Annotated in this window: 51 protein-coding genes and 1 pseudogene (2 of these 52 only partly in view); 36 read left to right on the top strand and 16 right to left on the bottom strand. The window is 71.5% G+C overall.

The window, feature by feature from the left end; all coding sequences use genetic code 11:
- On the top strand, nucleotides 1–1,298 hold the 3' portion of the coding sequence (locus tag FH610_RS01775) for a serine hydrolase domain-containing protein (RefSeq protein WP_240808692.1). Its footprint begins 112 nt before the window's first position; 1,298 of the gene's 1,410 nt are visible here — the last part of the coding sequence; its start codon lies off the left edge, out of view; its stop codon occupies nucleotides 1,296–1,298.
- Nucleotides 1,299–1,499: 201 nt separating this feature from the next.
- Nucleotides 1,500–2,420 carry a recombinase family protein gene (locus FH610_RS01770; protein WP_139572434.1) on the top strand — a complete coding sequence of 307 codons (921 nt, stop codon included), beginning with the start codon at nucleotides 1,500–1,502 and terminating at the stop codon, nucleotides 2,418–2,420.
- A 76-nt stretch (nucleotides 2,421–2,496) separates the two neighbouring features.
- Here FH610_RS01770 and FH610_RS01765 read toward each other — a convergent pair.
- A pseudogene (locus tag FH610_RS01765) lies at nucleotides 2,497–2,931 on the bottom strand (Tn3 family transposase); the annotation flags it as partial.
- Nucleotides 2,932–2,957: 26 nt separating this feature from the next.
- Between FH610_RS01765 and FH610_RS01760 the strand changes: the two are divergent.
- From FH610_RS01760 to FH610_RS01745, 4 genes are all read left to right on the top strand, one after another.
- Nucleotides 2,958–3,410: a GDSL-type esterase/lipase family protein gene (locus tag FH610_RS01760; protein WP_139572433.1), complete on the top strand. Its 453-nt coding sequence runs from the start codon at nucleotides 2,958–2,960 to the stop codon at nucleotides 3,408–3,410.
- A gap of 100 nt (nucleotides 3,411–3,510) precedes the next feature.
- The gene (locus tag FH610_RS45050) at nucleotides 3,511–5,571 is read left to right on the top strand and encodes a cellulose binding domain-containing protein (protein ID WP_139572432.1); all 2,061 of its coding nucleotides are present in this window, start codon (nucleotides 3,511–3,513) and stop codon (nucleotides 5,569–5,571) included.
- Between the two features lie 60 nt (nucleotides 5,572–5,631).
- A complete protein-coding gene (locus FH610_RS01750; protein WP_139572431.1) occupies nucleotides 5,632–6,009 on the top strand; it encodes a MerR family transcriptional regulator in 378 nt (125 codons plus the stop codon).
- Nucleotides 6,006–6,986: an aldo/keto reductase gene (locus tag FH610_RS01745; protein WP_139572430.1), complete on the top strand. Its 981-nt coding sequence runs from the start codon at nucleotides 6,006–6,008 to the stop codon at nucleotides 6,984–6,986. Before FH610_RS01750 ends, FH610_RS01745 begins: the two co-directional genes overlap by 4 nt.
- Before the next feature lie 93 nt (nucleotides 6,987–7,079).
- On the opposite strand, the gene FH610_RS01740 is transcribed toward FH610_RS01745, so the two are convergent.
- On the bottom strand, nucleotides 7,080–7,562 hold the full coding sequence (locus tag FH610_RS01740) for a carboxymuconolactone decarboxylase family protein (RefSeq protein ID WP_139572429.1): 483 nt from the start codon (nucleotides 7,560–7,562) through the stop codon (nucleotides 7,080–7,082).
- A 619-nt stretch (nucleotides 7,563–8,181) separates the two neighbouring features.
- On the opposite strand from FH610_RS01740, the gene FH610_RS01735 reads away from it, so the two are divergent.
- From FH610_RS01735 to sigJ, 5 genes are all read left to right on the top strand, one after another.
- Nucleotides 8,182–8,859, top strand: coding sequence for a hypothetical protein (locus tag FH610_RS01735; protein ID WP_139572428.1), 678 nt, complete (start codon nucleotides 8,182–8,184; stop codon nucleotides 8,857–8,859).
- A 66-nt stretch (nucleotides 8,860–8,925) separates the two neighbouring features.
- A complete protein-coding gene (locus tag FH610_RS01730) occupies nucleotides 8,926–10,887 on the top strand; it encodes a sensor histidine kinase (RefSeq protein ID WP_139572427.1) in 1,962 nt (653 codons plus the stop codon).
- Entirely contained in the window at nucleotides 10,884–11,549 is a 666-nt protein-coding gene (locus tag FH610_RS01725; RefSeq protein ID WP_139572426.1) for a response regulator transcription factor, read from the top strand. The genes FH610_RS01730 and FH610_RS01725 overlap by 4 nt, the downstream gene beginning before the upstream one ends.
- Nucleotides 11,550–12,691: 1,142 nt before the next feature.
- Nucleotides 12,692–13,384: a hypothetical protein gene (locus tag FH610_RS01715; RefSeq protein ID WP_139572425.1), complete on the top strand. Its 693-nt coding sequence runs from the start codon at nucleotides 12,692–12,694 to the stop codon at nucleotides 13,382–13,384.
- 474 nt (nucleotides 13,385–13,858) lie between these two features.
- On the top strand, nucleotides 13,859–14,746 hold the full coding sequence (sigJ, locus tag FH610_RS01710) for an RNA polymerase sigma factor SigJ (RefSeq protein WP_139572424.1): 888 nt from the start codon (nucleotides 13,859–13,861) through the stop codon (nucleotides 14,744–14,746).
- 49 nt (nucleotides 14,747–14,795) lie between these two features.
- Here sigJ and FH610_RS01705 read toward each other — a convergent pair whose 3' ends face one another.
- Complete coding sequence (locus FH610_RS01705) at nucleotides 14,796–15,626, bottom strand: MOSC domain-containing protein (RefSeq protein WP_139572423.1); 831 nt, start codon at nucleotides 15,624–15,626, stop codon at nucleotides 14,796–14,798.
- A 214-nt stretch (nucleotides 15,627–15,840) separates the two neighbouring features.
- Between FH610_RS01705 and FH610_RS01700 the strand changes: the two genes are divergently transcribed.
- Genes FH610_RS01700 through FH610_RS01690 form a run of 3 tightly spaced genes read left to right on the top strand, consistent with a single transcriptional unit; the run spans nucleotide 15,841 to nucleotide 18,836 of the window.
- Nucleotides 15,841–16,974: a sensor histidine kinase gene (locus tag FH610_RS01700; protein ID WP_139572422.1), complete on the top strand. Its 1,134-nt coding sequence runs from the start codon at nucleotides 15,841–15,843 to the stop codon at nucleotides 16,972–16,974.
- An 8-nt stretch (nucleotides 16,975–16,982) separates the two neighbouring features.
- Nucleotides 16,983–17,663: a response regulator gene (locus FH610_RS01695; protein ID WP_276607613.1), complete on the top strand. Its 681-nt coding sequence runs from the start codon at nucleotides 16,983–16,985 to the stop codon at nucleotides 17,661–17,663.
- 60 nt (nucleotides 17,664–17,723) lie between these two features.
- A complete protein-coding gene (locus tag FH610_RS01690; RefSeq protein WP_139572421.1) occupies nucleotides 17,724–18,836 on the top strand; it encodes an alpha/beta hydrolase family protein in 1,113 nt (370 codons plus the stop codon).
- A gap of 141 nt (nucleotides 18,837–18,977) precedes the next feature.
- Here the strand turns inward: FH610_RS01690 and FH610_RS01680 are convergent, their stop codons facing one another.
- A complete protein-coding gene (locus tag FH610_RS01680) occupies nucleotides 18,978–20,465 on the bottom strand; it encodes an MDR family MFS transporter (RefSeq protein WP_139572420.1) in 1,488 nt (495 codons plus the stop codon).
- 90 nt (nucleotides 20,466–20,555) lie between these two features.
- Between FH610_RS01680 and FH610_RS01675 the strand changes: the two genes are divergently transcribed.
- The gene (locus FH610_RS01675; RefSeq protein WP_139572419.1) at nucleotides 20,556–21,191 is read left to right on the top strand and encodes a TetR/AcrR family transcriptional regulator; all 636 of its coding nucleotides are present in this window, start codon (nucleotides 20,556–20,558) and stop codon (nucleotides 21,189–21,191) included.
- A gap of 132 nt (nucleotides 21,192–21,323) precedes the next feature.
- On the opposite strand, the gene FH610_RS01670 is transcribed toward FH610_RS01675, so the two are convergent.
- From FH610_RS01670 to FH610_RS01655, 4 genes are all read right to left on the bottom strand, one after another.
- Nucleotides 21,324–23,096, bottom strand: a complete 1,773-nt coding sequence (locus tag FH610_RS01670; protein ID WP_139572418.1) for an ABC transporter ATP-binding protein — start codon at nucleotides 23,094–23,096, stop codon at nucleotides 21,324–21,326.
- Nucleotides 23,093–24,838, bottom strand: coding sequence for an ABC transporter ATP-binding protein (locus tag FH610_RS01665; RefSeq protein ID WP_240808689.1), 1,746 nt, complete (start codon nucleotides 24,836–24,838; stop codon nucleotides 23,093–23,095). Before FH610_RS01665 ends, FH610_RS01670 begins: the two co-directional genes overlap by 4 nt.
- 180 nt (nucleotides 24,839–25,018) lie before the next feature.
- A complete protein-coding gene (locus tag FH610_RS01660) occupies nucleotides 25,019–25,762 on the bottom strand; it encodes an alpha/beta fold hydrolase (RefSeq protein WP_139572416.1) in 744 nt (247 codons plus the stop codon).
- Nucleotides 25,759–26,397: a LysE family translocator gene (locus FH610_RS01655; protein ID WP_240808688.1), complete on the bottom strand. Its 639-nt coding sequence runs from the start codon at nucleotides 26,395–26,397 to the stop codon at nucleotides 25,759–25,761. The genes FH610_RS01660 and FH610_RS01655 overlap by 4 nt, the downstream gene beginning before the upstream one ends.
- A gap of 377 nt (nucleotides 26,398–26,774) precedes the next feature.
- On the opposite strand from FH610_RS01655, the gene helR reads away from it, so the two are divergent.
- On the top strand, nucleotides 26,775–28,922 hold the full coding sequence (gene helR / locus FH610_RS01650) for an RNA polymerase recycling motor ATPase HelR (protein ID WP_139572415.1): 2,148 nt from the start codon (nucleotides 26,775–26,777) through the stop codon (nucleotides 28,920–28,922).
- 120 nt (nucleotides 28,923–29,042) lie between these two features.
- Here helR and FH610_RS01645 read toward each other — a convergent pair whose 3' ends face one another.
- On the bottom strand, nucleotides 29,043–29,786 hold the full coding sequence (locus FH610_RS01645) for an SDR family oxidoreductase (RefSeq protein WP_139572414.1): 744 nt from the start codon (nucleotides 29,784–29,786) through the stop codon (nucleotides 29,043–29,045).
- A gap of 204 nt (nucleotides 29,787–29,990) precedes the next feature.
- Here FH610_RS01645 and FH610_RS01640 point away from each other — a divergent pair, with 204 nt between their 5' ends.
- Nucleotides 29,991–30,932, top strand: a complete 942-nt coding sequence (locus FH610_RS01640; protein ID WP_139572413.1) for an RNA polymerase sigma-70 factor — start codon at nucleotides 29,991–29,993, stop codon at nucleotides 30,930–30,932.
- A gap of 47 nt (nucleotides 30,933–30,979) precedes the next feature.
- On the opposite strand, the gene FH610_RS01635 is transcribed toward FH610_RS01640, so the two are convergent.
- Complete coding sequence (locus tag FH610_RS01635; RefSeq protein WP_139572412.1) at nucleotides 30,980–31,984, bottom strand: helix-turn-helix transcriptional regulator; 1,005 nt, start codon at nucleotides 31,982–31,984, stop codon at nucleotides 30,980–30,982.
- A 70-nt stretch (nucleotides 31,985–32,054) separates the two neighbouring features.
- Here FH610_RS01635 and FH610_RS01630 point away from each other — a divergent pair, with 70 nt between their 5' ends.
- The 3 genes from FH610_RS01630 (at nucleotide 32,055) to FH610_RS01620 (ending at nucleotide 34,879) form a co-directional block, all read left to right on the top strand.
- Nucleotides 32,055–32,834: a DeoR/GlpR family DNA-binding transcription regulator gene (locus FH610_RS01630; RefSeq protein WP_139572411.1), complete on the top strand. Its 780-nt coding sequence runs from the start codon at nucleotides 32,055–32,057 to the stop codon at nucleotides 32,832–32,834.
- Nucleotides 32,835–33,332: 498 nt separating this feature from the next.
- On the top strand, nucleotides 33,333–34,553 hold the full coding sequence (locus tag FH610_RS01625; protein WP_139572410.1) for an MFS transporter: 1,221 nt from the start codon (nucleotides 33,333–33,335) through the stop codon (nucleotides 34,551–34,553).
- A gap of 65 nt (nucleotides 34,554–34,618) precedes the next feature.
- Nucleotides 34,619–34,879 (top strand): winged helix-turn-helix domain-containing protein, encoded by a 261-nt coding sequence (locus tag FH610_RS01620; RefSeq protein ID WP_139572409.1) that lies wholly within the window; start codon nucleotides 34,619–34,621, stop codon nucleotides 34,877–34,879.
- 37 nt (nucleotides 34,880–34,916) lie between these two features.
- Here FH610_RS01620 and FH610_RS01615 read toward each other — a convergent pair whose 3' ends face one another.
- Genes FH610_RS01615 through FH610_RS01605 form a run of 3 tightly spaced genes read right to left on the bottom strand, consistent with a single transcriptional unit; the run spans nucleotide 34,917 to nucleotide 37,655 of the window.
- The gene (locus FH610_RS01615) at nucleotides 34,917–35,516 is read right to left on the bottom strand and encodes a GNAT family N-acetyltransferase (protein ID WP_139572408.1); all 600 of its coding nucleotides are present in this window, start codon (nucleotides 35,514–35,516) and stop codon (nucleotides 34,917–34,919) included.
- Nucleotides 35,513–36,985, bottom strand: coding sequence for an APC family permease (locus tag FH610_RS01610; protein WP_205825454.1), 1,473 nt, complete (start codon nucleotides 36,983–36,985; stop codon nucleotides 35,513–35,515). The genes FH610_RS01615 and FH610_RS01610 overlap by 4 nt, the downstream gene beginning before the upstream one ends.
- 28 nt (nucleotides 36,986–37,013) lie before the next feature.
- Nucleotides 37,014–37,655, bottom strand: a complete 642-nt coding sequence (locus tag FH610_RS01605) for a GOLPH3/VPS74 family protein (protein WP_161627879.1) — start codon at nucleotides 37,653–37,655, stop codon at nucleotides 37,014–37,016.
- A gap of 463 nt (nucleotides 37,656–38,118) precedes the next feature.
- On the opposite strand from FH610_RS01605, the gene FH610_RS01600 reads away from it, so the two are divergent.
- Together FH610_RS01600 and FH610_RS01595 are read left to right on the top strand one after the other, a co-directional pair.
- Entirely contained in the window at nucleotides 38,119–38,658 is a 540-nt protein-coding gene (locus FH610_RS01600; protein ID WP_205825453.1) for a hypothetical protein, read from the top strand.
- Between the two features lie 60 nt (nucleotides 38,659–38,718).
- Complete coding sequence (locus FH610_RS01595; RefSeq protein WP_139572406.1) at nucleotides 38,719–38,919, top strand: DUF3072 domain-containing protein; 201 nt, start codon at nucleotides 38,719–38,721, stop codon at nucleotides 38,917–38,919.
- 203 nt (nucleotides 38,920–39,122) lie between these two features.
- Here FH610_RS01595 and FH610_RS01590 read toward each other — a convergent pair whose 3' ends face one another.
- A complete protein-coding gene (locus FH610_RS01590) occupies nucleotides 39,123–39,986 on the bottom strand; it encodes an SDR family oxidoreductase (RefSeq protein ID WP_139572405.1) in 864 nt (287 codons plus the stop codon).
- A gap of 135 nt (nucleotides 39,987–40,121) precedes the next feature.
- On the opposite strand from FH610_RS01590, the gene FH610_RS01585 reads away from it, so the two are divergent.
- From FH610_RS01585 to FH610_RS01555, 7 genes are all read left to right on the top strand, one after another.
- A complete protein-coding gene (locus FH610_RS01585) occupies nucleotides 40,122–41,684 on the top strand; it encodes a pentapeptide repeat-containing protein (protein ID WP_139572404.1) in 1,563 nt (520 codons plus the stop codon).
- Between the two features lie 182 nt (nucleotides 41,685–41,866).
- Nucleotides 41,867–42,751, top strand: coding sequence for an ABC transporter substrate-binding protein (locus tag FH610_RS01580; RefSeq protein ID WP_139572403.1), 885 nt, complete (start codon nucleotides 41,867–41,869; stop codon nucleotides 42,749–42,751).
- The gene (locus FH610_RS01575) at nucleotides 42,742–43,695 is read left to right on the top strand and encodes an amino acid ABC transporter permease (protein ID WP_139572402.1); all 954 of its coding nucleotides are present in this window, start codon (nucleotides 42,742–42,744) and stop codon (nucleotides 43,693–43,695) included. The genes FH610_RS01580 and FH610_RS01575 overlap by 10 nt, the downstream gene beginning before the upstream one ends.
- A gap of 17 nt (nucleotides 43,696–43,712) precedes the next feature.
- Nucleotides 43,713–44,465 (top strand): amino acid ABC transporter ATP-binding protein, encoded by a 753-nt coding sequence (locus FH610_RS01570; RefSeq protein ID WP_139572750.1) that lies wholly within the window; start codon nucleotides 43,713–43,715, stop codon nucleotides 44,463–44,465.
- The gene (locus FH610_RS01565) at nucleotides 44,462–46,069 is read left to right on the top strand and encodes an N-acyl-D-amino-acid deacylase family protein (protein WP_139572401.1); all 1,608 of its coding nucleotides are present in this window, start codon (nucleotides 44,462–44,464) and stop codon (nucleotides 46,067–46,069) included. The genes FH610_RS01570 and FH610_RS01565 overlap by 4 nt, the downstream gene beginning before the upstream one ends.
- A gap of 13 nt (nucleotides 46,070–46,082) precedes the next feature.
- Nucleotides 46,083–46,946 (top strand): serine hydrolase, encoded by an 864-nt coding sequence (locus tag FH610_RS01560; RefSeq protein WP_139572400.1) that lies wholly within the window; start codon nucleotides 46,083–46,085, stop codon nucleotides 46,944–46,946.
- A gap of 243 nt (nucleotides 46,947–47,189) precedes the next feature.
- Nucleotides 47,190–48,101 carry a LysR family transcriptional regulator gene (locus tag FH610_RS01555; protein ID WP_139572399.1) on the top strand — a complete coding sequence of 304 codons (912 nt, stop codon included), beginning with the start codon at nucleotides 47,190–47,192 and terminating at the stop codon, nucleotides 48,099–48,101.
- A gap of 229 nt (nucleotides 48,102–48,330) precedes the next feature.
- Here the strand turns inward: FH610_RS01555 and FH610_RS01550 are convergent, their stop codons facing one another.
- On the bottom strand, nucleotides 48,331–48,798 hold the full coding sequence (locus FH610_RS01550; RefSeq protein ID WP_139572398.1) for an SPW repeat protein: 468 nt from the start codon (nucleotides 48,796–48,798) through the stop codon (nucleotides 48,331–48,333).
- Between the two features lie 226 nt (nucleotides 48,799–49,024).
- Between FH610_RS01550 and FH610_RS01545 the strand changes: the two genes are divergently transcribed.
- A complete protein-coding gene (locus FH610_RS01545; RefSeq protein ID WP_205825452.1) occupies nucleotides 49,025–49,942 on the top strand; it encodes a DMT family transporter in 918 nt (305 codons plus the stop codon).
- Here FH610_RS01545 and FH610_RS01540 read toward each other — a convergent pair.
- On the bottom strand, nucleotides 49,854–51,023 hold the full coding sequence (locus FH610_RS01540) for an MGDG synthase family glycosyltransferase (protein WP_139572397.1): 1,170 nt from the start codon (nucleotides 51,021–51,023) through the stop codon (nucleotides 49,854–49,856). The two genes, FH610_RS01545 and FH610_RS01540, sit on opposite strands and share 89 nt — an antisense overlap.
- Nucleotides 51,024–51,070: 47 nt before the next feature.
- On the opposite strand from FH610_RS01540, the gene FH610_RS01535 reads away from it, so the two are divergent.
- The 6 genes from FH610_RS01535 to ispH form a co-directional block, all read left to right on the top strand.
- Nucleotides 51,071–51,853: a polysaccharide deacetylase family protein gene (locus FH610_RS01535; RefSeq protein ID WP_139572396.1), complete on the top strand. Its 783-nt coding sequence runs from the start codon at nucleotides 51,071–51,073 to the stop codon at nucleotides 51,851–51,853.
- 173 nt (nucleotides 51,854–52,026) lie between these two features.
- Nucleotides 52,027–52,878, top strand: a complete 852-nt coding sequence (gene hpnC, locus FH610_RS01530; protein WP_139572395.1) for a squalene synthase HpnC — start codon at nucleotides 52,027–52,029, stop codon at nucleotides 52,876–52,878.
- Nucleotides 52,853–53,875, top strand: coding sequence for a phytoene/squalene synthase family protein (locus tag FH610_RS01525; protein WP_240808687.1), 1,023 nt, complete (start codon nucleotides 52,853–52,855; stop codon nucleotides 53,873–53,875). Before hpnC ends, FH610_RS01525 begins: the two co-directional genes overlap by 26 nt.
- Nucleotides 53,872–55,284, top strand: a complete 1,413-nt coding sequence (gene hpnE, locus FH610_RS01520) for a hydroxysqualene dehydroxylase HpnE (protein ID WP_205825451.1) — start codon at nucleotides 53,872–53,874, stop codon at nucleotides 55,282–55,284. Before FH610_RS01525 ends, hpnE begins: the two co-directional genes overlap by 4 nt.
- Complete coding sequence (shc, locus tag FH610_RS01515; protein WP_240808686.1) at nucleotides 55,281–57,191, top strand: squalene--hopene cyclase; 1,911 nt, start codon at nucleotides 55,281–55,283, stop codon at nucleotides 57,189–57,191. The genes hpnE and shc overlap by 4 nt, the downstream gene beginning before the upstream one ends.
- A protein-coding gene (gene ispH, locus FH610_RS01510; RefSeq protein ID WP_139572394.1) for a 4-hydroxy-3-methylbut-2-enyl diphosphate reductase crosses the window boundary here: on the top strand, nucleotides 57,188–57,211 show its 5' end (the start). It continues 1,503 nt past the right edge of the window; only the first 24 of its 1,527 coding nucleotides appear in the window; it begins with the start codon at nucleotides 57,188–57,190; its stop codon lies beyond the right edge, outside the window. Before shc ends, ispH begins: the two co-directional genes overlap by 4 nt.

The raw sequence follows: 57,211 nt of genomic DNA, 5'->3' as shown, positions 1-57,211 counted from the left end.
GCCGGGGCGCTGCAACGCACGTCGAAGGGATCGGGACGATGCGCCGTGACGGTGGCGCGCCGAGGCGCCGGCACACCATCTTTCGGCAGGTGGCGGTCACAGCGCTGGCGGCCGGGCTGCTGGCCGGGACGATCGCACCTGCGGTGGCCACGGCGGGTGTGGCCACCGCGGACAGCAGCGCGGCCGTGCCGAAGGCCGCCGCCGGACAGGATCGCCCGGAGTTGCAGAAGGCCGTCCAGGCGTTCGTCGATGCGGGTCTCCTCGGTGTGCAGGTGCGCGTGAACGATGAGCGGGGCGAGTGGGCCGGCAGCGCCGGGCGGCGCAAGCTGGGCGCGAGCGCGAAGCCGCCGACGAACGGGCATTTCTGGGTGGGCAGCGTTACCAAGACCTTCGTCGCAACCGTGGTGCTGCAACTGGTGGCCGAGAGCGAGATCGGGCTGGACGACCCGGTGGCCGGTTACCTGCCCGAGTTCGGGCTGGACCGGCAGATCACGGTGCGAATGCTGCTGCAGCACACCAGCGGCTTGTTCAACTACACCGGCGACCTCGACCCCGACGGGACATGGGTGCCCGGTCTCCCCGCGACGGGCAAGGAGTGGCTGGACAACCGGTTCCACTCCTACCGGCCACAGGAGCTGGTGCGGTTCGCGCTGGCCAAGCCGCTGAAGTTCGCGCCGGGGAAGGACTGGAGCTACTCCAACACTAACTACACGCTGGCCAGGCTACTGATTGAGAAGGTCACCGGCCATTCGTTCGACGCGGAGCTGAAGCGGCGGATCGTGAGGCCGCTCGGGCTGAAGGGCACGGTCGTGCCGGGCAACCGGACACAGCTGCCCAACCCGTACGCCCACGGCTACTTCCGCTATCAGGACGCCGGCCAGTGGAAGGTGGCCGACGTCTCCCGCCAGAACCCCTCCTTGCTGGCAGGTGCCGGTGACTTGATCTCGACCACCAACGATCTCCAGACGTTCTTCTCCGCGCTGAACGACGGCAGGCTCCTGCCGGCCAAACTGCTGGCCGAGATGCGCAAGCCGCACACGAAGAGCGACCCCCTCTACGGCCGCTACGGCCTCGGGATGTTCGTGCAGGACCTGGGCCCTAGCTGCGGCACCGTTCTCAACCACAACGGCAGCCCTCCGGCGGGCTACGCGGCGCTGATGTACAGCTCGCCCGACGGCGCCAAGACCCTGACCGCCTCGCTGACCACCGGCGACGCCGCATTCGACCTCGCCACTTATCCGAAGCTGCTGGACGGACTCGTCAAGGCGGCGTTCTGCGGCGGGCAGGCCACAAGCTGACCAGGCCGTGCCGGCGGCAGTGGCCGTCGGCATGACGCCGATGACAGCTCCGACGCGCGCCACGACACGGCCACCGCCCGGCCGTCAGGCCCGGGAAGCACCCGAACCCCTGGGACTTTTGGTCTGAAGGCTCACCGCACACCACGACCCCGTCCGGTACGTCCGGCGGGGTCTGTTCACGCGGCAGATGGACGCCGAGCGATGAGGGGGTCGCGTATGTCTACCTGCATTCGCCAGCGGCCGGGTCCCGAAGTCCTCGATCCGGGTCACGTCGCAGGTTCCAGAACTGTGGGGCTGAGCACCTTAGTTTCTGGATATAGGTTTCTGGACACTGCCGGAGGCGGCCCCGTTTGGGCGTACGCGCGTGTCTCGACGCGTGATCAGAACCCGCAACTCCAGCTCGACGCCCTGGCGGCCAGCGGCTATGACGAGCTGGTCATGGAGAAGGAGTCGGGCAGGCGCGGGGTCGCGCGGCCGGAGTGGGAGGCGCTCCCGGCGCTGCCCAAGGCGGGCGACACGCTGAAGTTCTGGAAGTCTGACCGGTGGGGCCGCTCGGCGGGGCACGTGCTGACCACGGTCAACGAGCTACGCGACCGGGGCATCACCGTGGTGTCGCTGACGGAGAACTTCGATCTGGGCACCAAGGAGGGCCGGTTCATGTTCGCGGTGCTGGCCGCGGCCGCCGAGTACGAGCTGGAGCTGCGTGCCGAGCGCCAGGCCGAGGGCATCGCCGCCGCCAAGCGCCGCGAGGCCACCGGCGCCATGCTGCCGGACAAGAAGAAGACCGGCCGCCCCCGAGCCGTCGGCCCGGCCGAGCTGGCTACGCTGCGCCGCTTGGTTGCAGACGGCGTCACCGTCACCGAGGCCGCCCGCACGTTGAAGATCGGCCGTCCACCGCCTAGCGAGGCCCTGGGCAAGGCCGACCTCCTGCAAACAGCGCACCTACAGGCCGCCCACGACACCCCGCTCGCCGCCGACGATGACAACGGCGCGCGGCGCATCCGACAGGAGATGGCACAGATCAGCGACGGGATGTCTCGGCGTGCCAGCGAGCAGCTCACGGAGATCGGCCGTCAGTGGCGCGAGGAGGACGCTCGGAGGCATGTGGGCGACACACCATGACCACCGAGACCTCCCTGGGGCACCAGCCAATGGCACCCGTACGAGGCCCTGGCGAGCGCTCGGGATTGACCGACGATCAGCCGATGCTCAGCCGGGTGTTCAGGTCGAGCCGGACCTCGCCGTAGGGGCGCACGTGCTGCCAGAACAGCGGGGTCAGGCCGCGCCGGTCGGCCGGGGTGAGCAGGCCGGCCCACTCGGGTTCGGCCAGCACGTCCTGCAGCATCAGGGTGTTGACGTAGACCAGGGCGGCCTGCAGGATGCGCAGGCACAGCGCGGTCATCTCCACCTCCTCGCGCCGGTTGGTGGAGATCTCTCCGCTCTTGCCGTAGCAGGTCACCGCGTTGGCGCGGATCCAGGCCTCGACCACGTTCAGGCCTTCCTCGATCTCCCGCTGTAGGTCCCGGTCGCGCAGGTAGCGGGCGACGAACAGGGTGCGCTGGGCGCGGCCGATCTCCAGCATGGCCTGGCAGGCCGGGTGCGAGGCCGACCTGGTGAACCGCGACAGGATGGCCCTCTCCAGGCGGTTCTACGCCGTGTATCCGGCGTCTCGGGTTCGGCTACCCGCTGCGCATCGCGGGCGAGTGGGGCTTCCGGCATCAGGACCGGCCTGTGACCTGGTTGAACACCGGGATCGCGGGTGACAAGGTGATGGACCTCGAAGCCCGCTGGCAGGCGCAGGTGCTCGACGTGCGCCCGGATGTGGTGTCGATCCTCGTCGGCGGCAATGACATGGGCTGGCACACGTACGACCCGGACGGCTACGTGATCCCCGCGGAGGACTACGCGGCAGGTTACGACCGCCTGCTCACGCCCCTCGCCGAGGCGGGCACGGAGCTGATCCTCATCGAGCCGTTCCTCCTGCCGATTCGCGGCCTTGTCGAGGTCGGCGACGTGCACGTCGCCGAACAGGAGCGGAAGGAGTGGCGCGCCGACCTGGACCCGAGCCCGCCCACTGCGGCATGTCGTGTGAAAGTTGCACGACCCGCCTAACTCTGCCGCAGCTCAGGGCCCCACCGGGGGGCTTCTGCTTGACCGCTCCAGACGTCCTGATCACGATCGCACGGGCAAGATCCTCCAGAAAAGGGACGTAATGAGCACCCTGCGCATCGCCAGGCCGGCCATCGCACTCCTCACGGGCGCAGCGGTGGCCGTCCAGGTCCTCACCGGCGTACCCGCCGCCACCGCCGACACCGCGCCCGTCAACGTCACCGTCAACACCCGCGCGGGCCTGGCCGCCGCGTCCGACACCGCTGTGGGCGCCAACCATGCGATCTGGGACAGCAATCTCGGCACGAACGAGACCGCCGACCTCCTCAAGGCCGCCGGCGTCAAGATGCTGCGCTACCCGGGCGGGTCGTACGCCGACATCTACCACTGGAAGACCCACACCGCCCCGGGCGGCTACGTCGCCCCCGGCACGGACTTCGACACCTTCATGCGCGCGGCGCAGCGCACCGGCGCGCAGCCTCTGGTCATCGCCAACTACGGCACCGGAAGCGCCGCGGAGGCCGCCGACTGGGTGGAGTACGCCAACGTCACCAAGAAGTACGGCGTGAAGTACTGGGAGATCGGCAACGAGAACTACGGCAACGGCCACTACGGGGCCGACTGGGAGGCCGACGACCACGCCGACAAGAGCCCCGCCGAGTACGCCAGGAACCTCGTGCAGTACGCGGACGCCATGAAGGCCGTCGACCCGACCATCAAGATCGGCGCGGTGCTCACCACCCCCGCCAACTGGCCCGACGGCATCGTCGCCGACGGCGACCAGGCCACCTGGAACGACACCGTCCTGTCGGTCGCCGCCTCGAAGATCGACTTCGTCATCCTGCACTGGTATCCCGCGCACAACGACGTGGCCGACGTCCTCACCAAGACCGCCCACATCCCCGACATGCTCTACCTGGTCCGCAAGCAGATCGCCAAGCACGCCGGCGCCCGCGCCGGCGACATCGGCATCGCGATGACCGAGATCAACAGCGGGATCGCGCCGAACACCCAGCCCGGCGCGCTGTTCGCCGCCGACGCCTACGCCGGCCTCATGGAGCAGGGCGTGTTCACCATCGACTGGTGGAACGTCCACAACGGCGCCGGCACCATCAGCACCGTCGCCGGCCACACCGACTACGGCGACTTCGGCATGCTGTCCAGCGCAACCTGCTCGGGCGACACCTGCGAACCCCCGCTCAACACGCCCTTCGCCCCCTACCACGCGCTTTCCATGATCAGCGCGTTCGCCCGCCCCGGCGACCGGTTCGTCCGCGCGGCGACCGACGAGCCGCTGGTCGCCGCGCACGCCGCCCGCCGCTCCAACGGCGACCTCGCCGTCCTGCTGATCAACCGCGACCCGGACGGCGAACACCAGGTGAAGATCGACTACGACGGGTTCACCCCCGCCGGTGAAGCACCCACGGTGCAGACCCTCACCAACGGCGCCACCTCGGTCAGCACCGGCCACAGCGGCACCGCCACCACCCAGACCCTCCCGCCGTACTCGCTGACCACGCTGGTGCTGCACCCGGCCACCGCCACCACGGGCGCCCCCGCGGCCCCCGGGCAGCCCACCGCGAGCGACGTCACCGACAAGACCGCCACCATCTCCTGGCCCGCCGCCGCCCCCGGCGCGAGCCCCGTCGCCAAGTACGAGATCCACCGCCAGAACGGCGCCGTCACCGAGCAGCTCGGCGAGACCTCCGGCACCTCCTTCACGGTCCGCAACCTCGTCCCCGGCACCCGTTACACGGTCAACGTCATCGCCCGCGACACCGCCGGCCGCGTCTCCTGGGCCTCCGCGCCGCTCACCTTCACCACCGGCACCCCCGACAAGAGCTCCTGCTCGGTACGCCTGAGGGACACCAGCGACTGGGGCAACGGGTTCGTCGCCACCGTGGATGTCGCCAACACCGGCACGGCCGCCGTCGACGGCTGGACGCTCCACTTCACCTGGCCCACCGGGTGGCAGACCGTCAGCAGCGGATGGAGCGCCAGCTGGACGCAGAACGGGACCTCGGTGACCGTCACCAGCACCCCGGACAACGGTAAGCTCGCACCCGGCGCGAGCACCTCCATCGGGTTCGTCGGCGCCTACAGCGGCCCCAACGTCTTGCCGACCGCCTTCACCCTGAACGGCACCCTCTGCACCGCCCAATGAGGTGCGTCCGATGATCTCCGGCTTGACTTAGAGCGCGCTCTAACTCCCAGACTGGTCTCCATGGACGACGGCATGACCATCGCGCAGGTAGCGCAGCGTACCGGCCTCACCGCCCACACGCTGCGCTACTACGAACGCGCCGGCCTCATGCTGGAGCCGCCGCCGCGCGGCGACAACGGCCACCGGCGCTACACCGAGCGGGACGCCGACTGGATCGCGCTGCTCACCCGCCTGCGGGCGAGCGGCATGCCCATCGCCGCGATGCGCCGGTACGCCGAACTCGTCCGAAGGGGCCGGGACACCTACGTGGCCCGCAAGGAGCTGCTCGAGGCCCACCGGGCCGACGTGATCGCCAAAATCGAGCAGCTCCGCAGCGATCTCGAGATCGTCGACCACAAAATCGACCTCTACAGCCGCAGAATCATGGGAGAAGAATGAAGCAGCACACGCTCGGCCAGGGCCTTCGAACCTCGGCGCTCGGCCTGGGTTGCATGGGGATGAGCGACTTCTACGGCCCGGGCGACGAGTCCGAATCGATCCGGACCCTGCACCGCGCGCTCGACCTGGGGATCACCCTCCTCGACACCTCCGACGCGTACGGGCCGTTCACCAACGAGAGGCTCGTCGGCAAGGCCGTCGCCGACCGGCGCGACCAGGTTGTGCTGGCGACCAAGTTCGGCATCGAGCGTCTGCCCGACGGCACCCGTGTCGGCGTCAACGGCCACCCCGACTACGTACGCCGCTGCTGCGACGCCTCACTGCAACGGCTCGGGGTCGACCACATCGACCTGTACTACCAGCACCGCGTCGATCCCGGCGTCCCCGTCGAGGAGACCTGGGGCGCCATGAAGGAGCTGGTCGAGGCCGGGAAGGTCCGCCACCTCGGCATCTCCGAGGCCGCGCCCGCCACCGTGCGCCGCGCTCACGCCGTCCACCCCATCACCGCGGGACAGTACGAGTACTCCCTGTTCACACGGGACATCGAGAACGAGCTGCTGCCCACGCTCCGGGAGCTCGGCATCGGCCTGGTCGCCTACAGCCCCCTCGGCCGCGGCCTCCTGACCGGTGCGATCACGAACACCGGGGAGCTGTCCGGCGACGACTTCCGCCACCACAACCCCCGCTGGCAGGGCGACAACTTCGCCGCCAACCAGGCCCTGGTGGCCAAGGTCGGCGAGATCGCCGCCGCGCTCGGAGCGACCCCGGCCCAGGTGGCCCTCGCCTGGGTGCTGACCAGAGGCGGGGACGACGTCGTGCCGATCCCCGGCACCAAGCGGGTCACCCGGCTGGAGGAGAACGTCGCGGCCCTCGAGATCAAGTTCGAGCCGGACCACCTCGACGCGCTCGACGCCCTCGCCGGTCAGGTCTCCGGCGACCGGTACAACCCGGCCGGAATGAGCACCGTCAACCACTGACCGGGCACGGAGGCCCGGCACGAATCTCCTTGGGATGTCGGTGTGTTGGACGAGGTGCGGGTTGCCGCGTCCTCACCCTGGGCATTTTGGGCGTTACGGCCTCCACTGCTCCGCCGGCGACACACCCGGCAGCGGCTTGCCGATGAGGGCCAGGGGGAGGAAGAAGCAGACCTGGCCGATGGCCATGATGAGCGTGGCGAGCGCCTTGTCGTCGTACTGCGCGGACGCCCGGGCGTACAGCTCGTCGGGGACGCGCTCGCCCGACGTGTTCGGGGTGAGCACGGACTCGACCAGCTCCAGCGCGATGCGTTCGGCGGCGGTGAAGTAGGGCGCGTCCCGCCACGAGGCCACGGCGGTGATGCTCTCCTCGGTTGCGCCGGCCTTGCGGAGGTTGCCGGTGTGCAGGACGGTCAGATACGTGCTGCCGACGATCTGGCCGGCGCGCAGCTGTACCAGGCTGATGGTGGTCTGCGGGATCGTGCCGTTCCCGGTCGCCCGGTACAGGACGCCGCCGATGTCCTTGAGTTCGGGGACGAGCACGGCGGGGTTGGGCAGACGCGACTCGGTGGTGGTCATCGTGGGGGTTCCCTTCTGGGTCTCACATGGTGGATCACTGCTCTGACGGATCACATGGGGCGAAGGTGACCGGGGAGGCGGTCGATTTCACCCGGGCGTGCTGCCGACGGTTTTCGGCGTGGGCTCGGTGTCCCGGTTCCCGCGCCGGCGTCTCGGAGCCGTCCACCGATCATGACGCGGTGGCGAGGCCGTTGGTGAGAGCGCGGCGGCGGTCTACAAGGCGGTGGGGCCGCGCCGGTGCGAAGAAACAGCGTGCCGAGTAGGGCGATGCCGAGCGTGCCGCCGAGTTGCTCAACGGCGTTGAGCAGCCCGGCGGCCGAGCCGGTCTCGTGCAGGCAGCATGGTGAATCCGGCGCTGCGCCTACGCTGTCGGTCGGACAAGACAGACGAGACCCGCAGTATCTCCGCTGGCCAGCGCACCCCGCGGGCCGCCGCTTACGTGGGGATTGCGGGCCTGCAGCTGTTAGGTGCGTCATGCGCCGGACGGGAATCGCTCGGTTCCTGCCGTGTGAGGCAGGAATCCCGGATGCGCCGGGACCTCGGGCTCTGCTGCCCGGGATCGGGGACGGCGACTGTGAGAAGCGGCAACGACACCAGTCCGGTCCACAGGAGACAGACCATGGACATCCGCACCGCCTCCCGCGTCGCAGGCGCAGCCTCGCTGATCGCCGGATCGCTGGCCATCGCCATCCCGATCGAAATCACCGACGAGGACGCCCCGATCGCGGCCCAGCTCCAGGACTACGCGCACCACTCCGCTCTCGCGATGCTGTCGAACCTGGTTCTCCTTCCCGTGCTCTTGATCGTCCCCGGGGTGATCTACGCCGCCCGGCTGGCCCGCCGCGGTGCGCCGCGCCTGGCCCTCGTCGGCGGAGGGCTGTCGGCGCTCGGCTGGATCGCCGGCGCCATGAGCATCGGCGCGGGACAGATCGCGCTCTACCAGGGCTCCCAGCTCGCCGACCAGGCCGGCGCGGCGGCGCTGATCGCCCGGATGAACGGCGATCCGGTGTACGGCACGCTCGTGGGCGCCTTCGTCCTCGGGCACGCGATCGGCATGATCGTTCTCGGCGTCGGGCTGTGGCGCTCCCGAGCGGTCGCGCCCTGGGTCGCCGCGCTGTTCGTCGCTTACCCGGTCGGGCACGTCGTCGGGCACGCGATCAGCCCGGTCGTCGACACGATCTCCGGCATCTTCCTGCTGGTCAGCGCCGTGGCCGTGGCAGCCACGATCCTGCGCACCCCCAACGAACAATGGGACCTGCCGGCGGGCAAGGCCGCAGCCGAGCCCGTCCCGGCCTAGACCTTCATGATCTCCGACCAGGAGGCGACTTCCCGGCGACCCGCCGTTGGCCCACAATCGACACTGATGGCTTCCAAGCGCAGACCCGTCGTCTCGATCACGGTGACGCTGGCCGTGTTCTCCGCCGCCGCCGGCGCGGCCTTGATCGGCACCGGCCGGCTGAGCTGGCTGTCGATCCTGATCTCGGTAACCGCGGTGGTGTACCTGGCGGTCGCCTTCGTCGGCGCGGCGATCCTGCGCACGCGACCGCGCAGCCGCACGGGCTGGATCTTCCTCGTCTCCGGTACGGCGGCGCCGGTCGCGGCCGCGCTCAACGCCGCCACCGACGTCGAGGCGCACATCGGCAGGGTCGACGCGGCATCGTGGATCTACCTGGCGCAGACACCGTTCTCCCTGCTCAGCGTCCCGGTGATGGCGACCTTCGGGATCCTGCTCTTCCCCGACCGCCGCCTGGACACGCGGCGCCGTCGGGTGCTCGGGCTGGTCTACGCCGTCGAGCTGCTCGTGCTGCTGGTGTGGGCGCTGCTCTCACCGGACTCGGTGGAGGTGCCGGGGCTCCACAACCCCATCGCGGTGCCGGGCGCGGACGGGCTGGTGATCAGCATCCTGCTCGTCGGGCCGCTCAGCCTGCTGGCCTGCATCTCGCTGTGGCGCTTCGCCCGGCGCGACACCGGCCCGTACGCACCCGCCCTGCGTACCGCCGCGCGGGTGTCGTTCGTCGTCCCCGCCGCCTACCTCGCGTGCGTGATCGCGGGATTCACCTCCGGAGACACGGCGCCCATCACGGTCCTGGAGAACTGCGCGGCGATCGCGGTCGGAGCCGCGGCGTGGATCGGCATCGCCAGGCACGGGCTGTTCGACACCCGGGCGGTGCTCAACCGGGCGTTGGTGTACGGGTTCCTGAGCCTGACGCTCGTCGCGGTCTACCTCGTCGCGGCCGTCTCGCTCGGTCTGGTCTTCGGCGGGCTGGTACCGCAGGTGGTCGCCGCGGTCATGGCCGCCCTGGCCGTACTGCCGCTGCGCGACCTGGTGCAACGCCGGATCAACCAGCTCGTCTACGGGCTCCGGGACGATCCGGCCGCCGCGTTCGCCCGGCTCGGCGACCGGCTGGACGCGGCCGGGGCGCCCGAGGACATCCTCCCGGCCGCCGTCCGTACGGTCGCCGAGGCCCTTCGCCTGCCGTACGTCGCGATCGAGGCGGGCGGCGAGGTGCTGTGCCGTCACGGGCGCGCGCTTCCCGGCCAGACGCAGGCGCTGCCGCTGCCCTTCGCCGGCGAGACGATCGGGCACCTGATGCTGCAGACCCGCAGCGGCGGCGACTTCTCGGCCGACGAGCGGCGGCTGCTGGCGGACCTGACCAAGCAGGTGGCCGTGGCGGCCCGCGCGGTGGTGCTGACCCAGGCGCTGCAGTCCTCGCGGCAGCGCCTGGTGACGACGCGCGAAGAGGAGAGGCGGCGGCTGCGCCGCGACCTGCACGACGGGCTCGGCCCCACGCTCGCCGGCATCGCGCTGGGCATCGACACGGTACGGCGGGCCACGCCGCCGGACGGGTCTGTCGCGGAACTGCTGGCCAGGCTCCGCGAGGCCACCGCGGCGGCGGTCGACGACATCCGCCGCCTCGTCTACGACCTGCGGCCACCGATCCTCGACGAGCTGGGCCTGGCCGGGGCCGTACGCGAACAGGCGGTGCGGCTGGGTGTGGCGAGCATCGACGTTCCCGAGGCGCTCCCGTCGCTGCCCGCCGCGGTGGAGGTGGCGGCCTACCGCATCGCCGTCGAGGCCCTGACCAACGCGGCGCGCCACGCGCCGGGAACGCCGGTGTCGGTCCAGCTCGCGGTGAACAGCCGCCTGGAGCTGTCGATCGCCGACGGCGGCGCCGGCCTGCCGGACGGATACCGCGCGGGCGTCGGTCTGAACTCCATGCGGGAGCGGGCCGCGGAGCTCGGCGGCCTGTGCGTGGTGAGCCGGCGTGAACCGTGCGGGACCCTCGTGCGCGCGGAGTTCCCGCTGTTCGAGGAGGCGCGGTGACGGTACGAGTCGTTGTGGCCGATGACCATCCGCTGTTCCGGGAGGGGCTGCGGTCGCTCATCTGCGACTCGGCCGAGACCGAGCTGGCCGGGGTGGCCGCCGACGGTGACGAGGCCGTCGCCGTCACGCTCGAGCAGCGCCCCGACGTGGTCGTCATGGACCTGCGGATGCCGGGTCTCAACGGCGTCGAAGCGACCCGCAGAATCGTCGCCGGGCTGCCCGAGACCGCCGTGCTGGTGCTGACGATGGTGGAGGAGGACGCCTCGATCTTCGCGGCGATGCGCGCGGGCGCACGGGGTTACGTCCTCAAGGGCGCCGAACCCGAGACCATCCTGCGCTCGATCCTCGTGGTAGCGGCGGGAGAGGTGATCTTCGGTTCCGCGGTCGCCGCGCGCCTGACCCAGTTCTTCGCGGTCGGCGCCGACGCCACCGTGACGCCCTTCCCCAACCTCACCGGCCGCGAACGCGACATCCTCGCGCTCATGGCGACGGGCGCGAACAACAGGACGATCGCGCTGCGCATCGGGGTGACGGAGAAGACCGTGCGCAACAACGTGTCGAACATCTTCGCCAAGCTGCATGTCGCCGACCGGGCGGCGGCCGTGGCGCGGGCGCGTGACGCCGGGCTGGGCTCGGTGCCACAGGACCGGCTTGGAAGGTGAGACAGGGGGCAGCCGCAGGTCAAGCGCGTTGTCGTCATCGGTGCCACGGGGGGTGCCACGGGGAACGTGGGCACGAGCGTCGTGTCCGCGCCGGCGGCCAATCCGGCCATCTCCTCCATCCTGGGGGCGCGCACATCTGCCCGATCGGGCCCCAGCCCGAACACGGTCACACTCCCGCCAGCTGGAAGATCTGCGAATCGTACGGCCTGCCAGGCGGTCGGCAGCACGTCGGACAGGTAGACGAACCGCGTCAGAAGGCCCCGCGGGCACCTGGATCGGGCCCGAACTGGGCCTGGGGGCACACGCAGGTATTCCGCCTGCCCTGGGATCGTGAACGGCCCGGGGATCTCGTACACGTGCAGGTCGGAGCCGCAGATTTCGCTGCCGGTGACCTTGATGACCGCGTCCGCGGACTCCTTGATCCTCGGGTCGGGTACGTCCTCGACACGGATGTCGCGCCCGCCGTGCCAGGTGACCGCCTTCATCGTCTTCTCCTCGATCGCGTGAACCATCCGCATGCCCCACGCGGGCGCGTCAAACGGCCCGAGCTCTCGCCTTTGGCCGCACAGGCGCTCGCCGCGAAATGTGCTGACCTGGACTGATAGCGGCTCTGGCGCTCGACAGGTCAGGGCTCAGCGGGAGCTACGGCACAGCTTTGTTTCGCTGCTGTCCGATCGAGATGTCCCGATGAAGGACATCTCCCGCCCTGGTAGCGCACTCCAAACAACACGGTGGTCACGGAGACCGTGTCCACGAGGGAGCTACCGCCATGTACAGCGACTCCCGGCACGCTCACCGCCCGCGACCTCGGGTTGGCCGGCCGGGCCGCCGGCTGTTAGGTGCGTCATGGGCCGGACGGGAATCGCTCGGTTCCTGCCGTGTGAGGCAGGAATCCCGGATGCGCCGGGACCTCGGGCTCTGCTGCCCGGGATCGGGGACGGCGACTGTGAGAAGCGGCAACGACACCAGTCCGGTCCACAGGAGACAGACCATGGACATCCGCACCGCCTCCCGCGTCGCAGGCGCAGCCTCGCTGATCGCCGGATCGCTGGCCATCGCCATTTGACCAGGGGCGTACGCAGGTCGTCCGCCCCCAAACGCTCTACGTGATCACGTACACACCACACACTGGAGGACAAACTATGACGACATTGGCCAAGGCATGGGGAATCACCATTGCGGGATTCCTGGCGGTGACGGCGATCGGCGCGTCGCCCGCCGCGGCGTCGAGGGCCGGGGCATCGCCCGACACCTGCAGGACCGGGTACGTCTGGCGCGGAGCCCAGAACAGCGACCACGTGTGCGTCACCCCGGCCGTTCGCGACCGCACCGCCCGCGAGAACGCCACCGGGGTCTGGCACGCCTGCACCCAGGGCTTCGTCTGGCGTGAGGCGTACCAGGGCGACTTCCGGTGCGTCGTGCCGAGCTCGCGCACCCAGGCGCGCGTGGACAACGACGCCGCGCCGTACCGGCTCGCCTGGGTGATCATGACGAGGACCCGGCACGATCCGGATTCGACGAGCTGCGACGGCGACTCCTGCTCCACCACGAACGAGTCGTCGTACTACACCGTCGGCGTCCGGGGCTACTACCTCACCTCCGGCGCGCGGGTGACCGTCAAGATCGTGGCCGACGGCGCGACCGTCTGGAGCAAGATCGTGTACGCGGGGACGGGCAAGGACCCCGGAGGCAACTACAGCCTCGACACCGGCAACCCGCTGTGCGGAGGCGGTACGTTCGCCAAGCCGTACAACGCCTACGTACAAGTGCGCGAGGACTCCGGACCGTGGTCGACGCGCGTCCCGATCCACTGGAAGGCGTGCTCCAACGTGTGACGCGGCTCTGACTCGCAGATTGGCACGTCGAGTGCCAAAGGGACCACACGCATGCCCCGTCTCCGAACCCTTCGAGGAGACGGGGCGGAGCCTGTCACGGAGCGCCCCGCGTCTGGGCATGCTGCTTGTCGCCTTCATCGTCCCGCTCTGCCGTGCGGTCGGCGTGGGAGCCGGCGCCCCGGATGGAGACGAACCCGGACACCTTTCGGCGGCGTTCGCTAGCCGCTGCACGCCCGCCTGGCCCTCCTGCTCGGCCACCACCGCGGCGAACTCCCGGCGAACCTCCTCAAAAGCCGTCCGCGACCGTTCCGTGGACGCCCATCCTGCTCATCGTCGGCACCCCTTCATGAGTGAGTGTTGGTCGCCGGCATGACGGATGGGCCGGAGGAAAGGTGACCGGGTGCGTTCGCGGTCACCTTTCACTGCTTTGATGCGTCAGCGCTCTGACGTGGCTGAAATGAGAGGAATGCAACCGTGACGCCCCATGACTTTCTGGCCGACCAGTTCCAGGGGCACCGTCCCCATCTGAAGGCGGTCGCCTACCGCATGCTCGGCTCGCTGAGCGAGGCCGAGGACGCGGTCCAGGAGGCATGGCTGCGGCTGGCGCGTTCGGACTCGGATGACATCGATAATCTCGGTGGCTGGCTGACCACGGTGGTCGGCCGGGTGTGCCTGGACATGCTCCGCGCTCGCAAGTCCCGGCGTGAGGAATCGCTGGAGGAGCGTCTGCCCGATCCGGTGATCAGCCGTGCGGATGCCGCCGATCCGGAGCAGGAAGTGCTGCTGGCCGACTCGGTGGGCCTGGCGCTGCTGGTCGTGCTGGAGTCCCTGACCCCGGCCGAACGGCTGGCGTTCGTGCTCCATGACATGTTCGGCCTGCCGTTCGAGCAGATCGCGCCCATCGTGGACCGCACCCCCGTGGCAGCCAAGAAGCTCGCCAGCCGGGCACGCCTGCGAGTCCGCGGTGCAGCCCCGAAACCTGACCCTGATCTGAGCAGTCAGCGCCGGGTGGTGGACGCCTTCCTCGCCGCCGCCCGCGGCGGCGACTTCGCCGCGCTGGTGGCCATTCTCGACCCCGACGTGGTGCTGCGCGCCGACGGCGGGATGCTCGCCGGCGGCATGAAGGTCATCAGGGGTATCGCGGCCGTGGCCGGACAGCTCGCCACCTTCCAGCGCATGGCCACCAGCTGCGCCGCCCACCCGGCGCTTGTCAACGGCCTCGCCGGCCTGCTCAACACCATCGACGACAAACTCATCTCCGTCATGAACTTCACGATCTCCGACGGCAAGATCGCCACGATCGACATCCTGTCCGACCCCGACCGGCTGGCCCAGCTCAACCTCACCCGCCTGGAGCCGTGATGCGTCACCAGCTCATCCGCTGATTTCTGCACTCGCTTCTCGAAGGCCGTCAGGGCTCGGCGGCGAGGACGGTCACCGGGTCGCCGACCTGGATCTCGCCGTAGTCACGGGGGACGAAGCGGACACCGAACCAGGTCTTGCCGTCCCAGCGGCGGTGGCGGGCCAGGGCGCGGAGGGGTTCCTTGCCCTTCTCCAAGGTGGTGGGGTCGTAGGTGGGCACGGCGCAGCGGTCGCAGAGTTCGGACATGCGGAAGCGGATGGCGCCGATGCGGATCTCGCGCCAGGTGTCCTCGGCGTAGGGGGCGAAGCCGTCCACGACCAGGTTGGGACGGAAACGGGCCATGTCGAGGGGGGCGGGGACCTCCTCCTGACGTTCGAGGGCGCCCTCGGTGATCCAGTCGTCGAGCCGGCGGAGGGAGGAACGGGAGGTGAGCAGGAAGGGGGCGTCTCCGGCCAGGCTGACGACGTCGCCGGGAAGGCCGCCGTGGGAGGCCGGGACAGCGCAGCGGCGGGGGTCGTCGAGCCAGACGAGGCGAGCGGGTTTCCCCAACAAGCGGGTGAACCAGGCGTGGGCGTCCGGATGAGCGAGGACCACCGTGTCCACTTCCACGAAGTGGACGGGGACGTGCTCACCGGTGGCCGGGGGGACCTTCAGCTGCGGCAGACCGGGGGCCTCAAGCAGGAGGCCGTCCTCGGCGGTGGGGGTGGCCACGACGGAGAGCAGTCGCGGGTTCTCCCCGACCCAGTGCAGGTTGCCCGATTCGTCCACCACGGCCCACCGGCGATCCCCCGCCAGCCCCCACGGCTCCACGACCGCCGAATCAACAATCCACCCAGAAACCGACTTAACCGGATATCTGCGGATCTCGGCCAGCTCCATTTCGCCAGCCTACGTCCGAGAATCACTCCTCGAAAGCCGTGAGCTGCGGCCGTTTCGCCGTCATAGTGCCCCCCGACGAAATCGGCAGGAAACCACCGGCGCCGAAATTCCGCAGGCGCGCGAGCGGGCACTCGTGAAGGTTTCATCAGGGAGCCGGCCGGTCTCGCTCTCAGGAGTGAGGCCACGGCCACCGGGTGTCGGGGATACTGGCCGGATGCGTCGTGTACCTCCCACGGTGGTCGACGCGGTACTCGCGATCGGGTGCTTCCTGAGCATCATGATCATGGCCGTGCTCAACCACCGCCTGGAGTGGTGGGTGGCCGCCCTGGCCGCGATGAACACGCTGCCGCTCCTGTGGCGGCGGCGGTTCCCCCTGCTCGTGAGCACCGTGACGGGGATCGGCACCGGCGCCCTCTTCCTCACCGACTCGATGGGCGGGATTCCCGCCGCGTCGCTGATCGCGACCTACGGCCTCGCCTCACTGTCTCCGCCCGCGCGGATGCTGACCGGAGTGCTCGGCACCATCGCGGGGTTCGCCTCCGCGGCGGTGCTGCAGCATCACCAGCCGCTCAGCTACGGGCCCACCGCGGCGGCGTTCGTCGTCGCCTACGCCCTGGGCACCGGCGCGCGAGCGCGCAGGGACCGTATCGCCGTCCTCGAAGAGCGCGCGCGGCGGCTCGCCGAGGAGCGGGAGGTCGCCGCCGTACGCGAACGGGAGCGTATCGCACGGGAGATGCACGACATCGTCGCCCATGCGATGAGCCTGGTGATCCTGCAGGCCGAGGCCGGGCCCGTGGCGCTGCGCACCGACCCGGCCAAGGCCGAGCGGATCTTCGACACGATATCGACGACCACCAGGGACGGCCTGTCCCAGCTCCGCAGGGTGCTCCTCGCGCTCAGGTCGGAGGAGGCCGAGCGCCACCCGCAGCCCGGCGTCGAGTCCCTCCCCTCCCTGATCGAGGGGGTGCGGCAGGCCGGGCTCGACGCCACGTTCGAGGAGCGTGGCGAGCCCCGCCCCTGCCGCTCCGACCTCGCCGTCACGGTGTACAGGATCGTGCAGGAGGCACTGTCGAACACGATCAAGCACGCCGAGGCGACCCGGGTGCGGGTCCGCATCACGTGGCGGGACGATGCCCTCGACCTGGAGGTCCACGACGACGGGCGCGGCGTGAGCGGAGAGCGCGGGCAGGTCGGGCACGGACTGATCGGCATGCGCGAGCGCGTGGCGGTGGCCGGCGGCCGGCTCGTCACCGGCTCAGACGGGACGGGCTTCCGCGTTGCCGCCAACCTGCCGCTCGCCGGCGCTCTCACAGACTCCGGCACTCCCACCGAATCGCGGGCCCCATAGACTGAGGCGTGCCGACGCAGAACAGCATCCGGGTGCTCATAGCCGACGACCACACCCTCGTCCGCGACGGCCTGGCCATGATGCTGGCGGAGCAACCCGACCTCGATGTGGTGGGCGAGGCCGCCGACGGCGCCGAGGCGATCAGCGCGGCCCGCGAACTCCAGCCGCACGTGGTGCTCATGGACGTACGCATGCCGAAGGTCGACGGCATCGCGGCGACCGCCGGGATCTGCCGCGACACCACCGCGAAGGTGCTGGTCCTGACCACATTCGACCTCGACGAGTACGTCTACGACGCGCTGCGCGCGGGCGCGAGCGGCTTCCTGCTCAAGGACATGCGGCGGGCCGAACTGGTGGAGGCGGTCAGGGTCATCTCAGCGGGCGAGTCGCTGCTCGCACCTACGGTGACCAGGCGGCTGATCTGCGACGTGGTGGCCCGCTCAGGCCCCGCCGCACCCCAGGCCGACGACCGCAGGCTGGCCGCGCTCACCGCCAGGGAACTCGAGACACTGCGCCAGGTCGCGCGAGGCCTGTCCAACGCGGAGATCGCCGCCGAGCTGTTCGTCACGGAGCACACCGTGAAGACGCACGTCAGCAGCGTGCTGGCCAAGTTGGGCCTACGCGACCGGGTGCAGGCGGTGGTGCTCGCATACGAGTCGGGGCTGGTCACCCCCCGCTCTCAAGAGTGAGGCGGGATCCCGCTCCTACGGGCGATCCACCGGCCCGTGCCGTACGACCAGCATGAGGACATGAAGCGAAAGTTGCTCGTGGCCGCCGCCGCGCTGACGGTCCTGCTGGTCGGAGGGATGGGAGCGGGTGCCTGGTATGTCAGCGACCTCACGCTGGTGCCGAAGCACCCGGAGACGATCACCTATCCCGAGGTCGTCCTGGGAGTGACGGACAGGACCATCACCGTCACCGCGTCCGCCGCCACCACCCGCCCCGGCACGTGGTCGCTCAACTGGAGCAGCGGCTCCGCCTTGGTCGGCGACATCGTCAAGAGGTCGGCCGGCCGGGTGGAGCGCGTGCGCGTCAGCGGTCAGACCCCGCCGACCGGAATCCGCGCGTCGATGTACATGACCTACAGCGGCGACCCGAAGACGGCGCTCGGCCTCGACTTCACGGAGATCATGGTGCGGACCGAGTTGGGCGACGCGCCCGCATGGTACGTGCCCGCGCGCGGCGACACTTGGGCGATCACCGTGCACGGCAGCAACGGCTACCGCAACTCCAACCTGCACGCCATCGCGACCATGCACCGGGTCGGCATGCCGGTGCTCGACATCACCTACCGCAACGACCTCGGCGCGCCCGCGTCTCCGGACGGATTCCTGCACCAGGGCGAGTCGGAGTGGCGTGACCTGGAGGCCGCGATACGCAAGGCGCAGTCCATGGGCGCCAGGCACATCGTGCTCTACGGCGGCTCGATGGGCGGCGCGATCGTCGGCCGGCTGCTCACCCGCTCTCCCCTGGCGGACGTGGTCTCGGCCGCCGTGCTGGAGAACCCGGAGATCAGCAGCCGGCGTACCGGGGAGTTCGCCGCTGCCCAGATGCACCTGCCGTCGTTCATGGTGCCGATCATGGAGCAGGTCATCGACTGGCGCGGCGGCTTCGACATCGCCACGATCGACCTGCTCGGCCACCCGCCGCGGGTGAAGCCGCCCACGCTGCTGCTCATGGGCGACGCCGACAAGGAGCACCCGGTGGAGACGGCGCGTGAGCTGGCCAAGGCGTCGCGCGCGATGAACTGGCCGATCCAGTACGAGGAGTTCCCCGGCGCCGGCCATTCCGAGATCTGGAGCACCGACCGCGAGCGCTACGACCGCACGCTGGCCGCCTTCCTCACCCGCACCGCGAGGTGAGCCCCTTTGCACAGGCCGGCGTTCGACACTGTGCCGCCGGCGCGCCGGCTGATCGAGCTGCTGAAGCAGCGAGGCCGGACGGGCTGGACCACGCTCGTGCGCGTGGCCCCGAGACCGCGGCGCGGCTCCCCCAACGGCTCGCTAACGCCACTGGCCGTTCGGTTGCTTCTCGGCCCCCGCCATCCGGCTGCTTGCGGTCTCGTCGTTGTGCACCGGCTTCGCGGCCGGTCGGTGGCTCGTCGGCTTATCGGCAGGGAGAGCGATGGCGGGGATGACCGCGGCCGCGGCGATGCCGATCGCCCACCAGAACGCGCCCCGGAAGGCACCGGTGGCGCCGTGGCCGAGGAGCGACTGCAGGACGACGGCCACGATCGCGGTGCCGAACGAGGCGCCCACCTGCTGGACGATGCGGGTGCTCATGGTGGCGTGCGGGATGCCTGCCGGTTGGACGTCCTGGTAGGCGATGGACATCGGCGGGATCAGCACCGCCCCGATCCCCAGACCGCGAACCAGCAGCACGGCTCCCAGCCACCACAGGCTCGTGCCCGGCCCGGCAAGCGCGAACGGAACGGTAGCGACGGCGGCGAGCAGGAAGCCGGCGATCGTCACGGCCCGCGCCCCGAACCGGTCGACCAGCTTGCCGATCACGAAGCGCGAGGCGAGCGCACCCACACCCTGCGGGATCATCAGCAGCCCGGCATCCAGCACACTGTCGCCCCGCAGCTGCTGGTAGTACAGCGGCAGTAGGAACATGCCGGCGTACATCGCCGCGCCGGCGGTGAACAGGACCGCGGAGGCACTGCCGAGCGAGCGCACGCGCAGCAGCCGCACGTCGACGATCGGCTCGCGCTCGCCAGGCCGTGACGCCCAGGCGATGAACGCGGCCAGCAGGACGACCCCGGCCAGCAGCGGCACCAGCACCCCGGCGTGGCCGATCCCGCCATCCTCGGACAGCTGCGAGAGGCCGAGCAGGATCCCCGTCAGCGCCGGGGCGAGCAGCACCAGGCCGATCCAGTCCAGGCGCCCGCGCCCGGCCGAGGAGCCGGGACGGTCGGCGGGCAGGAACCGCCGCGCCAGCAGCAGTCCGGCGGCGATCACGGGCACGTTTATGAGGAACAGCCAGCGCCAGCTCAGCCAGTTCAGGATCACACCGCCGACCACCGGGCCGAGGATCGGGCCGAGCGCGATCGGCAGGCTGACGGCCGCCATCAGCCGGCTGCTGACATGCCCGCCCGCGGCTCGCACTGCGAGCGTCTGCATCAGCGGGAAGATCAGCCCGGCACCCAAGCCCTGCAGCACCCGGAAGCCGATCAGGCTGGCGTCGTTCCACGCCACCGCGCACAGCACCGAGGCGAGCACGAACAGCACCAGCGCGGCCATCCAGACCCGCTTGCCGCCCCAGCGGCGCTCCGCCCACCCGGTGACCGGGATCGCGACGGCCATCGCCAGGAGGAAGCCGGTGGTGACCCACTGGATCGTGTCGGCGGTCGAGTGCAGCTTCACTACCAGGGTGTGGATCGCCAGCGTCACCATCGTCGAGTCGAGGATCGCCGCGATCCCGCCCACGACCAGCGCGATCAGCGCGTTTTTCACCTGCGGCGGCAGCTTCGCCTCGGTGGCCTCCGTCATCGCCTTGCCTCCAGGATAAGAGTGGAATACATCTCTTATGGAGAGTAGAGCGCCTTGCTAGGGAATGCAAACCTTCCTTATAGTGGACCCGTGACCACATCTGCCGCCGCGACCTCTCGCCAACGCCGACGAGGGCCCGAGCTCGAGGCCGCGTTGCTGGACGCAGCCTGGGACGAGCTGGTCGAGGTCGGCTTCGCGAAGCTGACCATGGAGTCCGTCGCCTCCCGCGCCAGCACCGGCATCGCCGTGCTGTACCGCCGCTGGGCCAACAAGGACCAGCTCGTGCTCGCCGCGCTCGAGCACTACCGGAACAGCCACCCGGTCGACGTCCCCGACACCGGAACCCTGCGCGGCGACCTCCTCGCCGCACTGACCGGCATGGGCGAGGCCCGCGCCGCCTTCTTCGCCATCGCCGCGGCCACCGCCTTCTCTGGGCTGCTGGCCGACACCGGGCTCACCCCCGCCGAGGTGCGCGACCGGATCATCGGCGGTCAACGGCTTTCGCGCGTTCGGAGCATCTACCAGCGCGCCCATGACCGCGGCGAGATCGACCTGGAACGGATCCCTCCCGCGGTGCTCGCCATGCCGTTCGACCTGGTGCGCCACGACCTGCTCATGGACCTCAAACCCCTGAAGCCCGCACGCATCCAGTCGATCATCGACGAGCTCTTCCTGCCCCTCGTCCACAACCACCACAACGCGCCGGGTTCGGCAGGAGCCGTCTGACCTCACCCATGCCCCCGGTGCCAGCAGGGGTTCAGGCCGCCTGGCGACGAACCCTTGTCGGCACGTCGAGGTCTTCGCGTTGGTACGCCCCTCCAACCGGGCGCGTTACATGCACAACCTTCGACTACGCGCTCAGACGAAGTACCGGGCCTGCAGGCGGAACAACTCGGCGTAAAGTCCATCGGCCTCACTCAGCGTGTCGTGAGTGCCGGCCTCGACGACCCGGCCGCCGTCCAGAACCACGATGAGATCAGCCGCCCGGGCGGTGGTGAAGCGATGCGTGACGAGGATGGTCACCCCGCCCTCCAGGCGGCTCAAGTCGGCGTACCGCTGAAACAGCCACTCCTCGGCCCGTGCGTCGAGACTGGCAGAGGGCTCGTCCAGGACCCGCAGCAGCGGCGCCTGCCGCATCGCCGCCCGGGCGTTGGCCACCGTCTGCCACTGGCCCCCCGACAGCCCCTTCCCGTCCCACGATTCTCGCCCGAGCCGGGTCTCCAGGCCCTCGGGCAGCGAAGCGAGAAGCTTGTCGCCGCTGGCCGTCCGCAGCGCCTCGAGGATCCGCTCCGAGTCGTCGCGATGCTCGAGCCGGCCCAACCCGATCGTGTCCTTCAGCGACATCTCGATGTGTACCGGCTCCTGGAAGGCCGCCGTGATCCGGGCACGCCAGTCCTCCGGCGCGAACTGCGCCAGATCGGTCCCGTCCACCAGGACGCGCCCCGCGCTCGGCCGGTAGAGACCGGCGAGCATCTTGACGAGCGTCGACTTCCCCGCGCCGTTCTCGCCGACCAGGGCCACCACGGCGCCGGCCGGGAGCTCGAGGTCGATGTCGTTCAGTGAAGGCTGATCGCGGTTCCAGTACTGGAAGCTGAGACCCTCCACCTTGATGCCGCCCTCCAGCCGGGCCGGCACCGTCACCGGCGTGGCCGGCACGACGGCCGCCCGCTCCACGGCGCCGTCCTCCACCACGTCGAGGAACGCCCGAGCTGCCCGAAGCGACTCCAGCGTCCAGAAGGTCAAGGTCAACGAGCTCTGCACCTGCCCGGTGATCTGGCTCGCGACGGCGATGGCCGCGACGACGAGGCCCAGCGAGGCGTCGCCGGCCAGGCCGGCCCGCACCATCAAGACGATGGCGGCCGCGTACGCCAGCACGAAGAACAGCCAAGCCAGCGCGACCGGCACCCGGGTCCGTCGATCGGTCCGGGCGATGTCCCGGCCTCCGGAGTCCCACTCCTCGCGGTGCCTGCGCCGCAGCTCGCTCGCCAGTCCGAAGAGGCGGGTCTCGCGACCGGGTGCGGCCGTGGTGGCGAGCGTGAACAGATGACCGGCCAGCCGGGTCCGGGGCATGGCGCGCTGCACGGCCCGACCGCGCTTCTTGTCCGCCGCCTGAGTGGCCAGCACCGCGGGGACGGCGAAAAGCGGCAGTACGGCGAGGACGGGAACGACCGAGGCCATCAGGACGGCCGAGGCGATCAGGGCCAGTGCGGCTCCGGCCAGCCACAGCAGCCGGTCGAAGGCCGGCCCGATGTCGCCCCGGGCACCACGGACCGCCGCCGCCTTTTCCGAGCGGCTCGAACGCTCGTGGATCTCCAGCGTCGGCGTGGTGCCGACCACGTCGATGAACTGGCGCTCGACTTCGTTCTGGATCTCCTCCTGCAGGCGAAGGCGGGTGAAATAGCCGGCGATGAAGGTGCCCTGGGTGAGCATCACGAAGATCGCCACACACAGCGCGAGTGTCACCGCACCGCTGGTCGAATGCCGGCTCGCCACCTCGCTGAACAGTCCGAGCAGAACTGCGAGGCCGACCCCGGTGACCTGTTCGAGAATCGCCACCGCCACCACGAGCAAGGACCGGACCCAGTCGATGCGGGGTCCGGTCGTGAGGACGAAGCGCAGCGCGCTGATCAAGACGATGTCTCCTCGAAACGCTTCGCCTGCAGGCGGAACAGCTCGGCATACCGGCCGTCGGCAGTGATCAGATCCTCGTGCGTGCCGTCCTCGACGATCTGGCCGTCATCGAGCACGACCACCCGCTCCGCCTTGCGCACGGTCGCGAACCGATGCGAGATCGCGATGGTGGTGGCGCCCGCGGTGAGCTCGTGGAACGTGTCGTAGAGCTGAGCCTCGGCGCGGGCGTCAAGGCTCGCGGCCGGCTCGTCCATGATCAACAGCTGTGCGCCGTGCCGCAGGCCGAACAGTGCCCGGGCGATCGCGATGCGCTGCCACTCGCCGCCCGACGCGTCGACCCCGCCGTCGAAGCCACTGGACATCACCGTGTCCCAGCCGTTCGGGAGTCCCTCGATGAACTTCAGGAGCCCGGCCTGGCGCGCCACAGCCCGCAGGCCCTCCTCGTCGTCCGCATGGGCCAGGGAACCGAAGGCGATGTTGTCCCGCACGGACAGCTCATAGCGGCCGAAGTCCTGGAAGACGGCGACCACCCGACGCTGCCAGCTCCGGCGGTTGGCGTCCTCGATCGGGGTCGCACCGACGCGCACGCACCCCCCGCTCGGAGCGTCCAGGCCGGCGATGAGCCGGGCCAGCGTCGTCTTGCCGGCCCCGTTGAGACCGACGATGGCGAGCGACTGACCAGCGGGAACGGCGAGGTCGATGCCGTGGAGCACCTCGCCGGAGGCGCCACCGTAGCGGAAGCGCAGATCCTCGCAGGAGATGGTCGCGACCGGCGCCGGCCAGGAGCCGGTGTCCGGCCCAACCGGCGTCGCCACGACCGGAAAAGCCAACGCCTCGGCGGCCGCCTTCGAGGCGAAGCCGATGCGGAGGTCGTCCTCGTCCGCCCGGAGCACCTGGAGGAGCGCCCGGACGGCAAGGCCGCCGAGCGCCAGATCACCCACCGTCGAGCCTCCGGTTGCCGCCCGATACCCCAGGTAGTAGAGAACCGAGGCGACCGTGACGCCGGTGACCACGACCACGATGACAACGAACAAGCGATGCTCACGCCGCCGTTGCCAGACCTCCATCATGTTCACGCGCCACTCCGACTGGTAGGCATCGCGGAAGAAGGCCGCGAGGCCGAAGAGACGGACTTCCCGGGCCACACCCGGCGTGGTCGGCACGTCCCGCAAGTAGGACGTACGGCGCAGTTTCGTCGTCTGGCTCACGGTCTCGATGACGGCGATCCGATAGTTCCGGACCAGCCGGGAGTGGATCACGACGAAGACGGCGAAGACGATGACCCCCAGCCCCCAGGTGACACGGGTAAGCAAAGCCGCGGAGCCGATGCTGGTCACCCACAGCGAGGCCCTGGTGGAGAAGCCGAAGATCGCTTCCCCGGGCGGCATGTCGATGGTCCCGTTGCCCCGGGCGCGCTCGATCCGGCCGAGGTGGGCCGGATCCTCGAGGTGGCCGACGGTCGCCGGCCCGGAGGCGGCCATCATCACTCGCTCGCTGAGCCGGCCGGTGACCCGGCGGCCGAGTGCCCGGCCCAGAGCCGTCCGCGCAGACTCGGTGATATGAGTGAGGAAGAACAGCACGACGACGAGGACGACCCAGCGATAGCACTCCCGCGCCGCCGGGGTGCCCAGCCCTTGGCCGATCGCCGCGGTGAGCCCGTCCACCAGCTCACCGATCCCAATGGTGATGCCGACCGGGGCCGCACCGGCGAGGACGGCCAAGACCGCGGTCAGGGTGGTCAAGGCCGGTGCCACGGAGAAGGAACATCCGACCAGGGCGGGTATCACCCACCGCGTCGCCGGAGGCGGCAGCCGACTCGTATGCGCGGTCACGCCTGCCCCTCTGGCCTTGTCTGCTGGGTTTTTGCGGATGTCGCGGCGACTCCTTTGTTTTGCAAGAAGCGGACGCCTTTACAAAGTAGATCAGGAAAGGAAACCGGCCAGCAGACGGGCGACCTCGGCGGGGCGCTCCAGGCTCGGCAGGTGACCGGCCCAGTCGAGGTCGAGCAGCGTCGCGTCCGGAAGCGCCTCCGCAATGTGACGCCCGCTCTCGCGGAAGTACGGCAGGTCATGGCCGCCCGTCACCACCAGCGTCGGCGCGGTGACCACCGTCAGGTCGATCGGTTCCCTCCGCCGCTCGGGCTGCGGATCGGCGGCCAGTTGCACCTCGAACGCGTGCCGCTGCATCGCCGCCAGCCGCGCCCTGGCCGGCTCGTCCGCCTCGGGACCCAGCCACGTGCGGACGTTGAGGTCCACCGCTCCCCCGACGTCGCCCGCCTCGATCAGCCGGTCCTCCTCTCCCCCGAACGCCTCAAGGTCGGGGGTCGGAGGCAGGCCGCAGCCCGCGTTCAGCAGTACGAGCCGCGACACGAGATCGGGATGGGCCGTCGCGAGCTCCAGCGCGACCCGCCCGCCGTACGACGATCCGACGAGCCCGACCCGGCGCAGCCCGAGCGCCGCGAGCAGGTCCGCGACGTCGCCGGCGTCCGAGTAGGGCCCCTCCGCGGCGCACGGTGTGCGCCCGTGCCCCCGGAAGTCGAGCCGGATGACGCGGAACCGCTCCCCCAACGGCTCCCACTGGGGATCCCACATGCCCGAGTCGGCGACGCCGGAGTGCAGCAGGACGACGGGCTCACCGGAGCCCCGTTCCTCGTGCCAGACAGTCACCGGGCCTCCAGCGCGACGCGGACGCCGAGGGCGACCAGGACCGTCCCCGACACCTGTTCCAGACGGCGGCGGACCGCGGGTCTGCCGAGCACGGCACCGGCCCGGCCGATCAGCCAGATCACCGCGACGTACCAGACGACGTCCACGACCACCCAGATCGCCGCGAGCATCGTCAGCGTCAGCGGCACGTGAGCGCCCTGGGGCACGAACTGCGGCAGGAACGACATCGCGAACACGGCGGCCTTGGGGTTGGCGCCGCACGTGGCGAGCCCCAGACCGTACGAGCGGCGCCATCCGTCCGCGGTCCGCACCTCGTCCCCGCCGTACGGCACGGACGCGTCGAGGGCCGCCGGCGCGCGCCTGGCCTTCCACAACGACTGGACGCCCATCACGATCAGGAGCGCCGCACCCACCGCCTTCATCGCGCCGTAGGCCACCTCCGAGGCCACGACCAGCGCCGATAAACCGAACACGGCGGCCATCGCCCACAGGAAGATGCCGGTTTCGTTGCCGAGGAGGGCGGCGACTCCGGACGAGCGCCCGGCCCTGAGCGTCTGCCGCAGGATCACCGCGGTGCTGACACCCGGGATCATCGCGAGCAGGAGGCAGGAACCGACGAAAGCGAACCAGATCACGTGCTCATCGTTACGGTGGGGGTCCGAGCGCCGCAACCGCTTTCCCACCCGGTGCACCGCGCCGGCGCGGCCGAAGGGCGATGGGGCAGCAGGAGGGTCGGCTGTCCGGAGCGAACAGCAAGGGAAGGGGACTCCCCACTCCCTTCCATTCTCAACGTATAGCGGACAGGGGGGCTTGCGGCAAGACCCCGGTCGTGCCGCACAATCGTCGGCCGGAAGCAGCGCATGCGGAAAACGGGGGATGCGACGTGCGTGTGGTGTCGTCGATGTATGGGTCAGGCGGGGAGCGTCACCCGTCATGGTCACCAGGTCGTCACGGCGGTTCGGGCGCCTCAGTGCGCGTAACGGTGCAAGCAACCCAGATCGGAGCTGATGACGTGAACCCGCTGCCCACCAGCGCGTTCGACCTTCCCGACCGCCTCTCCCACAAGGCCGATCCGAGGCTGATCGCCGCCGACGAGCAGCACTTCGCAGCCATCGCGGAGAGCCTCGAACAGTCGATCGCCGACCTGACCGACCGCCTCGAGGCCGAGCTCAAGGCACCCGGTGGCAAGGGCCGGCAGGCGATGGACCGGGATCTGGAGGTCCATCGGCTGACCGCTCGCCTGCGCGTGCTGCGTCGTTTCGGTCTGGACCTGTGCCTCGGGCACATGGTCGGCGAGGACGACCCCGAGCCCGTGTACATCGGACGGCTCGGCCTCACCGACAGCGCGGGTCGCCGGCTGCTGCTCGACTGGCGCTCCCCCGCGGCCGAGCCGTTCTTCGGAGCCACCCACGCCAATCCGATGGGTCTGACGAGCCGCCGCAGGTATCGGTGGAGCCGCGGCCGGATCAGCGACTACTGGGACGAGGTGTTCACCCCGGACGGGTTCGAGGGACACGCCGCGCTCGACGACCAGTCCGCTTTCATCGCCAGCCTGGGCAGTAGCCGGTCGCCGCGGATGCGCGACGTGCTCGGCACCATCCAGGCCGACCAAGACGCCATCATCCGCGCGGGATCCCGGGGCGCTCTCGTCGTCGACGGCGGTCCGGGAACGGGGAAGACCGTCGTCGCTCTGCATCGCTCCGCCTATCTCCTCTACTCCGATCCTCGCCTCGGTCACCGCCGTGGCGGCGTGCTGTTCGTCGGCCCGCACCAGCCCTACCTGGCGTACGTCGCCGACGTCCTGCCCAGCCTCGGAGAAGAGGGCGTGCAGACCTGCACCCTGCGGGATCTCGTCCCCGAGGGAGCGGCGGCGACGATCGAGACCGACCCGGACGTGGCCCGCCTGAAGTCGTCCGCGGATCTGGTGAAGGCGATCGAGCCGGCCGTCAGGTTCTACGAGAATCCGCCCACCAAGGGGATGACGGTCACGACCCCCTGGTCCGGCCTCTGGCTGAGCGCCGAAGATTGGGCCGAGGCGTTCGAAGCACCCGACCCGGGCACTCCGCACAACGAGGCGCGCGACCAGATCTGGGAGGAGCTGCTCACCATCCTGGTGGACAAGTACGACGGCGACGCGCCGCCTGACCTGGTCCGCAAGTCGCTGCTGCGCGACAGGGAGCTGCTCACGACCTTCAACCGCGCGTGGCCGCTGATCGAACCGACCGATCTCGTCGGAGACCTCTGGTCGGTGCCCGCCTACCTGCGGCTGTGCGCACCCTGGCTCAGCCCCGAGGAGATTCGGAAGCTGCAGCGCGCGGACGCCCAGGCCTGGACGGTGTCCGATCTGCCGCTCCTGGACGCGGCACGACAGCGGCTCGGCGACCCGGAGGCGTCACGGCGCAAGCGCCGGCGCGACGCCGCTCTCGCCGCCCAACGCGAGCACATGGCCCAGGTCGTCGACAACCTGATCGAGGCCGATGACGACGGTGAAGGCCTCGTGACGCAGCTGCGCCGGGAGGACCTCCAGCGAAATCTGGTCGACGAGTCCGAGCTGCCCGCCCTCGACCCGGACGTGCTCGCCGGCCCGTTCGCGCACATCGTCGTGGACGAGGCTCAGGAGCTCACCGACGCGGAGTGGCAGATGCTGCTGCTCCGCTGCCCGTCCCGGAGCTTCACCATCGTCGGGGACCGCGCCCAGGCCAGGCACGGGTTCACCGAGTCGTGGCAGGAACGGCTCAAGCGGATCGGGCTCGACCGGATCGAACTCGCCTCTCTGAGCATCAACTACCGGACGCCGGAAGAGGTCATGGCGGAGGCCGAGCCGGTCATCAGGGCCGCGCTCCCGGACGCCAACGTGCCGACCTCCATCCGCAGCGGCGGCGTCCCCGTCGTACACGGATCCGTTTCGGAGCTGAGCGCGATTCTCGACACCTGGCTCGCCGAGCACGCCGAAGGGACCGCCTGCGTCATCGGCGATCCCGCGTTCGAGGGGACCTCCCGCGTCAGGTCGCTGACCCCGGAGCTGTCGAAGGGGCTCGAGTTCGACCTGGTCGTCCTCATCGACCCGGAGAGGTTCGGCGAGGGCATCGAAGGAGCGGTCGACCGCTACGTCGCCATGACCCGCGCGACCCAGCGACTCGTCATCCTTTCGAGCTCCTGACGCCGGCCGGGCGGGCGACGGCCATGTCCGGCTCGGGACGGAGCCCGGCTCGTATCGCACGAGCCGGGCCCCTGCTCCCCCTCACCTGAGGCGATCACGAAGTCGCCAGGTGCACGGCGGTCACCACGCGATGGGACCGAGGCGGTCGGTGAAGATCCCCGTCGGCCCGTCGGCGTCGATCATCGCGAGTTCGACGATCGAGTCGGTGCCCTCGGTAACCGTCAGCTGGCCGGTGTGATTGTTCATGTCGGTGGCGGCGAACGTGCGGTTGGCGACTTCTCCGGGAGTGGTCGCATTGAACTTGATCTTCGGGAGCGCCTGGGCGTACCGGACGGTGATCATGTTCAGCGCCGCCTTCGACGAGCTGTAGGCGAGCTCGTGCATTCTCGAGACCGGCTGCTCCGGATCGGTCACGACCGCGAAGGAGCCGCCGGCGCTGGACACCATCACCACGCGCGGGTGGTCCGCCGCCTGTAGCAGGGGAAGGAACGCGTGCGTGACCCTGATCGGTCCGTACACGTTGGTCTCGTAGACGGAATGGATCTCGTCCGCCGTCGCGTCCGCGGGCGCGACGACCCTTCCCGGCGCGCCCGCGTTGTTGATCAGGACGTCCAGCCGGTCGGTGTGCTCCCGGACGAGCCGTACGGCGCCGGCCACCGACTCGTCCGAGGTCACGTCCAGCGGGACCATGACCACGTTGACGCCACCGGCGGTCAGCTTGTCAGCGGCCGCACGCCCCCGGTCCTCGTCACGCGAGCCGAGAAAGATCGTCCACCCCTCTTCCCCGAGCCGCCGGGCCGCTTCGAAACCGAGTCCCTTGTTGCCTCCGGTGATCAGCACCGAGGTCTGCTCCGAGTTCGTCATCCGTCCTCATTCCGTGGAGTCGCGTGCCGCTCGTTGGCGCGGCGTCCTGACAAACACGAGATGCCGGCGTCCACCTCTCTGTGACAGCACGGCGATGTGACGTACGCCACCGGTCGCGGGAGTCACAGAGCCGCGAGGAGCGGCATCTTGTGCGTGTGGCCTTAATGTGGGGCACAGTCGAGAGCGATCAGGCAGGAGCCGGTGATGAGCGGGGGACAGGTGGACGCAGCCGAGCCGCTTTCCTATGGGGAACCCGCGGACTCCGCCGCGGAAGCGGCCATCGAGGTGTTCGTCGCCCATCGCAAGCTTTTGTTCACCGTCGCCTACGAGATGCTCGGTTCGGCCGCCGACGCCGAGGACGTGCTGCAGGAGACCTGGCTGCGGTGGGCGGGCGTCGATCTGGACACGGTGCGGGATCAGCGTGCCTACCTGGTGCGGATCGCCACCCGCCAGGCGCTGATCCGGTTGCGTACGCTCGGCCGGCGCAGGGAGTCCTACGTCGGGCCGTGGCTGCCCGAGCCGCTGCTCACCACTCCCGACGTGGCCGAGGACGTCGAGCTGGCCGACAGCGTCTCGATGGCGATGCTGCTGGTGCTGGAGACGCTCGCGCCGACCGAGCGGGCGGTGTTCGTGCTGCGCGAGGTCTTCGACCTCGATTACGACGAGATCGCCGAAGCCGTCGGCAAGAGCCAGGCCGCGGTCCGCCAGATCGCCCACCGCGCACGGGCGCACGTCGCCGCCCGCCGGCCCCGCGACGTCGTCTCCCCCAACGAGACCCGAGCCGCGCTCCAGGCCTTCCAACGAGCGGTCGAAACCGGCGACCTGCAACGCCTGCTCGACATCCTCGCCCCCGACGTCGTCCTCCTGAGCGACGGCGGCGGAATCAAGAAGGCCCTGGCCCAGCCCGTCGTGGGGGCCGGCAAGGTGGCTCGTCTCCTGGCCGCCGGCCTGGACAGGTTCGGCACCGAGGTGTCGGTCGAGCCGGTGCAGGTCAACGGCCACCCGGGTCTCGTCATGCGGATCAACGGGGAGATCGACGGCGTCGTGGCGATGCGAATCGAGGAGGGCCTCGTCGCCGGGGTCTACTTCATCCGCAATCCCCACAAGCTGTCGCGTGTGGAACGACAGACCGCGCTGAGCCGCTGAGACCGGAACGACCCGGCAGTCCGCGCCGGGACCCGGTTCCGGTCGCTTCAGCTTTCGTGGGCGGCGCCGGGATCGCCCTCCGGGACCGCGCCGTACATGCGGGACAGGTCCGCGACGGCCTCGGCCATCAGCGCGCGGAGGTCGGCCGGCTCCAGCACCTCGACGAGGGCGCCCATGCGCAGGAACAGCCACCGGGCGTGCGTGAGGGACTCGATCGGCAGCGTCAGCCGGGTCCAGCCGCCGGGCTCCGGCTGCCCGTCGGCCAGCGCCTTGTCGACCACGTCTCCCCCGAGGGTGTATCGGAGCAGGTCCTCCGCGCCCGGCGCGAGCCGCACCACCGCCTCGGCCGTGTACATGCGTGAGGCGAACTCCGCGGCGAAACCGCGCCAGAAATCGGCGAGATCGAAGTCATGCGGCCGTTCGAAGCGCTCCGGCAGCAGCTCGGCCTCGATGATCCGGCCCACCCGGTAGGTCCGCACCGTGCCCGAGCAGGCGGCGGCGAGATACCAGGAACCACCCTTGAGAACCAGCCCGTAGGGATGCACGAGCCGTTCCACCACGGTCGGCCCCCACCGGCGGTAGCGCAACCGGAGGACCCGCTCCTCCCACACCGCCTCGGCGACCTCCGTCAGGAACGGCGCCTCGTCGGCGCCGCGATACCAGCCCGGCACGTCGAGGTGGAACCTCTCCCGCATCCTGGCCGCATGGGAACGGGGTTCGGGCGGCAGCGCGGCCAGCAGCTTCAGCTCCGCCGCCGCGGCGAAGTCGGCGAGCCCGAGTTCGGCGGCCGGGCCGGGCAGGCCGGCCAGGAACAGCGAGGACGCCTCCTCCACGGTGAGCCCGTTCAGGCGGGTACGGTAGCCGTCGAGCAGCCGGTATCCGCCGAGCGGCCCACGGTCGGCGTAGACGGGCACGCCGGCGGCCGACAGGGCTTCGACGTCCCTGTAGACCGTGCGGACCGACACCTCCAGCTCCTCGGCGATTTCGGTGGCGGTCATCCTGCCGCGCGTCTGCAGGAGGAGCAGCAGGGACAGCAACCGGCTCGCGCGCATGTGACCAGTGTGCCACCTTTACAAAGTAGATTTATTTGCTTTCGCACATCGGCTGTGTTCAAATGCACGCATGGAAAGTGCTGATCGGATCCGGGCCATCATGAACGCGCTGCGTACGTCCGACAGCGTCTCCGTGGCCGAACTGGCGCTGGCATATGGTGTCTCGGAGATGACCATCCGGCGTGACCTGGACGAGCTCGCCCAGCAAGGGGTGGTCCGGCGGGTTCGCGGCGGCGCCCTGAGCCTGCTGTTGCGCGGCGAGGAGCCGCCGTTCGGCGTGCGCGAGCGAGAGGCGATCGACGCCAAGCGCCGCATCGGCGCCGAGGTCGCCGGTCTGCTGGCCGACGGCGAGGCCGTGCTGCTCGACGGCGGCACGACCGCGCTCGAAGTCGCCAGAGCCGTGCACGAGCGCCGCCTGACCATCCTGCCGCTGGCACTGCAGGCGGCGCAGGAGCTGGCGGGCGCACCCCGCATCCGCCTGGTCCTGCCCGGTGGCGAGGTGCGGCACGGGGAGATGAACTTCGTGGGACCGCTCACCGAGACGTCGATCAAGGCCCTCCGGTTCGACACCGCGGTGATCGGCTGCTGCGGCCTGTCGGCCGAACACGGCCTGACCGCGCACGACCTGCCCGAGGTGGCCATCAAAAAGGCCGCGATCGCCTCGGCCCGCCGCGTCGTCGTCGCGTGCGACTCTGGCAAGTTCACCCGTACGGCGTTCGGCGCGGTCTGCGGGCTCGATCGGCTCGACGTGGTCGTCACCGACGAGGACATCCCCCGGGACCAGCACGACGCTCTCACCGCCGCCGGCGTCGCCGTGCGCACCGTCCCCGCCTCCGTTCCGGTCACCTGAGCATCCCCTGCGGGAACCGGCGCCGTCCATGTCAGGTCGGTCCGGGTCGCGCCGGTCCAGGTCACAGGGTGCCGCCGTCCGGGGGTCGCACCCGCGCCCGACCTCGGGTCAGACGGATGCGTGAGGCCGGAACACCCCCCAGATCCCGCTCCACGAAGTCCCGCTCCCGAGCCCCCCGCTCCGGGGCGGTCGCCAGGCCGGACGTCCTCGCGAAGGAGGCGCGAACACCTCCCCTGATCGTTCGCACAGCTCGCCGGCGCAACCGCTTCACCGAGCCTGTCCACACAGCTCTCCATCGCACGCCCCCCGACCACATGCGAGCGTGCCGGACCCGATGCCCGGAGCCCCGCACCGGCCACCGCTCTCTCCGGCCACCGTCCGCGATCACTCTCCGCCACAACACCCGCGGCAACGCCCGCGACAACGCCCGCGACAACGCCCGCGACAACACAGACGAACCTTCCGGTACGAACCTCTCAGCGCCCTGAGGAGCACCACATGGCCCTGTCCGCCCTCGCCCGCCCGGCGCTCCTGCGCGCTCGCGTGGCCGTCTACGGACTGTTCCTGCTGGCCGGCATGGCCATCGGCACCTGGACAAGCCGGATCCCCGCCATCAAGGCGGACCTGCGGCTGAGCGACGGCGCGCTCAGCCTGGGGCTGCTCGGCATCGCGGCCGGCGCCATCACCGGCATGCAGGTCGTCGGCAGGTTGGTGGACCGCTACGGCAGCTACCGGACCATGCTGCCGGTGGCCATCGCCCAGGGCCTCGTCCTCGTGGTTCCCGCCTACATGCCGAGCCTGCCGGCGCTCGCTCTCTCCCTGTTCGCGTTCGGTGCGGTCAGCGGCACGCTCGACGTCGCGATGAACGCCAACGCCGTGGTGGTGGAGCGGGCGTCGGGGAAATCGATGATGTCGTCCTTCCACGCGGTGTTCAGCGTCGGAGGGTTCGCCGGAGCGTCCGCCGGAGGCATGTTCGCCCACGCCGGGATGAGCCCGGGCGTCACCTTCGCGGCGATGGGCGCGGCGATCCTGCTCATCGCCCTGCTGAGCGGCCGCTGGGCGACGCGCGACGACCCGGCGCGGGAGGCGGCGCAGGCGGGCTCCCCCGCAGGCGGACCCGCGCGCCGGCGCGTCGGCGGCGGTGTGCTGCTTCTCGGCGTCCTCGCGTTCTGCTGCATGATCGGCGAAGGCGCCGCGGCCGACTGGGGCTCGGTCTACCTGCGCGACAACCTCGGCTCCTCCCCCGGCTTCGCCGCGGCCGCGTACGCCGCGTTCTCGATCATGATGACGGCCGGCCGGTTCGCCGGGGACCGCCTCGCCGCCTGGCTGGGGCCGGTCACGCTGGTGCGCTGCTGCGGAGGTCTCGCCGGGGCCGGTCTCGCGGCCGGGATCGTCGCCGGCGACCCGGTTGCCGGGGTCGTCGGCTTCGGCCTGTTCGGCGCGGGCCTGTCGTGCATCATCCCGCAGGTGTTCTCGGCCGCCGGACACCGCGATCCGGCCCAGTCGGGCCGCGCGCTCGCCGCCGTGGCGAGCCTCGGCTACACCGGCTTCCTCGCCGGGCCCGTTCTCATCGGCGGCCTGGCCGAGGCCGTCACCCTTCCGCACGCGCTGCTGGTGCCCGCCGTGCTCGCGTTGTTCGTGGCTCTCACCGCTCCGGCGATGCGCTCGCCCCGTCCCGAACCCGCGACCGAACGCCATGCCGAGCCCGCCCGCGATTGAGGCGTGCGCCGTGTACGGCGCGTGAGCCGAGGGTTGGATCGGGCGGAGCCGGGCAGTGGTGGGGCGTGGCCGTCACCAGCGATCCCGACGAGCCGGTCCCCGCGCACCGGCGGCTCGCGGCGATGCTCCGCGAGGAGATAGTCCACGGCCGGATCGAGCCCGACCGCCCCCTGCCGTCCGAGGAGCGCCTCGTGCGCGAGCACGGGTTCGCCCCCGAGGACGTCCGCCGCGCCGTCGAGGTGCTCAGCGGCGAGGGCCTCGTGTACACGATCGAGGGACAGGGGGCGTACGTGTCCACCCGGGCCGAGGAGACGGGCGGCGGCTGAGCGGTCAGCCGGCCGTCCCATCCCCCGACCGGTACGGCTATCGGGCCTGCGCGGACGGGCGGGGCTCGCGCCACATCGGATACATGACCGGGCCGCCGGGCAGCCGCAGCAGCTCGGGCATGTCGACGTAGCCGTGGCGGAGATAGAGCCGCCGGCTCGCCTCGCTGCTCGCCTCCAGGTAGGCCGGGATCCCTTCGGCGTCGAGCCTGCGGTGATGCTCCTCCAGCAGCAGGCTGCCGAGGCCGCGGCCGGTCCTCCCCCGCTCCAGCGCGATGAACGCCAGATAGTGGTGCGGCTCCTGGGGGTGGAGCTTGTCCGCCAGTTCCCCGAAGAGGCGGTAGCGTCCGGCGTTGTCTCCCGCGAAGGACGCGATCGCCTCCTGCTCCCCGGGGATCTCGGGGAACGGCGCGGCGAACCAGACCGCCACACCGGCCAGTTCGCCCGACTCGTGGATGCCGTAGACGTCGCCGTGCTCAAGCGCGTGCCCGGCCCACATCGTGAAGAACCGCCGCTGCATCGGCAGCCGGTCTTCCACCCGCGGGATGAGCCATCCGGTGATCTCGTCGGTGTGGAAGGTGTCGGCGATGAGTCCGCCGGCCGCGGCCGCGTCGGTCATCCGGGTGATCTCGATCGTCACTTGACCCCCCCGCTGACGGCCTGGGCGCCCAGGCCGATGTTGGCGTACACCTCGGGCCGGATCGACTTCAGCACCCGGCCCCAGATGAGGCCGAAGACGATCGCGACGACGAAGATGCCGGGCAGGATCCAACGGAGGACCGAGTCGGGCTCGACCCCGAGGACCGTGTCGAAGTTGATCAGGGTGAGGCCGATGATCACGCAGAGCGCCAGGATCGCCAGGGCCGGGGCTATGCGGGTGCGCCAGGTCGTCTCCCCTCGCGGATCACGGGCGAAGAACACGATCACCGAGATCGAGGTGACGGTGAGCAGGGCCAGCAGCCCGAGACCACCGAAGGTGCCGAAGATGAAGAACATCTTGGTGACCGGGTCGAGGCCGGAGACCGCGTAGACGGTGATCACGATCAGCCCGAGCACCGTCTGCAGCAGCGACCCGGAGATCGGAGCGGCGGTGCGGGCCGAGGTGCGACCGAAGATCGAGGGCAGCACGTTCTCCCGGCCCAGGGCGAAGATGTAGCGGGCCGTGGTGTTGTGGAAGGCGATCATGCAGGCGATGCTGCTGGTCACGAACAGCACCGAGCCGATCGTCGAGACGGCGGTGCCCAGGTGGAGGGCGGCCTGGTTGAAGATGAGCCCGGTCCCCTGCTGCGCGGCGGCCTTGACGATCCTGTCCGGCCCGGTCGGCACCGTCTGCGCCCAGGCGGAGACGGAGTACAGCACGGCGATGATCGCGATGCCCAGGTAGGTGGCGATGGGCACGGTCCTGTGGCGGTCCTTGGACTCCTCGGCGAAGACCACCGACGACTCGATGCCGGCGAATCCGGCGACGACGGTGGCGAGCGCCGCGCCCACGCCGGGCACGAACAGCGCACCGGGGGTGAAGCCCTCGAAGCTGATACCTTCCGGTGCGACCTGGGTCACGTCGCCGAGGTCGAACAGCAGCACGATGGCGATCTCACTGACGAGCAGGACGGACAGGATCTTTCCGTTGACGTCCACTCGCAGCAGGCCGAGCACACCGGTCAGCGCCCAGGCCACGAGCGCGATCACCCACCACGGGGGCGATCCGCCGAACCAGTCCACGAGCAGCGGCTCGGCCGCCGAGCCGATGATTCCGTAGAGGCCGAGCTGCAGCGCGTTGTACGCGAGCAGCGCCACCCAGGCGGTCGCGACTCCCTGGGTCCGGCCGAGCCCTTGGGCCGCATAGGCATAAAAAGCGCCCGCGTTCACCACGTGCCTGGCCATCGTCACGTATCCGACGGCGAATAGCGCGAAAATAGCGCCCAGCATCAGGAATGCGAACGGGACACCGATGACGCCCGTCACCGTGTACGCCGTCGGGACCGAACCCGCGACGACCATCAGCGGCGCCGCCGCGGAGATGACGAAGAACACGATGGACGGCACGCCGAGCCGATCCTCGGCCAGTGCGGCGGTGACGGCGCTGGGCCGTTGCTGTGTGAGGGACACCTGGAACTCCGTGTGAGGGGGGTGGAGGTCACCGGCGGCTGATGACGGCCTGGCCGACAGCGACCTTGGTCTGGGCGATGAGTCTCCGCAGGGGCATGGGAAGCATGGCGGTCGCGGCGGCCGCGAACCGGGGATCGTGCTCGGACAGGACCCGCTGGGCGCAGCCGGCCGCGACCAGGAGCCCCAGGAGGACGCAGTCCCGGTCCACCGGCGGCCTGCGCCGCTGGATGGCGAGGTTCAGGCGGGCGAGCGGCCACGCGGCCGTGTTCATGTCCGCAGGGGCCGGGGGCTGCTGCTTCAGCAGGTGCCTGACCGGCGGCTTGAGCAGCTTCGCGGCGATCATCCTGGCGGCGACGTCGGCGTAGATCGTCCGGGCGAAGAAGAGGAGCCACGTGCCGATCGGATGGTGCGGTTCGGCGATGACGTGCCCGAGAACCGCACGGGTGAGCGGGTCGCCGGCGATCTCCCCTGCCGTCGGGTAGAGGCGTTCCGGGTTCGCCGCGAAGTCGAGCGCCACGCGCTCGGCGAGCATCAGTTCACCGAGGACCCCGCCGGCCAGCGCCAGCCCCGTGAGCCGGGAATGAAGCAGCGGATGGCCCGTCACATTGTCGTGCAGGACAAAGTACAGGTCATCGACAAGGGACGGGCTCGAAAGATCGCTTTCAGCCACGGTCGGCGATGATATAGGCCAAATGTTAAATCTGTCATCGCGCAAATTCACGGCCGAGCGATCTGTGCGCGGAATACGAGAATTGTGCCAACCGGAACACACTTTTCGGCTAATGCAATTACGGCCCGTCCCTTGAAGGGTCACAACGCGCGACGGAAATCGGGCCGGAGGCGCCCGCGGCGAATGCCGGCGATCGGGCCGGGAGGACAAAGGCGATGCACCGTCCGCGAGGAGCCCGCCGGACCTCTCATCGGAGCAGGGCGTTGGCCAGGACGGTGAGCAGGATCGACGCGACGATCGAGATGATGATCATCAGGAGGCAGCCCGCCGCTCCCCCCAGTGGCCGAATCTTGACATTTCCGGGCATGGCGTCCTCCCCAGACTGCTCGATTTGCGCCCACCCCCGGCCCTCCTGCCGAACCGAGCCCGGTTTGTCCGTTTTACGGCCGGGCATCGTCGGCCTATGACCATCCAGGACGACAGGGGCGCGGCGGCCCTGGCCCGCGCCCACGGGCTCTTCAACATCGCGGGCGGCCTGTGGCCGCTGCTGCATCTGCCGAGCTTCGAGAAGGTGTTCGGCGCGAAGACCGACCGCTGGCTGGAGCGCACCGTCGCCGGGCTGCTCGTGGGCATCGGATGGACGCAGATTCGGGTCGCGTCCACTCCCGGCGGCGCCGACCACGCGCGCCGTCTCGGCATGGCCACGGCGGCGACGCTGCTCGCCGTCGACCTGGTCTACGTGCCCACGGGCCGCATCCGGCCCACCTATCTTCTCGACGCGGCGGCCGAGGCGATGTGGCTGCGCGCCTGGCGGGCCCGCGCCGTACGGCCGGAGCCTCCGTCCACCCGCGCCGGCTCGGCGTTCGCCGCGGCGGCGGCGCTGGCCGCCGGATGTGTCACGGGCGGTGTGCTGGCCGCGCGGCTGCTGCGGCGGCGACGGGCGGAGCCGGACGAGTCCGAGCTCACCCGGGCCCGCTACCTGCGCCACCCCGCGGCTCGGTGAGCGCAGGTTACGGACCACGACGGCGGGTAGAGCGAACGGCAGTTCGACAATGGAGGAGTCATGGACCGAGGACCTGTGGAGAAGGACCCCGAGGAGTGGGCGACCGGGGACGAGCCGATGACCGCGCCGCAGGAGTCCTACCTGCGCACGCTGGCCAGGGAGGCCGGGCGGGACGTGCCGGAGGGGCTCAGCAAGGCCGAGGCCTCCAAGCTGATCGACGAGCTGCAGGACCAGAGCAGCCGCCTCAGCGAGAACGGGTGAAGGAGGTCCAGGGGCCGCCCGGGAAGACCTCGGGCGGTCCTGTGACATCGACCCGCGACATCGACCCGCGACATCGACCCGCGACATCGACCCGCGACATCGACCCGTGACATCGGCCCGTGACATCGGCCCGTGACATCGGCCCGTGACATCGGCCCGTGACATCGGCCCGTGACATCGCCCCATGACGTCGGCCGGCGCCGTCATCCGGGTAGCGTCTCGCCGCCGATCGGGGCGAGGACCTCACCCGTGTAGTACGACGACAGCCGGTTGGCGGCGAAGAACACGTACGAGGGAGCGATCTCGTCCGGGTCGGCCGGCCGGCCCATCGGGGCCTGCTGGCCGAACTTCTCCACCTTCTCCTCGGGAAACGTCGACGGGATGAGCGGCGTCCAGACCGGGCCGGGGGCCACGGCGTTGATCCTTATCCCCCGCTCGACCAGCACCTGGGCCATGGAGTAGGTGAACGCGTTGATCGCGCCCTTGGTCGCCGAGTAGTCGATCAGGGTCTTGTTGCCGCGCAGCCCGTTGATCGACGAGGTGTTGACGATCGAGCCGCCCTCGGGCATGTGCCGCAGCGCGGCCTTGGTCACCCAGAAGTAGCTGTGGATGTTCACCGCGAAGGTGCGCTCCCACTGCTCATTCGACAGCTCTTCCAATGACTGCACCGGGGACTGCGTGGCCACGTTGTTCACGAGCACGTCGAGCCCGCCGAGCTCGCGGACCGTGCGTTCCACGACCTCCTCGCAGTGGCGGGGGTCGGCGAGGTCACCCGGGACGATCAGGCAGCGGCGGCCCTCCTGCTCCACCAGCTTCCTGGTGTGCTCGGCGTCCTCGTGCTCGGTGAGGTAGGCGATCGCGACGTCCGCCCCCTCCTTGGCGAACGCCACGGCGACGGCCCGCCCGATGCCGGAGTCGCCGCCGGTGACGAGTGCCCGCTTGCCCGCCAGCAGGTCGCGTCCGGTGTAGTCGCGCATCTCGTCCCTGGGCTCGGGCGTCATCTCGCCCGTCCGGCCGGGGTACGGCTGCGTCTGCGGTGGCGGTGTGGAGTTCGACTGCTCAGACATGCACGTCGGGTACCCCTGCCTGTCCAGGGCAAACGATCGGCGCGCCGCGCGGCGGCGATCGCCCGATGGATACACACTGTTACCTATCCATCACGCTTTAACGTCCTGAGACGGGACATCGGGTATGACGTTGCCATGACACCCCGGTCGCGGATCGCTCCGCTCGACGTGGTCTGGAGAACGTGTGACGCCGCGCCCGAGTGCCTCGGCGTCGCCCACGAGCCGTACGGCAGATGCCTGGCGCACCTCACGCCGGCCGAGGCGGCCGAGCTCCTGCGGGGCCTGACGCCCGGCCAGGCCCTCGATCTGCGTGGCACCCTCCTGTCGGAGGACCTTCTCACGCGGGTCCTCGACGGCATGGAGCGCCACCTGGGCAGGGCGAGGTTCGACCGCGCGGTCTTCACCGGCCCGGCCCGCTTCGGCGAGGTCGTCTTCGCCGGTGACGCGACCTTCGACCACACGAGGTTCGACCGTCTCGCCTCGTTCTACGGCGCCCGGTTCCTCCGCAACGTCTCCTTCCGCGAGGCCCGGTTCCTGCGCGAGTTCTCCCTGCACGACGCGCGGGTGTGCGGCCACGCGACGTTCGACCACGTCATGGTGCGCGGGGACGCTCTTTTCGGCGCGGCGCGGTTCGGCGCCCCGCCGCTCACGGTCACGGGGAACGCCTCAATCCAAAAGGCGTCGTTCCAGAAAGCCTCGTTCCAGAAAGCACAGTTCCACGGATTCGCCGCGTTCGACGCGGCCACCTTCCACGGGGACGCCTGCTTCCGCGGCGCCCGGTTCCACCGGGCCGTCTCCTTCCGCGGCTCGGACTGCGGGGCGAGCGCCGAGTTCCAGGGCGCGCGCTTCGAGGGGGCGGCCTACCTCGGCCCGATGCGGATCGTGCGGCGCCTGTCGCTCGCGGGCGTACGGGCCTGCGCGCCGTTGCACATCGACACCAGCGGGTGCCGCGTGGTGCTTCGCGCGGCAGCCGTCCTCGGGCGGCTCGCCGCACGGCTGTCCGACGCCGAGGTCGACCTGCGGGACGCGACGCTCGCCGGGCTGTCCACCGTCACCCGGCGCTCCGGCCGGCTGCGCGTCACCTCGCTCGACGGCCTCGACGCGGACGCGCTCACGCTGACCGGGGTGGACCTGCGGGGATGCGGGCTCGGCGGGCTGCGCCGTCCCGAGGGTCTGCGTCTGCGGGAGTGCGTGTTCGCCGCACCCCCGGGCGGGCTCGGGCTGCGCCTGGGATGGCCGCCCGTACGGTGGTGGAGCCGCCGCCGGGTCATCGCCGACGAGCACCTGTGGCGGGGATGGGCGGCGCAGAGCGCCGACGAGCACGCGGCAGGTCCGGCCGGCGAGCGTGCGCCCGACCCGGCGCGCCTGGCGGTTCTGTACGAGCGGCTGCGGCCGGGCGTCGACGACACCCACGTGGCGGCCGACTTCGCGTTCGGCGCCATGGAGATGCGGCGGCTGGGCAGCCCGCGCGGCCGGATCAGGCTGCTGCTCTCGCTGTACTGGCTCGCCTGCGGGTACGGCCTGCGCGCGGGGCGGGCCCTCGGATGGCTCGCGCTGGTGGCGGCCGTCGCCGCGGGCGCGGTGTGCTGGGCCGCCGGGGCGCGCCCGGAGGGCAAGCCCGCCGTCCACCGTCCCCGGGTCGCGGTCGTACGGCCCGCGGCGTCGGTCTCCCGCCCGGCGCACGGGCTCGGGGGCTGACAACGAGAGGGCTGTAGAAGTACTCGGGGTCGGTGCACCGGCCGTTGATCACCGGCTGCGCCGCACTCGACGGCCTCAGCATCGAAGACTTCGATGCTGAGGACCACAAGCGTTCACGATTGTTACGGCTGTTACCTCCTGTCGCCAGCATAAGCTCAATCGTTCGCAAAACAGGAGGTTCCATGACAAAGCGCCTATATGTGGCCATAGTCGGCGCGCTGGTCGTGTCGGCGCTCGCCGGCGGCTGCGGGCGTTCGTCGTCGGGGACCGCCGCGGGCGAGAACGCGGCGACGACGACGGGCAAGACCGCGAAGGACCTGGTTCCCGAGGACGTGCGCAAGACGGGCACGCTGCGGGTCGCCACGTCGGAGGGCTACCCGCCGATGGAGATGTACAAGAAGGGCACCCAGGAGCTCACCGGTGTCGACCCCGACCTCGGCGCCGCCATCGCGGCCAAGCTCGGGCTGAAGTTCTCGATCACCAACGCGGCCTTCGACGGGCTCATCCCCGGCCTCCAGGGCGGGCGCTGGGACATCGTGATGTCCTCGATGAGCGACACCGAGGCGCGGCGCGCCGCGGTCGACTTCGTCGACTACTTCAACGCCGGCGGCGCCATCATGGTGAAGAAGGGCAACCCGGAGGGCATCAAGAACCTCGATGACCTGTGCGGCCGCACGGTGGTGCTGGCCAAGGGCAGCTCCAACCTCGCCATCGGCGAGAAGCAGAACGAGAAGTGCGCCACGAAGATGAAGATCATGCAGAGCGAGGACGCGCCCACCGGCCTGCTCTCGATCGACTCCGGGCGCGCGGTGGCCACGATCGTGGACTACCCCGTCGCCGTCATGTACGCCAAGGACACCGGCAAGTACGACGTGCTGCCCGATCAGTACGAGGCCGGCCCGTGGGGCATCGCGATCGACAAGCGTAAGACGGCGCTGCGCGACGCGGTCGCCAAGGCGATGGAGGAGCTCCAGGCCGACGGCGGCTACACGTCCGTGCTGGACGAGTACGGCGTGACGGCCAACGCCGTCGACGGTGTGCTGGTCAACACCCAGCCGTGGAAGTGACCCGAGAGGAGTCGGCCGGCGTCGAGCTGCCGATCGAGGCCGTGCGTCCCGTACGGCCCGGCCGGTGGCTGGGGGCGGCCGTCGCCCTCCTCTTCCTCGTCTGGCTGGCCTACACGGTCATCGTCAACGAGAACCTGCACTGGGACGTCATCGTCGCCTACCTGGCCGACGGCAGGATCCTCGGCGGTCTGTGGGTCACGATCCAGCTCACCGTGCTGTCCATGGCCATCGGCCTGGCGCTGGGCGTGCTGGCCGCCGTCATGCAGCTGTCGGACAACCCCGTGCTGCGCGGCACCTCCGCTCTCTACACGTGGTTCTTCCGCGGCACGCCGCTGCTGGTGCAGCTCATCTTCTGGTTCAACATCGGGCTGGTCTTCCCCACCTTCGCGATCGGCGTGCCGTTCGGCGGGCCCAAGCTGATCGAGTGGCAGGCGAACGCGGTCATCACGCCGTTCACCGCCGCGCTGCTCGGCCTGGCCATCAACGAGGGCGCGTACATGGCGGAGATCGTCCGCGCGGGCATCCGCTCCGTCGACCCGGGCCAGCGGGAGGCGGCCGAGTCACTCGGCATGTCGCACCGGCAGGTGCTGCGCCGCGTGGTGCTGCCGCAGGCCATGCGGGTGATCATCCCGCCGACCGGCAACCAGTTCATCTCGATGCTGAAGACGACCTCGATGGTCTCCGTGATCGCCGGGGCCGAGCTGCTGACCGTGGCACAGCGCATCTACCTCGGCAACTTCGAGGTCATCGCGATGCTCGTGGTCGCCTCGATCTGGTACGTCGTGCTCACCACGATCGCGAGCATCGGGCAGCACTTCATCGAGAAGAGGTTCGAGCGCGGGCATGTGCGGCTGTCCTCCCGGGTGCGCCGCAACCTGTCTCCGCTGCCGTCCAAGGAGCCCTTGCCGTCCAAGGAGCCCCTGTCGTCGAAGGAGCTGCCGTGAACGCGCAGGACCAGCCGATGGTGCGGATCCGCTCCGTCCGCAAGCGCTTCGGGTCGCTTGAGGTGCTCAAGGGCATCGACCTCGACGTCCCCGCCGGCGAGGTGGTGTGCGTCGTGGGCCCGTCGGGGTCGGGCAAGTCGACCCTGCTGCGCTGCGTCAACCGCCTGGAGACCATCGACTCGGGCCGGATCTGGGTGAACGGCGAGCTGATGGGCTACGCCGAGCGCGGCGGCCGGCTGCACGCGCTGCGCCCCCACGAGCTGTCCCGGCAGCGGCGCGGCATCGGCATGGTGTTCCAGCGCTTCCACCTGTTCCCGCACCGCACCGCGATCGAGAACGTGATGGAGGGGCCGGTCACCGTGCTGGGCACGTCCGCCGCCCAGGCCAGGCGGCAGGCGCAGGAGCTGCTCGATCGGGTCGGCCTGGCCGACCGTGGGCACCACTACCCGGCCCAGCTGTCCGGCGGCCAGCAGCAGCGGGTGGCCATCGCCCGCAGCCTTGCGATGCGGCCCAGCCTGATGCTGTTCGACGAGCCGACCAGCGCGCTCGACCCCGAGCTCGTGCAGGAGGTGCTGGCCGTCATGCGGGACCTCGCGGCGACCGGCATGACCATGATGGTCGTCACCCACGAGATGAACTTCGCCCGCGAGGCCGGCGACCAGCTCGTGTTCATGGACGACGGCGTCATCGTCGAACGAGGCAACCCGCGCGAGGTGCTCGCGGCCCCCCGCCACGAGCGGCTGCGCGCCTTCCTCGGGCAGGTCCGGTGAGCGGTTTCGATCTGCTCATCCGGGGCGGCCTGCTGGTGGACGGCACCGGCCGCCCCGGCAGGCCCGCCGACGTCGGGGTCGCCGCCGGGCGGCTGACCGTGCTGGCTCCGGGCGAGGCGCCGCGTACGGGCGCGGCCGAGGTGATCGACGCGCGCGGACGCGTGGTCGCCCCCGGATTCGTCGACGTGCACACGCACTCCGACGGCGTCACGCTGCTCGGCCCGTCCGGCGGCCGCTCCGCGCTGGTGCGGGCGTCGGTGCTGCAGGGCGTGACCACCGAGATCTGCGGCAACTGCGGGTCGAGCCTCTTCCCCGCGCTGCCGGAGCGGCTGCCCGCCATGCGGGCAGAGACGCGGATCACCTTCGGCGGCGACGTCGGCGCGTACGCCGACTTCGCGGGCTTCGCCGCCGCGCACGCCGAGGTGCCGCGGGCCAACCATCTGGCCTCGCTCGTCGGCCACGGCACGCTCCGGGCGGGCGTGCTCGGCCCCGTGGACCGGCCCGCCCGGCCCGACGAGCTGCGCACGATGTGCGCGCTGCTCGACGCCTCCCTGGCGCAGGGCGCGGCCGGGCTGTCCACCGGCCTGATCTACACCCCGGGCTCGTACGCGGGCACCGACGAGGTGGTGGCGCTGGCGGCGGTGGCCGCCCGGCACGGCAAGCCGTACGTCACCCACCTGCGGGACGAGATGTCGCGCGTCGAGGAGGCGCTGGAGGAGGCGATCGAGATCTCCCGGCGCAGCGGCGCTGCGCTGCACGTCTCGCACCACAAGACCGCGGGCCGGTACGCCTGGGGCCGCACCGAGCGCACGCTGCCGCGCATCGCCGCGCTGCGCGCCGAGGGCATGGACGTCACCTGTGACGTCTACCCCTACACGGCGGGCAGCACGGCGCTGGCCGCCATGCTGCCGCCCTGGGCGAACGACGGCGGCCTGGGGGCGCTCACGGCGCGGCTCGGCGACCCCGCCCAGCGCGACCGCATGCGCCGCGCCATCGCGGAGGGCGTGCCCGGCTGGGAGAACACGGTCGGCAACGGCGGCTGGGATCGGATCTCGGTCGCCTGCGCGCCCCGCCACCCGCAGGCCGAGGGCAGGACCGTCGCCGACCTCGCGGCGTCGGCGGGCGCCGATCCCCTCGACGTGGCCGCCGATCTGCTGGTGGCGGAGGCCGGCGAGGTGACGATCATCAGTCACTCGATGGTCGAGGAGGACGTGCGGCGGGTGCTGGCCGCGCCGTACGCGATGATCGGCTCCGACGGCGTGCCGAAGCCGGGCGGGCGCCCGCACCCACGCTGGGCCGGGACGTTCCCCCGGGTGCTCGGCCGGTATGTCCGGGAGCTGGGGCTGCTGCGGCTGGAGGAGGCGGTGCACAAGATGACCGGGATGGCCGCGGCGCGCTTCGGGCTGACCGGGCGCGGCGTGGTCGGCGACGGCGCGCACGCCGACCTGGTGGTCTTCGACCCCGCGACGGTGGCCGACCGGGCGACGTTCACCGAGCCGCTGCTGCCGCCCGCCGGCATCGACGCGGTCGTCGCGGGCGGAGAGGTCGTGGTGCGCGGCGGCGAGGAGACCGGCGCCAGGCCGGGAAAGGTACTGACCCTGTGAGAGGGACGAGGTCATGAGCGGAAAGGCCACCGGCGGCGTGGGCGCCACCGACTCCCGCGCGCCCGAAGCGGTGCGGCTGGAGGAGGTGGCGGCGTCCTGTCCGGGCACGCTGGCCGTCTGCGTGCCCGGGGCGCTCGGCCTGAACGAGGACGTGGTGCTGCCGCTGGCCAGCACCGGCAAGGTGCTGCTGCTCGCGGCGCTCGCGCAGGACGTGGCGGCGGGCGTCGTGGACCCGGACGAGCGCGTGACGCTGCTCGACGAGGACTACGCGGGCGGTTCGGGCCTGCTGACCGGCCTGTCGGCCCGCGACTGGACGACCGGCGACCTCGCGCTGCTCACCGCCGCCGTCAGCGACAACACCGCGACCAACGCGCTGCTGCGGCGGCTCGGGCTCGGCCGGGTGGACGCGGCCGCCGCCGCGCTCGGGCTGGCCAGGACCCGGATCCACGACAAGATCCGTGAGCCCCGGCTCCCCGAGCATCCGCCGTCCTTCGCCACCGGGACGGCACACGAGCTGGCGGGTCTCATGCGGTCGCTGACGTACGGGCGCGAGCCGTGGCAGCGGCTGCTGCTCGGCTGGATGGCGCACAACACCGACCGCGCGCTGGTCCCCGCGCTGCTCCCGCACGAACCCGAGGACCGCGACCCGCCGGCGGCCCTGCCGTACGCCGCGGGGGTCTGGGTGGCGAACAAGACCGGCACGGACGCCGGGACGCGGGCCGACGTGGGTGTCATGGCCGGGGCGCGGTGGGAGGGCTACGCCGTGCTCGCGCACGGGCCGGCGGGCCGCGAACACGCCCTGGTCCAGGCGATCCGGCGGGCCGGTCTCGCCATAGCGCAAACCGTCCTCCCGCAAGAGGACGACCAAGGGCACTGACCGCGGACATCCGCGGCGAAAAGAGCCGCAGGGACGCCGCCGTGGCCTCCACCGAATGTGGACCCGCAGACTCGGCGAGGTGGCCGATGGGCCTGTCCGGACCCGCGCAGGGGCGGGACCGGCCTGGATCCGCCTCCCGGGCGGTCACGCTCTCGACACGGCCGTCTGATCCATTTCAGCCGATCCCTTCTGGCGCGCGCCGCATATGACCAGGTCCGATGCCAGGTCGCCGATACTGGGGGAATGCTCAGCAGCCACCGCCTCAAGGTGCTCCTGGAGGTCTTCAGGACCGGGAGCATCGCCGGAGCCGCCAAATCCCTGCGGCTGTCGCCCTCCGCCGTCTCCCACCAGCTCGCCCGGCTGGAGGAGGAGGCGGGGGTCGGGCTGGTGGAGCGGGCCGCGCACAGCCTGCGGCTGACCGCCGCGGGCCACCGCCTGGCCGGGCGGGCCCAGGAGGTGCTCGACCTCATCGAATCCGCCGAGAAGGACCTGCTCGCCCAGGCGCGGGCGGACGCCGGGCAACTGCGCATCGGGTTCTTCGCCTCGGCCGGCTACCGCCTGCTGCCGATGGCGTTGTCGTCCTTCACCGCGCGCCATCCGGGCGTCGAGCTCGATCTGGTGCTCGGGCAGCCGCACGAGCTGCTGCCCGACGTGGAACGCGGCGAGCTGGACGTGCTGGTCGTGTTCGAGCACGCGCTGGATCCCTGGAAGGCGCCGAAGGGCGTGGAGGTCGTCCACCTGTTCGACGAACCGCAGCTCCTCGTCATGCCGCTCGGCCATCCCGCGGGACACCGGCCCCGTGTGCGGCTGACCGATCTGGCCGACGAGCCGTGGATCACCACGTTCGGCACCGAGACCCCGGTGTCGGTGCTGGAGCGGGCCGGCGCCCTGGAAGGGATCACGCCCACCATCCGCTGCCGCAGCGACCACTACGAGGTGACGCTCGGCCTGGTCCGGGCCGGGCTCGGCGTGGCCCTCGTGCCGAGCCTCGGCGTGCAGGGCGCGGCGGGCATCCAGGTGTGCCAGGTGGAGGGGCCCAAGCTCTACCGGCGGGTGGGCGCCGCCCTGCGCCCGACCAATCCCAATCCCGCGCTGCGCGCGTTCGTCGACTACCTCAGGGACGCCTCTGCCCGTCTCAGCGTCACCCTCCGCTGAGCCTCCGGGTCCACGACGACGACCAGCTTGCCGACGGCTGTGCGAGCTCGCCAGATCCTGACAGGCGCCGGCGGCCTCGGTCAGGGGACAGGTCCGGGCCACCGGGTCGGGCAGCGTGCGGTCGAGGGCGTAGGCGGCGAGGGTGTCCATCGTGCCGGGCCCGAGGCAAAGCTGTCCGGGGCCGGGTTCGGCGCCCGGCCCACCGTAAGGCGGGCCGGGCGCCGGTCCGTCACCAGTTGCCGAGCCTGCGCGCGCTTCGCTCGCCCCGCTCGTGCCGGCGGAACACCTGCGCCATCGCCAGTGCGGCGGCTCCCAGCGCCACGGTCACGATGCCGATCGCGACGTTGTTCCAAATGGTCGTCGCCGTGGCCTCACGCCCCGCGCGCAGCACAAACGGCGAGACGATCGCCCACACGCCGAGCAGCGGGAGAAGCCACCCCATGCCGTAGGTGCGCCCGTAGGCGGACGCGAGCCCTAGAGCGAGGGCGCTGATCACGAGGCCGGTGATCAGGTTGTTGACGGTCATGCCCCGGAATCCGAAGAACCCGACGATCCACGGCGAGAGGGCCAGATACAGGCCGGCCAGGAAGGCTAGCCCCTCCAACACCTGGGCGGGGGCCGTCGAGCCCGCCCGATCGTACGTCTGGCGCAGTTCACTGACGTCGGGATGACGCTCGAGGCCGGTGGGTCCAACCATGTCTGGTTCCGCCTTTCCTGCTGCGTGCGTTTGTGCCGACGGCCATACCCCCCAAAATCTCGGCATTCTCGATTTGGATTAATATTCGTGTATTTATTCAGCAATTGCTGGATAAATACTTTCGAGCGTCCAAGGCGACATGCGGCGGGCATGGCCGGGGAGGGTACCGGTAGGGCCTCAGCCGGAGGCCCCGCAACGAGAGGCACGGAGACGGGGCGCTGGGGTCATGATCGCTGTTGTCCTGGCGGTGCTCGCCGCGGCGGCCAACGCCGTCGCGTCCGTACTGCAGCGCCAGGCCGCCCGCAGCGCCCCGGCCGACGAGGCGTTCCGGCCCGGCCTGATCTCGGACCTCGTACGACGGCCGGCGTGGCTGGGCGGCATCGGCGCGCTCATCGCGGGCTTCCTGCTGCAGGCGGCCGCCCTGACGTCCGGAGGGCTCGCGCTCGTCCAGCCCCTGCTCGTCGCGGAACTGCCGATCACGATGCTCGTGGCGGGCCGGATGTTCCGGGTTCGCGTCACCCCTCAGACGTGGCTGGCCGTCGGCGCGCTGACGGCCGGCCTGGCCGGGTTCCTCGCGGCGGCGTCACCCACCCCCGGTCACCGGCTTCCCGGCCTGCTGACCTGGGTGATCTCGGCGGCCGTGACCGCCGGGCTCCTCGCCTGCTGCGTGGCCGCCGCGATCGCCACCGGCGGACCCGCCCGCGCGGTGCTGCTCGGGGTCGCCGCCGGCCTCGGCTTCGCCTACACCGCCGTCCTCATGAAGCGCACGGTGGAGGAGCTGCCGGGGGGCGCGCGGACGCTCGCCGGCTCCTGGTCTCTGTGGGCCATGGTGGCCGCCGGTCTGTGCAGCCTGTTCCTGCTGCAGAACGCCCTGCACAGCGGTCCGCTCGTCGCCGTGCAGCCCGCGCTGACCGTGACCGACCCCGTGGCGAGCACGGCGTACGGCGTGGCGATGTTCGGCGAGGACATCCGCACCGGCCCGTGGGTGCTGCCCGAACTGACAGGCATGGCCCTCATCCTGTACGGCAGCGTGCTGCTGTCGAGATACGCGCCGCTTAGGGAGCAGGCTCGCATGGCCGGGGCACGGCGTGACCCGGGAGCAGAAGGTCGGGGAGGAGAAGGGACTCGGCCGGCGCCGATGTGAACAGGGCGGCCGCCCGCGCGGTGAGCGCGGCCCGCCCGGGCAGGCCGGGCTCGAGCCGGTCGAGCGCCCGCAACAGGTCCGCGCGGCGGCGCGCGTGCACGCTCACCCCGGCGCGCGCCATCGCGAGCACGCCGTCCCTCCCGTGCCCCGCGATGGGCCGGTAGGTGACGACCGGCACTCCCGCCGCGAACGCCTCCCTGCAGGTCAGCCCGCCCGCGTTGTCGACCAGCGCATAGGCGGAGGCGAGCAGGTCCGCCAGGTCGTCCCGCCAGCCGAGTGCCGCCCCCGCTCCGGCGCGGCCGAGCAGGCGCCCGAGGCGGCGGCGCAGCCGCTCGTTGCGCCCGCACAGCACGACGGGCGCGTACCGGCCCGAGCGGGCCAGGAGCCGGGCGGTCGCCGCGACCCGGCCGACCCCCCAGGACCCGGCGCAGACGAGCACGATCCGGTCGCCGTCCCGCAGACCGATGCGGGCCCGGACCTCCGCCGCATCGGCACCCTTCGTCACATCGGCACCGCAAGTCACATCGACACCGGGCGCCCCGAACCCGGGGCGGACGATCGGGGCGCAGCGGAAAGCCGGGCGGCCGACGGCGGCCGTCACGGCGAGGGCCGTGGCCGTGTCCGGGCACAGGTAGCGGTCGTTGCCGGGGTGCAGCCAGAGGCGGTGCACGGCGAAGTCGGTCAGCACGACCGCGCTCGGCACGGCGAGCCGCCCCCGCGCCCGCAGGTGCCCGGCGGCCTGCGCGGCCACGTGGAAGACCGGCACCACCAGGGAGGGCTGGACGCGGCGCACCGCCCGGGCCAGCCCGGCCGCGGCCACGACCGTCAGCGGCGAGGTGGAGGGGGCCCGGCGGGAGACGAAGAAGACGCGGTAGACCAGCGCGTACAGCCACGGCGCCCGCAGCATGACCCCGCGATACCACCACCGAAGGAGCGCGCCCAGTCGCAGCGGCAGCAGGGCGAGCACGTCCACGACCTCCGCACGCGCGCCTGAGGCGGCCAGGCGGCGGGCCAGTTCGGCGGCCACGGCGTCGTGGCCCGCTCCCATCGAGGCGCTGACGATCAAAGCCCTGTCCCTCATGACCCTCCTTCCCGGGTGGGGGCCGGGGTGGCGGACACTGGAATGCGATGAGACCTCACGCGCTCGTCGTCGCCGGGCCGGCCCTGCTGGCCGCCGTGGTGCATGCCGGGCCGGGGGCCACCTGGCTGCCTCCGGTCCGCCGCCTGCTGCCGTCCCTCGCGGGCGAGGGCGATCCCGGGCACGTGGCGCTGACCTTCGACGACGGGCCCGACCCGCGGTCGACCCCGCTGTTCCTCGACGAACTGGACCGGCTCGGGTGCCGGGCGACCTTCTTCCTCCTCGGCGAGATGCTCGACCGCCACCCCGAGGTCGGGCGGAGCATCGCGCGGGCCGGTCACGAGGTCGCCGTGCACGGCTGGCGGCACGACAACGCCCTGGTCACCCGGCCGGGCAGGGTCGCGGCGGAGATGGGCAGGGCCGCGCGCCTCGTCGCCGCCGTCACCGGCGCACGCCCCTCGTGGTATCGCCCGCCGTACGGCGTGCTGAGCGCCGAGGCGCTGCTCGCGGCCCGATGGCACGGCCTGCGGCCGGTGCTGTGGACGGCCTGGGGCGAGGACTGGACGCGACGGGCCACGCCCGGCTCGGTGCTGCGCACCCTGGAGCCCGGCCTGCGCGGCGGGGCGACGCTGCTGCTGCACGACTGCGACCACACCTCCGCCCCGGATTCCTGGCGCTCGGCGCTGGGCGCGCTCGCCGACGTGGTCGGCCGCTGCCGCGCCGCCGGGCTCCGTGTCGGACCGCTCGGCGCCCACGGCGTCGGTGTACCCGGTGGCGCGCGGCCCCACCGGCTCCCGGTCCCGGCAAGCTTTTACCTGCGACCGGAAACATAAAAACCCGGGAAAAGGGCCACTCGCTCTCGACGTCCATTCTCGACCACGTTTTTGCCGTTTTTTCCTGACATCACCCGGCCGCGTACGCCGTTTTTCCCGCGAGGTTGCCCGTGTAAAAGCGCCTGCCGTGTCTGTCGGGTTTTGTGGTGAATTGCGGTGGAGATTCTTCAGGCATGTCCGCAGCGGACGTACGCGACGCCGCGCGCCGGGAGAACTTCCCGGTGGCCTCCCGCCTGCTTCCGCGCGCGTACCGCCGCGACCTGATGGCGGTGTACGGCTTCGCCCGCTACGTGGACGACGTCGGCGACGAGGCGGACCCGGCCGAGCGGCCCGCTTTGCTCGACGCGGTGGAGGCCGACCTCGGCCGTCTGTACGCCGGGGGGAGCCCACGGCTGCCCGCCGTACGCGCGCTGGGGCCGCTGGTCGCCGGGCGGGGCGTGCCGCGGACGCCCTTCCTCCACCTCGTGGAGGCCAACCGGCGCGACCAGGTGGTGCGGCACTACGACACCTTCGGGCAGTTGCTGGCCTACTGCGAGCTGTCCGCCAACCCGGTCGGCCGGATCGTCCTGCACGTCTTCGGCGTGGCCACCCCGGAGCGGGCGCGGCTGTCGGACCGCATCTGCTCGGCGCTGCAGGTGATCGAGCACTGTCAGGACGTGGGCGAGGACCACGCCCGCGGCCGCGTCTACCTCCCCGCCGAGGACCTGCGCAGGTTCGGCTGCCGAGAGTCCGACCTGGACGCCCCGCGCACCTCCCCGCGGCTGCGCCGGGCCGTCGCGCTGCAGGCCCGCCGCGCCGCCACCCTGCTGGACGAGGGAATGCCGCTGCTGGAGACGCTGAGCGGGTTCGCGCGTACCGCGGTCGCCGGATACGTCGCGGGCGGCCGGGCGGCGCTCGCGGCGCTGGAGCGAGGCCGGCACGACGTCCTCGGCGGGGCGGTCCGCGCGCGCCGCCGCGCGGTGCTGCGCGAGTGGGTGCGCGTGCTGAAGGAGGTGAACGGTGACGGTTCCCGGCGCGATTCCTGATCCCGTTCCCGATCGCCCACCCGGCCCCGCCCCGCGTCGCGTGGGCGACGACCCGCCCGGCCCCGCGCTGCGCCCCGTCACGCCCGTATCCGTGCCGGTGTCCGTGCCCGTGTCCGTGCCGGTGCCTGTGGCCTACCGGTACTGCGAGCGCGTCGTCCGCACCCGGGCCCGCAACTTCGCCTACGGCATCCGCCTGCTCGCCCCGCCCAAGCGCCGCGCGCTCAGCGCCCTCTACGCCTTCGCCCGGCGGATCGACGACATCGGCGACGCGGCCGGGCCGGTGGACGCGCGACTGTCGGCCCTGGAGGAGGCGCGGACGGGATTGCGCGCACCGCGGCCGGACCCCGCCGACCCCGTCCTGGTGGCCCTGCGCGACACCGCCGCACGTTTCCCCGTCCCGCTGGAGGCGTTCGAGGAGCTCATCGACGGGTGCGCCGACGACGTCGCGGGCGCGCGCTACCAGTCCTACGAGGACCTGGTCGGCTACTGCCGGGAGGTCGCCGGGTCGATCGGGCGGCTGTCCCTCGGCGTGTTCGGCCTCGCCCACGGGGCGGCACGCGGCGACGGGGCGCTGCGGCGGGCGGCGCGGCTCGCGGACTCCCTGGGGGTGGCGCTCCAGCTCACCAACGTGCTCAGGGATCTGCGCGAGGACCGGTGCGCGGGCCGCGTGTACCTGCCCGCCGACGACCTGCACAGGTTCGGCTGCACGCTCGACCTGGACGCGTCGGGGGCGTTCACCGACCCGCCCGAGCGGCTGGCGCGGCTCGTCCGGTACGAGGCCGGGCGGGCGCTCGGCTGGTACGCCGAGGGGATGAGCCTGATCCCACTGCTCGACCGGCGCAGCGCGGCCTGCACCGCGGCGATGGCGGGCATCTACCGGCGCCTGCTCGCCCGCATCGCCGCCGACCCCGGCCGGGCCCTGGCCGGGCGCGTGTCGCTCACGCCGTGGGCGAAGGCGATGGTGGCGGCGCGCGCGATCACGGGAGCGGCCAGATGAACGGCCCGATGAACGGCCAGGTGAACGGCCCGATGAACGGCACGGGGAGCGTCGGGGAGGGCGCGACGGTCCCGCCCGTGGCCGTGGTGGGCGGCGGCCTCGCCGGCATCACCGCGGCACTCGCACTCGCGGAGGCCGGGTGGCCGGTGACCCTGTACGAGGCGAGACCCCGGCTCGGCGGCGCCACCCACTCCTTCGCCCGGGGCGGTCTGACGGCCGACAACGGGCAGCACGTCTTCCTGCGCTGCTGCACGGCCTACCGCGGGCTGCTGGACCGGCTCGGCGGCACCGGGCGGGTGCGCCTGCAGGAGCGCTTCGACGTGTGCGTGCTCACCCCGCACGGGGGGCGGGGACGGCTGCGCCGGGCCGCGCTGCCGGGGCCGTTCCACCTGCTGCCCGCGCTCGCGGGCTACCGCCTGCTGTCCCCCGCCGACCGGCTGCGCGCGGTGCGCGGCGCGCTCGCGCTGCGCGGGCTCGACCCGGCGGAGCCCGCCCTCGACCGGGCCGCGCTCGGCGGCTGGCTGGCCGAGAACGGCCAGCGGGAGACCGTGCGGCGGGCGCTGTGGGACCTGTTCGCGGTGGCCGCGCTCAACATCCCGTCCGACGAGGCGGCGCTGGGGCCGGCGGCCCTGGTCTTCAGGACGGCCCTGCTCGGCCGCTCCGACGCCGCCGACATCGGCGTGCCGTCCGTCCCGCTGGGCGAACTGCACGGCGGCGCGGCGCTTTCCGCGATCGCCCGGCTGGGCGGCGAGGTGCGGCTGGCGGCGAAGGTCGACCGGGTGCTGCCGTGCCTGCCGGGCCTGAGCGGACCTTCGATCCTCGTGGGCGGCGCGCGGGTCGGCGCGTCGGCCGTCGTCGTCGCCACCCCGCACGGCCAGGCCGCGCGGCTCGTGCCGGCGGAGGCCGCGCCGGACCGGGACGCCTGGGCGGGCCTCGGGGCGAGCCCGATCGTCAACGTGCACGTCGTCTACGACCGGCCCGTCACCCGGCTGCCGTTCGCGGCCGTCGTCGGCTCACCGGTGCAGTGGATCTTCGACAGGACCGCCTCGGGCGGGCTCATCCGGGGCCAGTACCTGACGGTCTCGGTGTCGGCGGCGCGGCACTGGATCGACGTGCCCACGGCCGTGCTGCGGGAGGTGTTCCTGCCCGAGCTGGAGCGACTGCTTCCGGCCGCGCGGGCGGCGCGGGTCGTGGACCTGTTCATCACCAGGGAGCGGCGGGCGACCTTCCGGCAGGTCCCGGGCAGCGAGGGGTTGCGCCCCGGCGCGGCCACCCGCTGGCCCGGGCTGTACCTCGCCGGCGCGTGGACCGACACGGGCTGGCCCGACACGATGGAGGGAGCCGTGCGCAGCGGACTCCAGGCGGCCCGCCTCGCCAGGCGGCATCTCGAACGGGAGCAGGCGCGGTGACCGGCATCACCACAGGGGTCGCCACCAGCGCCGCCCGCGCCGCGACCGCCCTGAAGGCGGCCCGCGACCACCTGCTCGGCCTGCAGGCGCCCGAGGGGTGGTGGAAGGGCGAGTTGCAGACCAACGTGACCATGGACGCCGAGGACCTCCTGCTGCGCGAGTTCCTCGGCGTGCGCACCGACGCGGAGACCGCCGAGGCCGCCCGGTGGATCAGGTCCCAGCAGCGCTCGGACGGCACGCTTTCCGGCACGTGGGCCAACTTCCACGACGGGCCCGCCGACCTGTCCACCACCGTCGAGGCGTACGCCGCGCTGCGGCTCGCGGGCGACCCGCCCTCCGCGCCGCACATGCGCGCCGCGGCGGCGTACGTGCGCGGGGCCGGCGGCATCGAGTCGGCCCGCGTCTTCACCCGGATCTGGCTCGCCCTGTTCGGTCAGTGGCGGTGGGAGGACCTGCCGGTCATCCCGCCGGAGATCATGTTCCTGCCGCCCTGGTGCCCGCTGAACGTCTACGACTGGGCCTGCTGGGCGCGGCAGACGATCGTCCCGCTCACGATCGTGACCGCGCACCGGCCGGTCCGGCGCCTGCCGTTCGGCCTGCCGGAACTGCGCACCGGAAGGCCCGCGCGGCGGGCGCCGCGCACCGGCTGGGACGCGGCGTTCGCGGCCCTCGACCGCGCCCTGCACCGGTACGAACGGCACCCGGTCGCCGGGCTGCGCCGCGCCGCGCTGAGGCGGGCCGCCGAGTGGGTCGTGGCCCGGCAGGAGGCCGACGGCTCGTGGGGCGGCATCCAGCCTCCCTGGGTCTACTCGCTGATGGCGTTGCACCTGAGCGGGTACGGCATCGGCCACCCCGTCATGCGCGCCGGCCTGGCCGGGCTGGACAGGTTCACCATCAGGGAGGACGGCACGCGCAGGCTGGAGGCGTGCCAGTCGCCGGTCTGGGACACCGCGCTCGCGATGACCGCCCTCCTGGACGCCGGCCTGCCCCGCGACCATCCCGCGCTGGCCCGGGCGGGTGAGTGGCTGCTGCGCGAGGAGATCCGGGGACCGGGCGACTGGATGGTGCGGCGCCCCCGTCTCGCGCCGGGCGGCTGGGCGTTCGAGTTCGACAACGACGGCTATCCCGACGTCGACGACACGGCCGAGGTGATCCTCGCGCTGCGCCGGTGGGGCCGGCCCGACGCCCGGCCCGCCGTCGAGCGGGGGCTGCGCTGGATGGCCGGAATGGCCTCCCGCGACGGCGGCTTCGCCGCCTTCGACGCCGACAACACCCGCGAGTTGTGCCTGCGGCTGCCGTTCTGCGACTTCGGCGCGGTCATCGACCCGCCGTCGGCCGACGTGACCGCGCACGTGGTCGAGGCGCTCGCGGCCGAGGGCATGGCCCGCTCCCCCGTCGTACGGCGGGGCGTGGTGTGGCTGCTGCGGGCGCAGGAGGCCGACGGCTCGTGGTTCGGCCGGTGGGGGGCCAACCATGTGTACGGCACCGGGGCCGTGCTGCCCGCCCTCGCGGCGGCCGGGGTGCGACCGGGAGCCCCCTGCGTACGGCGGGCCGTGGCGTGGCTGGAGGCGCACCAGCATCCCTGCGGCGGCTGGGGCGAGGACATGCGTTCCTACCGCGACCCCGCCTGGATCGGGCGGGGCGAGCCGACCGCCTCACAGACGGCCTGGGCCCTCATCGGCCTGCTCGCGGCCGGGGAGCGAGGGCCTTCCGTGGACAGGGGGGTGGCCTGGCTGGCCGACAGCCAGCGTCCCGACGGCACCTGGGACGAGCCGCACTACACCGGGACGGGCTTCCCCGGCGACTTCTTCATCAACTACCACCTCTACCGCCTCGTCTTCCCGGTCAGCGCGCTCGGCCGCTACCTGCGCCTGCACGAGACGGCCGGACCGGAGGCGACGCCATGACCGATCTGATCGTGTGCACC

The sequence above is a fragment of the Microbispora catharanthi genome (assembly GCF_006334915.2).
Classification (GTDB): domain Bacteria; phylum Actinomycetota; class Actinomycetes; order Streptosporangiales; family Streptosporangiaceae; genus Microbispora; species Microbispora catharanthi.
This window is presented reverse-complemented; position numbering and strand designations above follow the sequence as displayed.

Coding starts and splice junctions, on each gene's coding strand:
- FH610_RS01570 (WP_139572750.1), top strand. CDS start 43,713: ATGGTGCGGATCCGCTCCGTCCGCAAGCGCTTCGGGTCGCTTGAGGTG.
- FH610_RS01595 (WP_139572406.1), top strand. CDS start 38,719: ATGGACCGAGGACCTGTGGAGAAGGACCCCGAGGAGTGGGCGACCGGG.
- FH610_RS01750 (WP_139572431.1), top strand. CDS start 5,632: ATGGACGACGGCATGACCATCGCGCAGGTAGCGCAGCGTACCGGCCTC.
- FH610_RS01635 (WP_139572412.1), bottom strand. CDS start 31,984: ATGCGCGCGAGCCGGTTGCTGTCCCTGCTGCTCCTCCTGCAGACGCGC.
- FH610_RS01540 (WP_139572397.1), bottom strand. CDS start 51,023: ATGAGGGACAGGGCTTTGATCGTCAGCGCCTCGATGGGAGCGGGCCAC.
- FH610_RS01585 (WP_139572404.1), top strand. CDS start 40,122: ATGACACCCCGGTCGCGGATCGCTCCGCTCGACGTGGTCTGGAGAACG.
- FH610_RS01600 (WP_205825453.1), top strand. CDS start 38,119: ATGACCATCCAGGACGACAGGGGCGCGGCGGCCCTGGCCCGCGCCCAC.
- FH610_RS01545 (WP_205825452.1), top strand. CDS start 49,025: ATGATCGCTGTTGTCCTGGCGGTGCTCGCCGCGGCGGCCAACGCCGTC.
- FH610_RS01640 (WP_139572413.1), top strand. CDS start 29,991: ATGAGCGGGGGACAGGTGGACGCAGCCGAGCCGCTTTCCTATGGGGAA.
- FH610_RS01625 (WP_139572410.1), top strand. CDS start 33,333: ATGGCCCTGTCCGCCCTCGCCCGCCCGGCGCTCCTGCGCGCTCGCGTG.
- FH610_RS01560 (WP_139572400.1), top strand. CDS start 46,083: ATGAGCGGAAAGGCCACCGGCGGCGTGGGCGCCACCGACTCCCGCGCG.
- FH610_RS01535 (WP_139572396.1), top strand. CDS start 51,071: ATGAGACCTCACGCGCTCGTCGTCGCCGGGCCGGCCCTGCTGGCCGCC.
- FH610_RS01745 (WP_139572430.1), top strand. CDS start 6,006: ATGAAGCAGCACACGCTCGGCCAGGGCCTTCGAACCTCGGCGCTCGGC.
- FH610_RS01690 (WP_139572421.1), top strand. CDS start 17,724: ATGAAGCGAAAGTTGCTCGTGGCCGCCGCCGCGCTGACGGTCCTGCTG.
- FH610_RS01680 (WP_139572420.1), bottom strand. CDS start 20,465: ATGACGGAGGCCACCGAGGCGAAGCTGCCGCCGCAGGTGAAAAACGCG.
- FH610_RS01700 (WP_139572422.1), top strand. CDS start 15,841: ATGCGTCGTGTACCTCCCACGGTGGTCGACGCGGTACTCGCGATCGGG.
- FH610_RS01580 (WP_139572403.1), top strand. CDS start 41,867: ATGACAAAGCGCCTATATGTGGCCATAGTCGGCGCGCTGGTCGTGTCG.
- FH610_RS01555 (WP_139572399.1), top strand. CDS start 47,190: ATGCTCAGCAGCCACCGCCTCAAGGTGCTCCTGGAGGTCTTCAGGACC.
- FH610_RS01705 (WP_139572423.1), bottom strand. CDS start 15,626: ATGGAGCTGGCCGAGATCCGCAGATATCCGGTTAAGTCGGTTTCTGGG.
- FH610_RS01730 (WP_139572427.1), top strand. CDS start 8,926: ATGGCTTCCAAGCGCAGACCCGTCGTCTCGATCACGGTGACGCTGGCC.
- FH610_RS01735 (WP_139572428.1), top strand. CDS start 8,182: ATGGACATCCGCACCGCCTCCCGCGTCGCAGGCGCAGCCTCGCTGATC.
- FH610_RS01550 (WP_139572398.1), bottom strand. CDS start 48,798: ATGGTTGGACCCACCGGCCTCGAGCGTCATCCCGACGTCAGTGAACTG.
- FH610_RS45050 (WP_139572432.1), top strand. CDS start 3,511: ATGAGCACCCTGCGCATCGCCAGGCCGGCCATCGCACTCCTCACGGGC.
- FH610_RS01645 (WP_139572414.1), bottom strand. CDS start 29,786: ATGACGAACTCGGAGCAGACCTCGGTGCTGATCACCGGAGGCAACAAG.
- FH610_RS01630 (WP_139572411.1), top strand. CDS start 32,055: ATGGAAAGTGCTGATCGGATCCGGGCCATCATGAACGCGCTGCGTACG.
- hpnE (WP_205825451.1), top strand. CDS start 53,872: ATGAACGGCCCGATGAACGGCCAGGTGAACGGCCCGATGAACGGCACG.
- FH610_RS01715 (WP_139572425.1), top strand. CDS start 12,692: ATGACGACATTGGCCAAGGCATGGGGAATCACCATTGCGGGATTCCTG.
- FH610_RS01740 (WP_139572429.1), bottom strand. CDS start 7,562: ATGACCACCACCGAGTCGCGTCTGCCCAACCCCGCCGTGCTCGTCCCC.
- FH610_RS01590 (WP_139572405.1), bottom strand. CDS start 39,986: ATGTCTGAGCAGTCGAACTCCACACCGCCACCGCAGACGCAGCCGTAC.
- hpnC (WP_139572395.1), top strand. CDS start 52,027: ATGTCCGCAGCGGACGTACGCGACGCCGCGCGCCGGGAGAACTTCCCG.
- FH610_RS01770 (WP_139572434.1), top strand. CDS start 1,500: ATGAGGGGGTCGCGTATGTCTACCTGCATTCGCCAGCGGCCGGGTCCC.